The sequence below is a fragment of the Chromobacterium sp. FG89 genome, from assembly GCF_057808735.1.
In genome coordinates this window covers 280,196-328,910 of the sequence record NZ_JBMDIQ010000002.1, presented here as the reverse complement: position 1 = coordinate 328,910, position 48,715 = coordinate 280,196, and the positions used below count along the sequence as shown (strand labels likewise).

Here is a 48,715-nt window from a genome sequence, read left to right as displayed (position 1 = left end):
TTATGCGACCTCTCGAAAATCAGATTATTCGAGAAGTCTTATCTGGGAAATGGATGAAAAGTTTAGGATGAAATGCAAAAAACTCATGCCAAGACGGTGGTAAAATTCACACTTTCCGTAACTGACTGGGGCAACTCTCTGTCCGCCATAGCCGCAGCCCGCCGCCAATAGTCATGCGGCGGTCTCCAAGCGCCTTGCGGCGCCATGCCCAAGCTGCGCATGACCGACGACAATTTGCTCACGCCACAGACAAGGTGCTTGATGTAGCGCTTGGCCGAACGCCCGCCTTGCTCAATAAACAGTTAAAAAAAGCCCCTTGCTCCAAGAGGCAAGGGGCTGTCATTTCCAGCCGGCGGCGCGCGGCCGCCGGCCGGATCAGACGCTTAGTTTAAAGCGGCGCCCACAGTGCGGGCTGCGAAGCCGGCGTCCAGCCTGCGCCTTCCCAAGCGGTATGCGGCTGCAAGCAGCGGTATTGCTTGGCTTCGAAGACGACGACCTGGCCGGCCTTGTAGCTTGCGCCTTCTTTCCAGACATCGCCCTCCAACGGCGGCGTGGGGCCGCTGTCGTCGGCCTTGACCGTCAGCGCATGCGCTGCGGTTTTCTCGCCCTTGCTGTTGCTGACCTTGACCTTGAAGCTGTAGGCAGTGTCCTGCTCCAGCGCCGGCGCCTTGAAATTGAGCGTGGCGGCGTTGAGCGCCAGGCCGGCGATCTTGGGCGTCACTTCCCACAGGTAGTTCAGATTGGTGCCGGAAGCGGCCGCGGCGGACAAGCTGACGTTGGCGCCGCTGTTGACGCTGGCCGGGCCGCTGACCGTGACATTCCCCGGCGCGATTTCATCCGGCGGCGGCTTGGTGCCTCCGTTATTCTGGTCGATGGCGAAACTCACCTGCTTATTGCGGCCAAACACCTGGTTTTCGGTGGCGCTGAATTGCGGCGTGATGTCCGAACCGATCAGCTTGCCCACCTTGACCACGCTGGAGCTTTGATTGACCTTGGTGGCCAACGCATGCATCCATTGCTCCGGCTTTTCCTGACCAGCCTGCACCACGATGCTGTGCTTTTCCAGGTCGCCGCTGCGCACTTTATCGAATACGCGCAAGGTCAGCGTGACGCCGGTGTTGACCTGGCCGCCTTCCAGCGCGCCGCTGGCCTTCCATTCGATATTGTTGGCCACCACGTCCACGTCGGAGCAGGCGTAGAAGGCTTCGGCGTTATCACTCGGATCACGCTGCCAAACGCTGTACACCACGCGCTTGCCGGTCAGCTCCGCCGGAATCTGCACCTCCAGCTTGGTGATGCTGCCGCTTTCTGGACGCGGCAGGGGACCGCTATTGCCAATCTCTTTCAGGTCTCTCCAGCGCAAACCCTGCTCCGGCTTATAGTCATCTGTGCTGATATAGGTCTTGAAGTAGCTGGAGATGTGGCCTGCGGTTTGCTTGTATTCGAACACGGCCTTGCCTTGGGCGTCCGGGGTCACCGTGGTGACGCGTCCTTTGAAATCGGCCGCATCCAGCTCTTTCCAGTCGATCTTGCCGCCGGCGCACAGCAGGCCGTCTTCGACCTTCTCTTTATGGTTGCTTTTCACGCCGCCCTGCACATTGGACATCCAGTTGCTGCTCAGCGATGCGATCTTGCCGCAGCTGGCATAAGTCGGGTTGCCCCACGGGGTATCGAAGGTGGCGCAGGCGTATTCGCGGCTGGGCGGGTTCACCATGGAGCCATGGGCGCTGGCGGTGGACGGGACAACGGCCATCAGGGAGGCGGCGATCTGGCTCAGGGCCAACACGGGCAGGACGAGCTTGCCGGCGGTGCGAGGTGCGGTCATGTTCTAAAACCTTGATCTTAAGGGTTGGGTTGCCGCCCTCCCTGGCCGCCGTCGGCCGAGGAAGGGCTTGCCCGCATTGTTCCAAACCCTTGCCCGCCGCCCAATCATTCTCAATAAAAGCTAAAGTTCAGCGATTTTTAATCAATATCGGCCATCAAACGGCAAAAGCCCGGCAGGCTTACGCCTGCCGGGCAGACCCCGAAACCGGGTCTTAAACCTGCGTCCAGCTGGGGCTCAGCCTGAAACGCGCGGCCATCCGGACATTACTTACCCTTGCACTGGCCATGCATGTCGGTCGAGCTTACCGGACGCCATACGCCCCACTGGCCGCCCGTGCCCGGCTTTTCGCCTTGGGTCCACCATCCGTTCATCCATTCCTCGCCCTGATATGTCACTTTGGCGCAAGGCTGGGCATAGGTCTTGGCCGCGTCCCAGGCACCGGCTACCGGCGGCTTGCCGCCTTCATCCTTGGCCTTGACCTCCAGCTTGTGCTCGGCGTTCTTGCTGCCCAGCGCATTGCTGACTTTGACCGTGAAGTTATAGCTGGTGTCCTGCTTAGGCTCCGGCGCCTTGAAATTGAGGGTGGCGGCGTTCAGCGTCAGGCCGGCGATGCTGGGCGACACCGTCCACCGGTATTTCAGGTTGGTGCCGGCGGCGGCTTGGGCCGACAGGCTGACCATATCGCCGCTGTTGACGCTGCTCTGGCCCTTGACGGTGACCTTGCCCGGCGCGATCTCGTCCACCGGCGGCTTGCCGCCCTCATCCGATTGTTCCAAGGCAAAGCTGTATTCCTTGCCCAGACCGAACACGGTGTTGCCGGTGGCGTTCTTGACCGGCACCACTTGGCCGTTTTGCAATTGGCCCACCTTGACCACGCTGGATTTGGCGTTGACCGCGGTGGCCAGCGCATAGGTCCAGTCTTTGGCCGCGGTTTGACCGGCGGCGATCTTGATCGAATGCTTTTCAAGATCCCCGCCGCGCAGCTTGTCGAAAACGCGCAGGGAGATGGTGGAGTCGGGCTTGGCCTCGAACGGGCTGGAGACCAAGGCGCCCAGCGGTTTGAAGTCCGCGCTGTTGGCCACGATGTTCACGTCGGAACAGCTGTAGAAGGCCTCGCCGCTGTCGCTGCGCTGCCATACGTTGTAGATCACGCGCTTGCCCTGCATGCCGGCCGGAATCTTGACGTTCAGCTTGGTCTTTTCGCTGGGCGCCACCGCGCCGGAATCGCCGATCAGTTGCAGGTCATTCCACTGCAGCGGACGCGTGAAATCATAGGAGTCATTGCTGATATAGGATTTGAAATAGGCGGTCTGGTGCTGGGCGGTCTGATGATAGGTCATCGTGTATTTGCCGTCCGGTCCCGGTTGGATGGTGGTGGCCGGCCAGTCGACGGCCGCATCCAGGCCACCGAAGGTTCCGGCATTGCCTCCCGCGCACAATTGGCCATTAGGCACCACTTGCTGGTGATTACCGCTGGCGTCGCCCTGACGCACGCTGTTCCAGTCGTAGATGGCTTGCGACTCGCCAATTTTTTTGACCGCCTGGCATCCCGGGGTTTTTGGATTCTCCGGATTATCGGAGCCATGACAATATTTAATGCGGCTGATCGGCTCTTCCATCGAGCCATGGGCGGAGGCGGCGGCCGGGGCCAGCAGCATCAGGGAAGCGGCGATCTGGCTCAGTACCAGCGCGGGCAGGGCGAACTTGCCTGCGGAGCGGGGTGCGGTCATTGTTGAAACCTTAAATTAAGGGGTTGGGTGACAGCCCTCTCCAGCCGCCATCGGCTGGGAAGGGCTTACCCGCATTGTTCCAAACCCTGGTGCGGCCCCCAATCAATCTCAACAGAAGCTCAAGCCGGCGGCCGCGCCTAGCGCTCTCCTCCCTCGCTCTCCACCCACGGCGCCAGCAGCAGAAATTCGCTGCCCAGCCGGCTTCTGGATTTGACCTCGACGCGGCCGCCGTGGGCCTGCATCACGGCCTTGACGAAGGGCAGGCCCAGGCCGGCGCCATCGCGGCGGCCTTCATCCACCTGATAGAACGGCTCGAATAGCCGCGGCAAGGCGTGTTCCGGAATGCCTATGCCCTGGTCCACCACGCTGATGCCGGCCATGTCCCCCCAGCGCGCCAGCCGCAGCACGATGTGGCTGCCGGCCGGCGAGTACTTGACGGCGTTATCCAGCACATTGACCACGGCGCGCAGCAGCATGTCGTAATGGCCGCGCACCCACAGCGCTTCCATCGCCTCCGGGCCGTGCAGCACGATGCGCTTTTGGCGGGCGCCGGCCTCGATCTGGTCCATCGCGTCTTCGGCCAGATCGGTCAAGGCCACCGGCAGAAAGCCGGCCGGGTCCAGTTGCTCGGCGCGGGAGAGGCGCATGAAGTCCTGCGCCACGCGCAGGCTGTAGTTCACTTGCCGGCGCAGATCGTTGAAGAATTGGTCCTGCCGCGGCCCGGTCTCGCCGCCGCGCTGTTCTATCATCGCCAGCATGGTGGTCAGCGGATTGCGCAGATCGTGCGCCATCTGCCGCAGCACGCGCCGGTCGCCGGACACGCTGGCCTTGACGCTTTGCAGGTCGACCAGGCTGATCAGACTGCTGGACAGGCCGTCGCACAGTTCCGGACAGGGCGTGACCAGCAACATGTGTTCGCCCTGGCTGCTGCGCACTTCCTCCACGCCGATGTTGCCGCTGTGAAGCGCTTTTTCTCGCGCCCGCCCGGCCAGGCCCAGCACCCAGGCTTCGGCCTCCTCCGGCGCGCCTTGCTCGCACAGCAGCTTGCGCGCCGCCTGGTTGCTGAGGATGATTTTGCCGCCCTGCTCGAAGAAGATCGGATAGGGCAGCATATTGAGCACGCTGACGTAGGAGTTTTGCCAGGCGCGCATCTGCCGCATCAGCCGTTCGATTTCGTCGGCGCCGGACTCGGACTCCTGGCCGCGCAGCGGCAGGTCCATGCCGGCTTCGCGCAAGCTCTGCCGCATCGCCTCCATTTCCTGCCGCAGCAGGAGATGAGTCTTGGTCTGCCAGCGCCAGGCGCAGCCGGCGTAGATCAGCAAGCCGCCTGTCAGCGGCGAACTGACCGGAATCCAGATCTGGGTTTGCAACAGCAAGAGGGTGGACGTCAGCCAGCAGCCGCCCAGCCACAGCCAGGCGCGGCCGTGCATGCGCGCCGGCGGCGCCAGCAGGCAGACCAGCAGCAGGCCGAACATGAGGCCGAAGTTGACCAGCAGCTTGTACGGGGCGGCCAGCAGGGTGACCGGCCCGTGGTTCATCAGGGTCTGAGTTTGCAAGGCCAGGATCTGGCTGCGGGTATGGCCTTCGCGGTCCAGCGGGTAACGGTTGGAGCGCAGGCCCTTGAACGGGTCCAGCGCCAGATGGCCGACAAAGACGATCTTGTTGTGAAACGCCTGCCGCGGCACCGCGCCGGTCAGCACGTCCAGCATCGAATACTGCTGGATGCGGTGGTGGGCCGGCAACACCAGCAGCCAGCCGTCGGCTTGCGGCGCGCAACGCCGCCAGAACGCGGTCAGACAGCGGGTGTTTTCCCGCGGCGGCAGTTCATAGCCGGCGACGCGGATGGCTTCCATCACCATATGCGGCGCCAGCTTCCGGCCATGTTGCTTGTAGGGGACGATGCCGGTGACCACGCTGCGGTCCCCTATCAAGAGGTCGCGGTGCCCCAGCCCAGCCGCGGCGGCGTAAACGGCGGAGGGCTCGGGACCGTCCCGCCCCGGCGCGGCGGGGGCGTCGGGCGGCAAGGCCAACACCACGCGGCCGTGGCGCCGGATGGCGTTCGCCAGCATGCCTTCGTCCCGGCGCGACAGCAGGTTCATGTTCAGCGCCACGCTGTCGGCCTGCTCCAGTCTTTGCAGCAGCACGGCGTAGAGCACGTTGCCGTTGACTTCCTCATGGCCCAGCGCCTGCACCGTGGCCTGGTCGACATTGACGAGCACGACATCGTGTTCGTCGTCTTCGGTTTGCAAGGCGGAGAGCAGTTCGAAGTACAGCCGGTCCAGCGAGTGGAACAAGGCGTCCTGGTTGGGGATGGCGAACACCACCAGCAGCAGGACGAAGGCGATCAGAAAGCGCGCGTCGTGCCGGTGTCCGCGCCGGAACGCTTGGCAAAGCCATTTCATAAGACGGCCCAAGCGCGAAAAAAGGACGCGGCCAGCCAAGCCGGCGCCTCATTCAAGGAGCAGCTCAAGGCGAGACAGGCCGAAGACCTTGGGCGCGCATGCGGGAAATGCGGGCTCGGGAGACGGCCGTCGATGCGCAATGCCAGAGTCAACGCGCAGCGGGTTGCAAGCGGGTCCTCAGACCCGCTCCAGCCGGTAACCGTAGTTGTACACGGTGGAGATCACCATGCCGTTGCGCGGCCGCAGGCCCAGCGCCGAGCGCAGATTGCTGACATAGGTGGCCAGGCTGGCGTCGTATTTGCGGTCCGCCTGGCCCCAGATGCGCTGGCTGAGAAAGTCCTTGGTCAGGATGCGGCCCAGGTTGCGGAACAGCAGCGTGGCCAACGCGAATTCCCGCGCCGGCAGCGTGGCGGCCTTGCCGCCGGGCAAGCTGACGCTGCGCGCTTCCGGATGGAAGGTGTAGCCGCCGGCCTCGAACGAGGCCTCCGGATTGCCCAGCCGCTGCTGCTTGCGAAACTGGGCGTTCAGCCGCGCCAGCAGCTCGCGCTCGCGGATCGGTTTTTGCAGATAGTCGTCGGCGCCGTGCTCCAGCGCCAATACGATGTCTTCTTCGTCGTCGCGCTGGGTCACCATCAGGATGGGCAGCGCCGACGGCAGCTTGGCGCGCGCCCATTTGAGCACCTCGACGCCGTTTCGGCCCGGCACCTCCCAATCCAGCAGCATCGCGTCGCAGCGCTGCTGTCGGAATTGGGCGACGAACTGGTCGCCGTCGGCACAGGCGACGGCTTGATGGCCATATTGTTCCAGCAGCTTGACCACGCTGGCGGTTTGGAGCGGACAGTCTTCTAAAATAGCAACAATCATCATATGCGTTTCGGTTGAAAGCGACGGACTCGCGGCGGGAGCGGAAGCCGCGCGCCTTTGGAGCCGCGGCGCGGCCGCGGGTGCAAAAGCGTTGGAAAGCCGCTGTCATCGGTCGCCAAAGAGGGTGATTCTTACGGAAGCATGGTCCGGGAATCTATAGGAGTACTCCTAACTTTCTCAATAATTCCTAAATTAATCCGGATGCATTGAGCCGAAACAAAACACAAATCATGCCTTTAGAATAAATCCGCCGGCCTCACGGCGCGGCCGGCGCCAGGAACACCCATTGCCGATAGCTGCTCTTGTCTGCGAAATCGCCCAGCTCCGCGGCGAAGCCCCGCTGCTTCAAGGGCCGGCCTTCCGCCAGGCTGTGCACGCCGACGATGCCGCCGTCCGCGCCCTTGATCAGCCCCCATTCCGGCTTGCCCGTAAGCGGATCGGCGTAGAGGCGGCGCAGGTGGCGGCGGGTGAAGGGCACGCGTTCGTCCTTGAGCAGGGCGTCCAGCGTTTTGGGATAGGCCGGCGCGGGGCCGGAACGATGGTAGGAGGCGATGGCGCGCTGCAATTGCAGGCCGATGTGCAGCAGCTCTTCTTCCTTGTCGCCTTGTTGTTGCCGGCTCCAGGCGCCGGCCGCCGCGCCCAGGGCCGCGCTCATGGCCAGCACCAGCGTCAGCGCCCCCAGATAGGCCAGCCCGCGCTGCTTACCAGCTGCCATAGCGGCTGCCGTCCAGGCCGGTTCCCGGCGCGCCGCTGGCCACGTCGCCGACGCCGCCCTCCTCCGCCGGTTTGGCTTGCCAGCCGTCGCGCCGGCCGGCGATGGGATCGAGCGGCAGTTCGCGCAGATAGCGGCCGGCCACCAGTTCTTGCAAGGCGGCCGGATTGGCGCCGTGGTCGGCGCGGTAGTCGTCTATCGCCTGACGCAGCGCGGCCAGATTGTGGCGCAGCACGGTTTCGCGGGCGCGGTCCTGCTGCTTGAAGTAGTTGGGGCCGATCAGGGCCATCAGCGCGCCGATGATGCTCATCACCACCAGCAGCTCGATCAGGGTGAAGCCGCGCGCCGCTTCACCATTGTTGGTAGCGTATGCCATTGATGCCCTTTCTGAGGCTCTTGGAACGGATGTCGTATACGTCGCCGCCGGAGGCGAAGGCTTCCGCCGAGCTGTCGTAGCCGCGCGTGTCCCAGCTCGCCGCCGGGTCCGCGCCGTCGCAGCTTTCGCACATCGGATCCGCCGGCAGACGGCGCAGAAAATAGAGCTTGCCGCCGCCGGCGTCGCTCTTGTCCGGCACGCCGTCCACCAGGCTGGCGAGGCTGGGCGGATAGCCGCTCCGATCCGGAGAAGCGTCTATCTTCTTGTCCGTCACCGCCTGCCGGTAGGCGTCGATGGCCGTGCGGATCTGGCGCAGGCTGTGGCGCAGCTCGGCCTCCTGGGCCCGCCGTCTGGCCAGTTCGCTCAGCGGCAGGCTGGCGCTCAGCAACAGCGCCAACAGGGTGAGCGCGGCCAGCATCTCGATCAGGGTGAAACCGGTTTGACGCGGCATAAGCACCTCAGGGCGCGGCCAGCGGGCTGTCCAGCGCCGGCGCGGAAGCGTCCCGCGCGGGCGCGGCGGCGGGCGGCTGCGCCTCGGTCCGCAGCGGTTCCACGCTCAGCCGGCTTTCGGTGCCGGAATGGAAATAGCTGTTGGAGGCGGCCGGCAGGTCCAGCGCCCGTTCTATGCGCGGGGTCAGCAGCAGGATCAGCTCGGTGTTTTCGACGCCGCGCTTCTGGCTGCCGAACAGGCCGCCCAGCCAGCTCAGGGTGCTGAGACCGGGCAGGCCGCTGCTGCTGCGGTCGTGCTGCTGTTTGACCAGGCCGGCCAGCACCTGGGTTTCGCCGTCGCGCGCGGTCATCACGGTTTCGGCGTTGCGGGTGCTCATCGGGTAGACGGTGCCGCCGCCGGCGGTCTTGACTTCGCTCTTGAGGTTGCTGACTTCCATATTGACCTTGACGCTGACCTCGTTGCTGAGGCTGATCCGCGGCTCCACTTGCAGGATCAGGCCGACGTCCTGGTAGTTGACCGATTCCGTCACCACGCCGTTGGCGTTGGTGGTGGTGACCACCGGCACTTTCTCGCCTATCTTGATGCTGGCCTTTTCCATATTGCGCACGCGGATCTTGGGGTTGGCCAGCACCTTGGTCTTGCCCTGTCTTTGCAGCAGTTTGATCGCCGCGCCCAGATCGCCGCCGTTGCTGCCGCCGACGCCGATGCCGTCGCGGTTCAGGCCCAGCAGATCGCCCACCGTCACCCTGTCCGAGCCCTCTTTCGGCAGCACCGAAAACCGCAGTTCCGCCGGATAGTCGACGCCGACGTCGAGCACGTCGTTGGTGTTCACTTCCAGCACTTGCACGTCCATGGTGACTTCGGACTGGGCGATGTCCAGGCTGGCCACCAGCCGCTCTATCACCGCCATCACTTCCGGCGTGTCGCGCACGATCACCGCATTGGTGCGCTCGTCCAGATGCACGTTCTTGGGCGAGCTGATCTGGCGCAGCGCGGCCAGCACCTGGCTGGCGTTGGCCTGGCTCAGGTAGAAGGCGCGGGTCATGAGCTCCCGGTATTCCTTGGCTTTTTCCGAGCGCGCCGGATAAATCAGCATGCTGTGCCGGCTGAGCACTTTTTTCTCCAGCTGATGGGTGCGCAGCAGCAGATTGATGGCGTCTTCCGCCGTGGTCCGGCTGGCGACGATGCTGGCCGGGGCGGCGACGGGCACTTCCGGATCGAACACGAAATCGATGCCGGCCAATTGCGAGATGGCGTCGAAGATGCTGGAAATCGGCTGAACCTTGAAGTTCAGCGTCACCGGCTGGCGCAACGCCTCGGCCAGGCTGGGGCGCGCGTCGCGGCGGGCGGCCTCCCGGCTTTGCAGCTCGTCGCGCAAGGCTTGCGCCTGCCGGTAACCGGGCTGCTCCTGCAGGATGCGACCCAGCCGCTCCAAAGCCTCTTGCGGGCGCTGCGCGCCGATCTCGGCGGCGGCGTCCAGCTCCAGTTTCAGCCGCAGCCGGCGCTCCAACTGCCGTTTCAGCTGCTGGGCGCGCATATGTTCCGGCGCCAGCGCCAGCAGGCGGCTCACCTCCGCCAGCGCGGCCGCGTCGTCGCCGGCGTCCATCTTGGTCTTGGCCGCCCGCAAGGCCTCCTCCGCCAGCGCCGCGCTCTTGGCCACGACGTTTTTGCGGCGTTCCACATCGTCGGGCTTCTGCCGCAAGGCGGTTTCGGCCGCGCGCAATTGTTCTTCCGCGCCGGGCTGATCGGCCGGGCCGAAGATTTTCTTGACCGGTCCGGGCAGCGCGCATCCGCCCAGGGTCAAACCGAGGGCGAGGGCCAGCAGTGTGGGTTTGCAATGTTTCATGATGCCTAATGCCTGGTGAAAACGGCGTCGTCGCGGTGGCGGCGACGCCTCAGTGAGCCAATGGAGTCAGCGGGATCGAGTGCTCCCGCCCTTCGGCGTCCAGCAGCAGCGCGCGCTCCGCCTCCAGGGCCTTGAACGTGTATTGCTCCGTCAGCCGGGCGCCCGGCTGCAGCGCATTGGGCGTCTTGCAGCCGACGCAGAGCAGGTAGCTGCGCGCCCGGCCTTCCAGCACCACCACGCGCTGGCCGTCCTGCCGCCATTCGCCCACGGCGCTGAACGGCGGCGGCGCGGCTTCCAGCGGCGGCGGCGGCAAGGGCGCCGCCAAGACCGGAGCGGCATCCGCCGCCGGGGCGACGGGCTTGGCCTCTTCGCGCAGCGACGCCCAGCTTTGGACCGGAAACAGGTCGACGCCGTCGGCCCGCGGCTCTTGCGCCTGGGCCAAGGCCGCCCAGGCCAGCGCGAGGCCGCTCAGCCAATGGACCCGCCGCCTCATTGTCCGGCTCCCAGCAGGCTGAAGCGCATGCGCATGCTCAAGGTCGCGGTATCGGTTCGCGCCCGGTCCAGCGTCAGCGCCTCCAAGCGCAACAGCGGCTGCGCCGTCAGCGCGCCCAGCGCCGCCGTCAGTTCCGGATAGCGCCCGCTGGCGCTCAGCTCCACCGAGACGCGGCGCAGCGCGCCGCCGGCTTCCGCCTCTTCGCGATAACTGGCCTCATGCACGCTCAGGCCGGACTGGCGCAGCTGCTCCAGCAAGGCCAGCTTGCGCGGGGCCAGCGCCAGCCGCAGCTGGGCCTGCCATTGCCGCTCGCGCCCCGCCGTCGCCGGCAAGGCGGGCGTCGGCGCGCTCAATTGCTGGCGGCGCTGTTGCAGATCCGCCTGCCGCGTCTCTTGCTCCAGCGCGCCAAAGACCAACAGCAGGCCGCAGGCCGCCAGCGACAGCCGGCCGCCGCGCCCCAGCCGGCAGGCCAGCGTCTGCCGATGCCAGCGCAGCCGGGCCCGCCAATGACTTCCGCCGCCGGCCGGCCGGCCGCCGCGTTTAAAGGCCGCCAGCCGGCGGCCGGCGTCTCGCATCCAGGCCCTCATCGCTCAGCCACCTGCACCGTGGCCAGCACCGCCTGATTGGGATCGCCGGGCTTAAGCCCGTGCCGCAGCAGCCGCGCCCGACCATGGCCGGACGGCTGGTTCAGCCTCTCGACGAAATGGAACACTTCCCGCACGTCCGCCGCGCTCAGTTCCAGCCGGGCCTGCTTGCCCGCGCCCTCAAGATGCAGGGACAAGATGCCCAGCCGCGGCGACCAGGCTTGTTCTATCGCCCGCAGCAGCGCCGGGCGCAGCCGGGTTTGATCGTCGCCCTGGACCAGCAGCAACGCCTGGGCCTTGCGCGCCTCCGGCGAGGCGGCCTGGGCGCGGCGCTGTTCGCGCTCGCGCAGAAACCGCTGTTGCTCCTGCCGCCGCTCCCAGGCCGCGGTGTCCTCCGCCAACCGTTCCAACTCCCACTGCCGCCAGCCCAGCGCCGCCAGCAGCATCAACAAAAGCATGGCGGCGACGCCGGCCAGCGGCGCGCTCGCCTCGGGGCGGCTGAAGTCCAGACCGCGGGCGTTCAGGCGGCGCATAGCTGGCTCGCAAGCAGGGGATGGGCAAAGCCCAGCCAACGCGCCCGCGCCGCCGGCGGCTGTGCCGGGTCATGGGTCGCGCACCAATCGTAGTCGCCGCCGGGCTCGCGGCCGCACAGCGCCTCCGCCGCCGCCACGCCCTCGGCCGCGCTCTGTCCCGGCGCCAGCGCCAGGGTGATCAGATCCTCCCAGCCGCGCTCGCCGCGCCACAGGCAGGTGACGGCCCCGGCCTCCGCCAACACCAGCGCGTCCGACGCCAACGCGCGCGGATGGGCTTGCAGGCAGGACGACAGCAGATCGCGGCAGCCGGCCAAGCGCCAGCCGGCCGCCCGCGCCGCCGCGCTCAAATCGGCCAGCAGCGGAGCCTGGGCGGCGAAGGCCAGCCGCGCCGCGCCGTAAGCCCCCGGTGCCAGGCGGATGTCCAGTTCGCCCGCGACGCCGCGCTCGCGCAGCAGACCCCGCGCATAGGCGCGCCACTGGGCGCGCTGCCCGGACAAGCCGTCTTGCCACGGCAAGAGCTGGCTGTGCGCCCACGGATAGCCCAAGAGCAGCCGCACGCGGTTGCGCCAAGCTGGACGCCGGCGCGCGGCCCCGCCCAGCAGCATGGCCAGCGCCTCCGCCGGTTTGCCGTGATGGCGGCAACGCCGCGGCTGGGCCGGGGCGCCGGCCGGCGGCAGCAAGGTCGCCAGTTCGGCGTCGATCAACACGGTTCTGTCATTCCATGGCCACGGCACGGCTGACCTCCTGATAGGTGGTGAGTCCGCGCGCCACCGCCTCGAGGGCGGCGTCGCGCAGCGATTGATAATCGGCGCATTGCGCCAGCGCCTGCTGGCGCTTCTGCGGCGAGCGCTCCAGCAGCGCTTCCTTGAGCCGGCTGTCCAGGCGCAGCACTTCCGCCAGCGCGATGCGGCCGTGGAAGCCGCCGCCGCGGCAGTGCTCGCAACCGGCGCCGGCGCAGGCGACGCACAGCCGGCGCACCAGGCGCTGCGACACCACGCCGTTGAGCGCTTCCAGGAAAGTGGCCGCTTCCACGCCCATGTAGAGAAAGCGGTCTATCACGCTGAAGGCGTCGTTGGCGTGCACCGAGGACAGCACGCGGTGGCCGGTCAGCGCGGACTGCACCGCGATGGCCGCGGTTTCGGCGTCGCGGATCTCGCCCACCAGAATGGTGTCCGGATCGTGGCGCAGGATGGAACGCAGGCCGCGGGCGAAGGTCAGGCCCTTTTTCTCGTTGACCGGGATTTGCAGAATGCCGGCCATCTCGTACTCCACCGGGTCTTCGATGGTGATGATCTTTTCCTCGCCGGTATTGATCTCCGCCAGCGCGCCGTACAAGGTGGTGGATTTGCCGCTGCCGGTGGGCCCGGTGATCAGGGTCAGGCCGTAGGGCAGTTGCGCCAGCGCGCGCACGCGGCGCGCGGTTTCGCCGTGAAAGCCCAGGCTGTCCAGGTTCAGGCTGTCGCCGCGCAGGGATTTGTCCAGCAGGCGCAGCACCGCGTTTTCGCCGTGGGCGCCCGGCATGATGGACACGCGGAAGTCCACTTCGCGGCCTTGCAGCGCCACCTTGAAGCGGCCGTCCTGCGGCACGCGCTTTTCCGCGATGTCCAGGCTGGACAGCACTTTCAGCCGCGACATGGTCTGGCTGGCCGCCAACTGCCCCGGCACCTTGCGTATGGCCTGCATCACGCCGTCGATGCGGTAGCGTATCTGCAGCCCGTCGTCGCGGGACTCCAGGTGGATGTCGCTGGCGCGGCTTTGCAGCGCGTCGTACAAGGTCATGTTGACCAGGCGGATCACCGGGCTTTCGTCCTTGGCCAGGCTGGTCAGCGAGATAGACTCCACCGCCTTGGCCAGGCTGTCCTCGGCCAGGTCCACCGCCGCGCCGTCCATCACCCGCTCGCGGGCCTCGGCCTGTTTCAGCCAGGCGTCGGCCACGCCGGGCAGGCTGAGGGCGAAGCGCTGGCCGCGGCCCAGCAGCCGGTTTTGCAGGCCGAGACGCGCGTCCAGCCGCAGCGGTTCGGCCAGCAGCAGGTACAATTCGCCCCGCCACTCCAGCGGCGCCGCCCGGCAGGACAGCGCTTCCGGCAGCGGCAGCAGATCGAAGCGCGCCGCCGCCTCCCCCACCTGGGCCTCGCTCAGCGCGGCCAGGCCCAGCAGCCGCGCCGCCTGCGGCAGGCTGGCCGGCTCGCGCTCCAGCTGCCGGTTCAGCAGCTCGGCCATCGGCAGGTCTTCCTCTCCGCTCTCGCGCCGCCATTGCCAGCCGGCCGTCGTCGTCGGGTCCATCAATGCTCGCATCACGTCTCCTCAGCCCATGCCGCCGGCCAGTTCGAATATCGGCATATACAGCAGGGCGACGATCAGGCCGACCAGGCCGCCCACCGCCAACATCAGAATCGGCTCGAACACTTTGCTGAACACCTCGATCGCCTGATCCAGCGCGCCGTCGTGGAACTGGGCGATGCGCTCGCACATGCCGCCCAGATCGCCGCTTTGTTCGCCGACGCGCAATAAGCGCTCCGCCACCGCCGTGGTCAGTTGGTGGCGCGCCAGGGTGTCCGCCACCGGCCGGCCGGCGCGCAACTCCTCCAGCGCGCGCGCCAAGCGCTGCGCGTAGGCGTCCGGCAACAGCCCCGCGGACAAGTCGAAAGCCTGCAAGGCCGGCGTGCCGCCGGCGATCAATAAGCCGGCGGTGCGGTAAAAGCGCGCCAGCACGAACAGGCGCGCGACATCCCGCAGCCGGGGCAGCGTCCACAACAAGCTCAGCAGCGCGCGCTGGGTTCGCCGGGCGCGCAGCAGCAGGCACAGCGCCGTCAGGCCGACGGCCAGGCCCGCGCCCAGCAAGCCGCCGTGAGCCTGGACCAAGCGCGCCCACCACAGCATGGCGGCGGCGCTGGCCGGCAGTTCGCGCAGCGATTCGAACACCACGGCGAAACGGGGAATCACGAAGAACAGCATGAACAGCAGAATGCCGAAGCCGACGGAGAGCACCAGCGCCGGATAGACCAGGGCGCCGGTCACCCGCTTGCGGATGGCGACGATGCGCAGCTCGTAATACTGATAGCGCTTGAGCGCCGCCGGCAGCTGGCCGCTGCCTTCGGACGCGGCCACGGTGGCCGCCAGCAAGGCCGGGAAGGCTTCCGGCTGGGCCTCCATCGCGCGCGACAGCGGCTGGCCTTGGTACAGCGCTTGCAATAGCCGGTCCAGCACGCCCTGCAAGGCCTTGTCGCCGCCGCCGGCCTTGTCGCGCAGCGCTTCCAGCGCCTCGATCAGCGCCAGGCCGGCCTCCAGCAGCGCCGACAGCTCCTGCAGCAGCAAGCCCAGCGCCGCGCCCTTGAGCGCGCCCTCCGCGCCGGCCTCGCGCCTCGCCTCCAGCACCAGGCCGTCGTCCGCGCCCAGCTGGGCCCGCGCGGCGGCCTCGTTGTCCGCCCGCACCAGGCGCGTCCTCACCTCGCCCTGAGCCAGGACGCTGATCCGGTAGGCCGCCATCTCAGCCCCTCGCCTCGCGCTCGGCGCGCAATTGCAGATACTGCCGCCACACCTTGTCCACATAGCGCTTGCGCGCGCCTTCGCGCGTCGCCGCGCCGCCGGCGTTGTAAGCGCCCACCGCGCGCCAGGTGTAGCCGTAGCGCGCGATGAAGTCCGCCAGGATGGACGCGCCCACCTGTATGCTCAGACAGGGCTCGTCCAGCAGGCGCTGACGCGTGATGCCGCGCTTGGCCAGCCCCGGCAGATGAAGGCTGTTGATCTGCATCAGGCCGATGTCGTGGCTGCCGTCCTTGTTGTAGTTGACGGCGCGCGGATTCAGCGCCGATTCCACCTTGGCGATGGAATACAGCAGCAGCGGATCCACCCGGTGGCGCGCGCCGGCTTCGCGCCAGCAATTGGCCGCCGCCTGCGCGCCGTCGGCCAGCGCGGCGCAGGCGGCCAGCAGCGGCAGCAGTCCCTTACAGCGCATGGACCAGTTCACCGTCGCCTCCCGCCCGCCCGGCCTCGCCCAGGGATACGATCTCAGCCTCGCTCTCGCCGCCGGGCACCCGCCATTGATACGGCCGGCCCCAGGCGTCCATCGGCACATCCTTGGCCAGATAGGGCCCATGCCAGCCAGCCACGCCCGGCGGCGCCTTCAGCAGCGCGCCCAGCCCCTGTTCCGCGCTGGGATAGCCGCCGACGTCCAGCCGGTATTGCGCCAAGGCGTCGCCCAGGGTTTTCATTTGCGCCTGGGTGGCCTTGACCTTGGCCTTGTCCACCTGGGAAAACAGCTTGGGCCCGACATAACCGGCCAAGAGGGCGATGATCAGCAGCACCACCAGCAATTCCAGCAGCGTGAAGCCGCCTTGTCCGGCGGAGCGCCGTCTAGCGTTCATCGTCGTCATAAGATTCGCTTGTCCAAAAAACCGCGCCGCAAGAGCGTGCGCTGGAAGATATAAGCGGCGTCCGCGCCGGACCCCGGCAGGGACGGCGACGGTTCCGCCCCTTGCCAGCGCATGCTCACACGGGGCTTTCGCCGTTCTCAATATTTCTGAAAGGAATCTAAAACGGCCGCGGCGGGGCCTGACGGCCGGCGCCGGGAAGGGCGTCCGGCGGCGCGGACGGGCGGCTTGAGAATGGTTTCAGAATCATGGCGCCGTCGCCGGCGGCGGCGCTTGAATAGCGTTTTTAATCGAACGCGCCGCGGGCATCCGTCCCAGCGGCCGCGCCTTGGAGAAACGCATGCCCTCTTCCGCCCCGGCCGCCAACCATGGCTATCCGCGTCTGCAAATCCTGTTTCACTGGCTGAGCGTGCTCTTGATGGCCGCCCTGGCGCTGGCCGGCGGCTTGCGTCACCTGCTGGCCGGCCACGCCGTCGCCGACATGCGCAGCGTGATGATCGTGCACATAGGCTGCGGCATGGCCCTGCTGTTCCTGACCCTGCTGCGCGCCGCCACGCGGCTGGCCGGTCCGGCGCTGCCGCCGCTGGCCGGCAGCAGCCGCGCGCAGCGCGCTTGCGCCCATGCCGCCCATCTGGCCATCTACGGCCTCATTCTGGCGTCCTGCCTGCTGGGCTGGATCATCGTCAACGCCAAGGGGCTGGCGATCCCGATGCCGCTGCTGGGCTTCGACTTCCCGCGCCTGGTCGCGGCCGACCCGGCCCTGGTCGCCGCGACGGTGGGCCTGCACGAATGGCTGGGCTGGATCTTCTACGGTCTGCTCGCCGTCCACATCGCCGCCGCCGTCTGGCACCATGTCGCGCTGAAGGACGACACACTGCGGCGCATGAGCTGGCGGCGGCCGGCGCCGGCGGCGGCTCCCGCCGCGGCCGACTGCCACCGTTGCTCGCCGGACACCCTGGCGCAGAACGAGGAACTGACGTCCGCGGACCGGCTGGCCTCCTGACGCGCGCCCGCCCCACCCGAACAGCCAGGCTCCGGCCTGGAACCGGGATGGCACAATCGAGGTCTTGACTGTTCCCCCGCCTATACGGAGAACCTACCCATGTTACGTCCCCTATCCGCCGTCTTGTGCTGTCTGCCCGCGCTGGCCCTGGCGCAAAGCGTGGAGCTGTCCTTCGTCGACGCCAAGGGCGACGCCGGCCCGGCCGGCAGCGTCCTCATCGAGGACACGCCCTACGGCGCGCTGTTGACGCCCAAGCTTGAAAAACTGCCGCCCGGCGTGCACGGTTTCCACGTCCATGAAAAACCCTCTTGCGCGCCGTCCGTCGGCGCCAACGGCGCGGTCACGCCGGCCGGCGCCGCCGGCGGCCACTGGGACCCGGACAAGACCGGCGCGCACGCCGGCCCTTACGGCCGCGGCCACAAGGGCGATCTGCCGGCGCTGTACGTGGGCGCCGACGGCAAGGCGAGTTATCCGGTGCTGGCGCCGCGGCTGAAAGCGGCGGACTTCTCCGGCCACGCGCTGATGGTGCACGCCGGCGGCGACAATCACAGCGATCATCCGCAGCCCTTGGGCGGCGGCGGCGCGCGCATGGCCTGCGGCGTGGTCGAATAAACCGTACTCGGCAAGGAAAAACCGGCGCGATTGACAAGGCCGGTTTTTTTATTGACGATGACAGAATTCAAACGACCGTTTCAACCGAGATGAAACCACCCGCCTGGCTGTTCCGATTCCTGCTCAATCTGTGGCCGCCCTTCCTGGGCGCCGGCATCCGCGTCAAACGGCTGGCCGCCGATTTCAGCGATATCGAAGTGCGGCTGAAACTGGGCTTCAGCAACCGCAACTATGTCGGCACCCATTTCGGCGGCAGCCTGTACGCGATGACCGATCCCTTCTTCATGCTGATGCTGATGCACCAACTGGGGCGGGACTACTATGTGTGGGACAAGAGCGGCAGCATCGACTACGTCAAGCCGGGCCGCGGCACGGTGAGCGCGCGCTTCCGGCTGGCGCCGGGCATGCTGGAGGACATCAGGCTGCGCACCGCCTCGGGCGACAAATACCTGCCGCAATTGCAGGTGGACATCGTCGATCAACAGAACGAGCTGGTGGCGAGGGTGTTCAAGACGCTGTACATCAAACGCAAGAAGAAATGAGGCGCCGCGCTTCAGCGCGCGGAAAACGCCAGCAGGTAGCGCTTGCCGTCCAGACTCAGGACGGCCAGCCAGTCGCGGCTGCCGCTGACGCACAGCGGCAGCGTCACCGTCGCCTTCCAGTCCGCGCCGTCGCGCACAAAGGTGTAACGGTTGAAGCCCATGTCCATGTCGGCCATATTGAACTCCACCTGCGGCGCTTCCCGCGCCGCGACGCCCTGCAAGCGGATTTCAAACGGTCTGCCGTGCTGCGGCGGCGAGGCGAAACGCCAGACGCCGCCGCCAGGCAGGGCGCAGCTCGCCTGGCCGGCGACGCAGGCCAAGGGCGACGGCTTGACCGCTTGCCGCTCGCTGTACCAGCGGTAAATCAGGCCGAACTTGATACAGGCCAGCAGCAGCAAAACGCCGCCCAGCGCCAGCCATTTACGCTGTTTGGCCGTCATCGCCAAGCCCCCCGCATCAGCGCCACCCCATGCGCGCCGTGGCGGCGGGCGGCCTCCAGATCATCCATGCTCATGCCGCCCAGCGCGTAGACCGGCGTCGGCGCGCCGTCCGCCAGACAAAGCCGGAAACCGTCCCAGCCCAAGGGCGCCGCGCCGGGATGGCTGGCGGTGGCGGCCACATGGCCGAGCAAGGCGTAATCCAGCCCCAGTTCACCTATCCGCGCCACCTGCGCCGCCTCGTGCGCCGAGGCGCCCACCCAGGCAAACGCCGGGCGCTCCTTCAGCGAGGCCAGCCGCGCCGTGTTCAGATGCACACCGTCCACCGGCCATTCCGCCACCCAGGCCGGATCGGCGTTGACCATCAGCTTGCCGCCGCGCTCATGGACAATGGCCGTCGCCTTGGCGACGAAATCGGCGAGCTCGGCGCGCGCCATCTGCGGCTCGCGCACCTGCACCATGCCCCAGGCCGGCCCCTGCTCCAGCCGCCGCAATTGGGCGTCCACGCCGATTTCGTGCGCGCAGGTGATCGCGTAGGCCGCCGGCAATTCCAGCGATTTGAGAATGGGCCCGTTGGCCGGCAACATGGGCTGCACCGTGCAAGCGCCTGGCCTCTGCCAGGCGAAGCTTTGGCCTTCCCGCGGCTGCGGCTCGCCGCGCCAGGACCAGACCCGGAAGAAACGCAGCCGCACCGAGGCGTGCTCATAATGATGGACCTTGCTCAGCCACGGCGTCGCGGCCAGCGTTTCAATGCCCATTTCCTCGTAGAGTTCGCGCGCCAGCGCCTGTTCGCCACTTTCGCCCGGCTCCACCTTGCCGCCGGGAAACTCCCAGTAACCGGCGTAAGGCTTGCCCTCCGGCCGGCTGCCCAGCATGAAACTGCCGTCAGGCCGCATCAGCGCGCCGGCCACTACCTCGATGATCTTGCTGTCGCTCATTGCTTGGTCTTGCCCGGTGAATATCGTTCCGGCTCTCCGCGGCCGGCAGCGCATTCTACCGCAAGCGCTCCCCAGCAATAAGGGCGCCGCGGCGCCCTTATTGACTCAACCAACGGTCTAAGACCTCAGCCCGGGCGGCCCGGCTTGGTGCAGCCGGCGTCCTTATAAGGCTGGGAGCTGAACTGCGTCCAGCCCGGCCCCAGGGAGAATTGCGAGCAAGCGAGTTTGCCGTCGAGCTTGCTTTGCCACAGATACCAGGGCGCCGGCGCGGCCAGGGTCATCAAGGGGAAGGACAAGGCCGCCAGGGCCAGAATGATTTTGCGAGTCATTGCGCATACCTCAGACAAAGTGAAGGAGAACATGGTCCGAATCTGCCGTGACCATGCGCATAAAATGCCAAACAAATATACAACACAATACTGTTGGCATAAAGCGCGATTTGCCGCCGGCATAAAGTCGCCTGACACGACGTTTTTTGCAAAAAATGCGTCCAGCGGGCAGATCCATCCCGGCCAATCGGTAACAAAGTGTTACCATTAGCCCTGTAAGGCAGCGAATTCAACACATTTGTCCCCATTGTCATGAACCCTCCGCCATGAGAAGGCGTTCAAGGACGCGCGCACGGAACAGAGACAAGACGAGAACGGCCTGAGACCAGGGAATGTTCAACAAGAGCATTCCGCACGCCTTCCGCCATGTCGGCTTTGGCTCCGCGCAGCGGACTTTGACCCCCGTCTTGCGGCGCGGCAGTCGGCTTCATCTCGCCCCGGCAAGTCCCGATTCGCAGCATCCCCCGCTCGCATCATCGATGCGGCCCCGCCACCGCCAGAAGGAGATTTTGCTTGGACACCCTGAATTCACTCATTCTGGCCGGCTCGCTGGTATTCCTCGCCAGCCTGGTGGTGTCCTCCATCGCCTCCCGCTTCGGCGCGCCGCTGCTGCTGGTCTTCCTCGCGCTGGGCATGCTGGCCGGCGAGGACGGCCCCGGCAAGATCGTGTTCAGCAATTACCAGCTCAGCTATGTGGTCGGCACCATCGCCCTGGTGGTGATCCTGTTCGACGGCGGCCTGCGCACGCGCCAGGACAGCTTCCGCATCAGCCTGAAGCCGGCCGGAGTGCTGGCCACGCTGGGCGTCTTGATCACCACCGGCGTGACCGGCCTGTTCGCCGCCTGGGTGCTGAATCTAAGCTGGCTGGAGGGCTTGCTGATCGGCGCCATCGTCGGCTCCACCGACGCCGCCGCGGTGTTCGCCCTCCTGTCCGGCCGCGGCCTGGAGATCAACCGCCGCGTCGGCAGCGCGCTGGAGATAGAATCCGGCAGCAACGATCCGATGGCGGTGTTCCTGACCTCGGCGCTGATCGGGGTCTTGGGCCAGCAGGGCCAGGACGCCGGCGTCGCCGCCATGCTGTGGCTGTTCGTCAAACAGATGGGCCTGGGCGCCTTGGCCGGCTGGGCCGGCGGTAAGGCCATGGTCTGGCTGTTCCAGCGCCTGGGGCCGCGCGGCGCGATGTTGGCCCTGTTCAGCCTGGGCACCGCCGGCGCGCTGTTCAGCCTGACCACGGCGGCCGGCGGCAGCGGCTTCCTCGCCATCTACCTGGCCGGCATCGTGGTGGGCAACGCCCGGGTGGCGGACCTGCCCAATCTATTGAATATCCACGACGGCTACGCCTGGCTGGCGCAAGTGACCATGTTCCTGGTGCTGGGCCTCTTGGTGACGCCGTCCAATCTGCTGCCGGTGGCGCCCTACGCGCTGGCGATCTCCATCGTGCTGATGCTGGTGGCGCGGCCGCTGGCGGTCTGGCTGTGCATGCTGCCCTTCCCGGTGCCCAAGGCGGAAAAGCTGTTCATGAGTTGGGTGGGCCTACGCGGCGCGGTGCCGGTGATTCTGGCCATCTTCCCGCTGATGGCGGGGCTGCCCAATAGCCAGCTCTTCTTCAACGTAGCCTTCTTCGTGGTGATGATGTCGCTGCTGTTCCAGGGCTGGACCATCGCGCCGCTGGCTGAAAGGCTGAAGTTGAAACTGCCGGCGCGGCCGGACGTGGAGCACCGGGTGCCGGTGGTCAGCGGCCAGGAAGCCCGCTATGAGGCCGCCTCCTGCCAGGTGCGCGCCGACAGCCCGGCCGAAGGCCAGCTGGCCGGCGAGCTGGCCTTGCCCAGCGGCGTGCGGCTGGCGGCGCTGTACCGCGACGAACAAGCGCTGGAACCGACGGCGAGCCAGACGCTGCGCGCCGGCGACTGGGCCTGCCTGATCGGCCCCGGCCCGGCGCTGGAAACGGCCGGCGAAGCCTTCCACCCGCCCGGCGAAGACCCCTATTACGGCTACTTCACCGTGTCCGGCCTGGCGCGGCTGGCCGATCTGGCCGACAGCTACGGCCTGAATCTGAGCGACCGCGACCGCGCCGACAGCATCGCCGACTACTGCAAGCGCGCTTGCGGCTACCCGCTGGTGGCCGGCGACGTGCTGCGGCTGGACCGGCTGGAGATGGTGATACGCGCGGCCGCCGACGGCCAGGTCAAGAGCGTGGGCCTGCGCTATTTGAAATCACAATAAGGCTTTGCGCTCCTTGGCGCCGCGCCCGGCCCAGTCGCAGGCGAACTGCCAGGCGACGCGGCCGGAGCGGCTGCCGCGCAGATGGCTCCAGTGCAGCGCCGCCTTTTCCGCCTCCGCGTCCAGCTTCAGGCCGAAATGCGCCAGCCACTCGGTCGCCGCCGCCAGGTAGGCGTCCTGATCGAAGGGATAGAAGGACAGCCACAGCCCGAAACGGTCGGACAGCGACACCTTTTCCTCTATCGCCTCGCCCGGATGGATTTCGCCGTCCTGCACCCAGCCTTCGCGGTTTTCGCTCATTTTTTCCGGCATCAGATGACGGCGGTTGGACGTCGCGTACACCAGCACATTGTCGACGCGGCGCGCCAGGCCGCCGTCCAACGCGGTCTTCAGCGCCTTGTAGGCGTCGTCGCCCTGTTCGAAGGACAGATCGTCGCAGAACAAGATGAAACGCTCCTTGCGTCCGGCCACCATCTCGACGATGCGGTTCAGATCGCCCAGCTGCGCCTTGTCCACCTCGATGATGCGCAGGCCCTTGGCGGCGAAGGCCGGCAACAACGCCTTGACCAGCGAGGACTTGCCGGTGCCGCGCGCGCCGGTGAGCAGCACATTGTTGGCCGGCCGCCCCTTGACGAACTGGCGGGTGTTGCGCAGCAATTGCGCGCGCTGAGCGTCGATATGGGTCAGCCGCTCCAGTTCCGGCGCGTGCGGCTCCGCCACCGCCTCCAGCCAGCCGGCCATGCCCTGGCGCTGCCAGCGGAAAGCCAATGTGCTCCAATCCGGCTCCGGCCGCGCCGGCGGCAGCAAGGGCTCCAGGCGCGCCAGCATGGCTTCGGCCCGGGCCAGGAAGGCTTGCAACTGCTCCATGATTTCCCCTCGATGCGAAACGACAAAAACAAACAGCCTGGCAGAAAGCCGCCAGGCTGTCGATATTCGCGGCCGCGGCCGAACTCAGTCCGCCAGATGTTGGAACAAGGGCGTGGACAAATAGCGCTCGCCAAAGGAGGGAATCACCACCACGATCAGCTTGCCGGCGTTTTCCGGACGCTTGGCCAGTTCCAGCGCCGCCCACACCGCCGCGCCGGAAGAGATGCCCACCAGCAGGCCTTCGCGCGCGGCCACCGCGCGCGCGGTCTCCATCGCGTCCTCGTTCTTCACGCGGATGATTTCATCGTAAATGCCGGTGTTGAGGATGGCCGGCACAAAACCGGCGCCTATGCCCTGGATCGGGTGCGGGCCCTTGGCGCCGCCGGACAGCACCGGCGAGGCGTCCGGCTCCACCGCCACGATCTGCACGCCGGGCTTGCGCGCCTTCAGCACTTCGCCCACGCCGGTGATGGTGCCGCCAGTGCCCACGCCGGCGACGAAGATGTCGACCTGGCCGTCGGTGTCGTTCCACACTTCTTCGGCGGTGGTATTGCGGTGGATGGCCGGGTTGGCCGGGTTCTCAAACTGCTGCGGCATGAAATGGCTGTCCGGATTCTGCTCCACCAGCTCGCGCGCCTTGGCGATGGCGCCGCCCATGCCGTCCGGCCCCGGGGTCAGGATCAGCTCGGCGCCGTAGGCGCGCAGCAGCTGGCGGCGTTCGCGGCTCATGGTTTCCGGCATGGTGATCACCAGCTTGTAGCCGCGCGCGGCGCAGACCATGGCCAGGCCGATGCCGGTATTGCCGGAAGTGGGTTCGACGATGGTGGTGTCCGGGCCGATTTTGCCGGCCTGCTCGGCGGCGTCTATCATCGCCACCGCGATGCGGTCCTTAACGCTGTGAGCCGGGTTGAAGAACTCCAGCTTGGCCGCCACGGTGGCGCCGCAGCCGTCGGTCACCCGATTAAGCCGCACCAGCGGGGTGTTGCCGATCAAATCCGTCACTGCATTGGCAATTCGCATCTTTATTCTCCACAGACAGTTTTGAAGAAAACCATATTACCCAGCATCATAAACAAGCCGAGCGACGATCCAAAATATTGTTTGCTTATAATCGACAAACTTGGCAGTCTCAGCCGGCCACGCGCTCTCCGCGGCCCGGCGGCTACACTGAAACCATCGCCCATCACCCGCAGACCAAGGTCCATTCCCCGCCTATGCCCACACAGGAAACCCTGATCCCGCTCACCGGCTGGCGCCGCAAGCTCTACATCATCATTTACGAGGCAGACACCCGGCCCGGCCGCATCTTCGACCTGGCCCTGATCGTCGCCATCCTGCTGTCGGTGCTGACGGTGATTCTGGAGAGCGTGCAAAGCATACAAGCGGCCTGGGGCGTCCAGCTCAAGATTCTAGACTGGTGTTTCACCATTCTGTTCACTATTGAATACGCCTTGCGGCTGATCTGCATCCATAAACCGATGCGCTATGTGAAAAGCTTCTTCGGCGTCATCGATCTGATGGCGGTGCTGCCGATGTATCTGGGTCTGTTCATCCCGGAAAGCCGCTTCCTGGCGGATATCCGCATCCTGCGGCTGCTGCGCATGTTCCGCATCCTCAAGCTGACGCGCTATATCGGCGAGGCCAGCGAACTGAAACGGGCGATGCTGGCCAGCCGCCGCAAGATCACGGTCTTCCTGGTCACCGTGGTCTTGCTGGTGGTGATTCTGGGCACGCTGATGTTCGTGATTGAAGGACCGGAACACGGCTACACCAGCATCCCGGTCAGCATTTACTGGGCCATCGTCACCCTGACCACGGTGGGCTTCGGCGACATCACGCCCAAGACGCCGCTGGGCCAGGCGCTGGCCAGCGTGGTGATGATCACCGGCTACGGCATCATCGCGGTGCCTACCGGCATCGTCACCGCCGAAATCGCGCGCGGCAGCGGCGCCAAGAGCAAGACCGCGGAGGCGGTGTCCGGCACCCGGTTGTGCCCGCACTGCTTCACCGAGGGCCACGACTGGGACGCGCGCTTCTGCAAGCACTGCGGCGGACAGTTGCCGCGTCCGTCCAAGGGCGAGGTCAGCTAACGCCGGCCAGCAACTGCCGGTAGCGGCCGGCCATCGCGTCGTCGAAGGCCACCAGCAACACCCGCCGCAGGCCATGCGGCTCGCGCGCCAGCCAAGCGCGCACCGTCTCCACCGCGATGGCGGCGGCCTGCTGCTGCGGATAGCCGTAGACGCCGCAGCTGATCGCCGGGAAGGCGATGCCGTCCAAACCATGCCGCGCCGCCAGTGCCAGGCTGTTGCGGTAGCAGGCGGCCAGCAGCTCCGCCTCCCCGTGGGCGCCGCCCTGCCACACCGGGCCCACGGTGTGGATCACATGCCGCGCCGGCAGCCGGTAGCCGGCAGTCAGCTTGGCCTCGCCGACGCGGCAGCCGTGCAAGCTCCGGCACTCCGCCAGCAGTTCCGGTCCGGCGGCCCGGTGAATGGCGCCGTCCACGCCGCCGCCGCCCAGCAAGCGGGTGTTGGCGGCGTTGACGATGGCGTCCAGCGCCAGCGTGGTGATGTCGCCCTGCCATGCCGTCAATTCGGTCTTCGCTTCCATTGCGTCCCCTCCTCCGTCCAAGCCGCCATTATCCGCCCGCCGGCGCCGGGCGCAAAAAAAGCCGGCTGACGCCGGCTTTTTCCTTTTCCGCCTTAAGCAGGATTGTTCAACAGCGAGTTGCGCCGCGAATAGCCAAAGTACACCACCAGGCCGATCAACAGCCAGGCCATGAAGCACAGCCAGGTCAGCAGCGACAGCTGAGTCATCAGGAAGCCGCAGCACAGGATGGCCAGCGTCGGGATGTAGGGCACGCCCGGGCAGACGAATTTGCGCGGCAGATCGGGTTCGCGCTTGCGCAGCACGATCACCGACAGCGCGATCAGGGTGAAGGCGGCCAGGGTGCCGATGTTCACCAGTTCGGCCAGGGTGTGCAGCGGCACGAAGCCGGCCAGCAAGGCGATGATGGTGCCGATCAGCCAGGTGGCCTTGTACGGGGTGCCGTACTTGGGGTTCACCTCGGAGAAGATCTTGGGCAGCAGGCCATCGCGCGACATCGCGAACAGGATGCGGGTCTGGCCGTAAGTCATCACCAGGATCACCGTCATCATGCCGAGGATGGCGCCCAGGTCGACAAAGCCGGCGAACCAGTCCAGCTTGGCCACTTGCAAGGCCAGCGACACCGGGTGGTCGACGCCGGCGAACTGCATATAAGGCACGATGCCGGTCATGATGGCGGCCACCACCACATAGAGCAGCGAACACACGCCCAGCGACCAGATCACCCCGCGCGGGATGTCCTTGGCCGGGTTCTTCACTTCCTCGGCGGCGCAGGTCACCGCGTCGAAGCCGATGAAGCTGAAGAACACGATGGCGGCGCCGTGGAACACGCCGGAGAAGCCGAAGGGCAGCGCCGGCTGCCAGTTCACCGGCTTGACGTGCCACACGCCGATGCCGATGAACAGCAACACCACGCCCACCTTGATCAGCACCACCACATTGTTGACGCGCTTGGATTCCTTGATCCCGAAGGCCAGCAAGGCGGTGATCACCATCGCCACGCAGAAGGCCGGCAGATTGAACAGCGTCTGCTTGCCCGGCAGCGAGCCGGCGGCGGCGGTCAGGTATTCAGGCAGGGTCACGCCGAAGCCGGACAGCAGGCTCTGGAAATAACCGGACCAGCCCACCGACACCGCCGACGAGGCCAGCAGGTATTCCAGCAGCAAGTCCCAGCCTATGATCCAGGCGATCATCTCGCCCAGCGTGGCGTAAGCGTAAGTGTAAGTGGAGCCGGAAACCGGCAGCATGGAAGCGAACTCGGCGTAGCACAGCGCGGCGAAGCCGCAGGCGAAGGCGCTGATCACGAAGGAAAGCACCAGTCCGGGGCCGGCCACCGTGGCGCCGGTGCCGGTCAGCACGAAGATGCCGGTGCCGATGATGGCGCCGATGCCGAGCATGGTAAGGTCGAAAGCGGAAAGCTCCTTGCGAAGCCCACGCGAGGTCTGAGCGGTAGCCAGCATTCCCTGGACGCTCTTTTTGCGCATCAAACTCATTTGTTTCACTGTCCCGTAACGGCCGTCCGGTACAACGACAAAGCGCCCGCTGTCCCGGCGGGCGCTTCATACTCGGATAGGGCCTGTATGATCTGTTGTGTCCTCTCCCCGCTGCTCTGTCTGTCGTTGGCTTTAAATAAACGCGAGAACAAGGGCTTGCCGTTGTCGAGCGCGGTGCTTAAGCCGCCGATCCACGCAGTTCATGCCGGGGAAGAATGCGATAGTACCGCAGGGCCGGCCGCCGGCAATACGGGAAACCCCATATAGCCCGCGTCCATCAAACCCTGCGTGTCATCATAGCGCAAAACAAATCATGGCAATGGCATTAAATCTATCAATTTGCGCGCGGCGTTCTCCAATTGCTGACGGCCGTTGTCGCCGTCGCCCAATTCCTGCTGGCCCTGCCACAGCACGGCGCCGTCGGCGCTGTTGACCACTTCCAGCGCCAGCGTGCGCACCGTGCGCACCTGATAGTCCGGCGACCAATACATGCCGCCGCCGTAACGCCAATCGCGCCAGCCGCCGGCGTACCAGCCGTCCGCCGGCCAATACACCTGGCGCTGCTGGCTTTGCTTGAAGCACAGCTTCCATTGCGGACGCGCCTCGTCCACCGCCGCCCCCTTCAAGACCAGCCGGTCCAGCAGCCACTCGCGCATGTCCACGCCGGCGCCGGCCGACGGCAGGCAGCTCAGTCCCACCGTGCCCGCGCCGGCCCAGGACAGGCCGGCCGCCAGCAGCGCCAAGAGCGCCGCCATCGCTGTTTTCATCTTCATCGCCTCAATTCCAATAAGCCGCGTCAGCATACACTGACCGCAAATAGTCGACGAAGTGCCGCACCCGCGCCGGCAGCAGGCGGCGCTGCGGCACCACCGCGCACACCGGATAGTCCGGCGCGGAGAATTCATCCAGCACCGTCACCAGCCGGCCGTCGGACAAATCGTCCTTCACCTCCCACAGCGAACGCCAGGCCAGGCCCAGGCCCTGCAAGGCCCAGTCGTGCAGCACCGCGCCGTCGTTGCACTCCAGCCGGCCGCTCACGCGCAGGTTCACCGCCTCGCCGTCGCGGCGGAACGCCCAGCCGCGGCTCTGGCTCTCGCCCAGCGACAGGCAGTTGTGCTCGGCCAGATCCTCCAAGCGGCGCGGCAGGCCGTGACGCGTCAGATAGGCCGGCGCCGCCACCACCACGCGGCGGTTTTCCGCCAGCCGGATCGCCACCAGCGAGGAATCGGCCAGGTCGGAGATGCGGATCGCGCAATCGATGCGGTCGCGCTGCAGGTCCACCAGCCGGTCCGACAGATCCAGCGTCACCTTGACGTCCGGATGGCATAGCTGGAAACCGGCGATGTGCGGCGCCACATGCTTGCGGCCGAAGCCGGCCGGCGCCGACACCCGCAGATGGCCGCGCGCGCGGCCGCTGCCGGAAGCCACCGCCGCTTCGGCGTCCTCCAGGTCGGCGAGGATGCGCTGACAGTCTTCGAAAAAGGCCGCGCCCTCCTGAGTGAGCGCCAGGCTGCGCGTGCTGCGGGTCAGGAGCTTGACGCCCAGCCTCTCCTCCAGCGCGTCAATACGCCGGCCGATGATGGCCGGCACCACGCCCTCCTGGCGCGCGGCGGCCGACAAACTGCCCTGCGACACCACGGCGACAAAGGTCTCCAATTGTTTCAACATCCGGGCCGCCCCACGATTAGCTAACAAAAAGTAAAAGATGATATGTCTATATATGCATTTTTTTTTACGCTTTGCCTAGATAGACTAGCCAGGTCCCGTTTCACTGTCCCAGGTCCGGACGCGGGCGCCGCCCGTCCCGGCGCGTCCGCTCGCCGCCCCGTCCAACAATGCAAAGGAGTCCCAGCATGGCAGCCGCGCTTCCCCAGGGGATGGAAATCCTCGCTACGCTCACCCCGGCCTACGCCGACATCCTCAGCCACGACGCGCTGGCCTTCGTCGCCAAGCTGCACCGCCGCTTCGAGCCGCGCCGCCGCGAGCTGATGGCCGCCCGCGCCGCGCGCCAGGCGGAACTGGACGCCGGCAAGCTGCCGGACTTCCTGCCCGACACCGCCGCCATCCGCGCCGGCGACTGGAAGATCGCTCCGCTGCCGGACGACTTGCTGGACCGCCGCGTGGAAATCACCGGCCCGGTGGACCGCAAGATGATGATCAACGCGCTCAATTCCGGCGCCAAGAGCTTCATGGCGGACTTCGAGGACTCCAACTGCCCAAGCTGGGACAACCAGATCAACGGCCAGATCAATGTCCGCGACGCCTACCGCAAGACCATTTCCTTCGCCAACCCGGACGGCAAGCAATACCGGCTCAACGCCGACACCGCCACCTTGCTGCTGCGGCCGCGCGGCTGGCATTTGATGGAAAAGCACATCAAGGTGGACGGCGACATCGTCTCCGGCGCGCTGTTCGACTTCGCCCTGTCCTTCTTCCACAACATTGCCTATCTGCGCGGCTCGGGCAGCGCCACTTATTACTATCTGCCCAAGATGGAAAACCATCTGGAAGCGCGGCTGTGGAACGAGGTGTTCGTCTTCGCCCAACAGGAGCTGTCCATCCCCCAGGGCACGATCAAGGCCACGGTATTGATCGAAACCATACTCGCCGCCTTCGAAATGGACGAAATCCTGTACGAATTGCGCGAGCACAGCGCCGGCCTCAACGCCGGCCGCTGGGACTACATCTTCAGCTGCATCAAGAAATTCCGCCAGAACCGCGACTTCTGCCTGGCCAACCGCGCCCAGATCACCATGACGGTGCCCTTCATGCGCGCCTACGCGCTGCTGCTGCTGAAAACCTGCCATCGCCGCGCGGCGCCGGCGATAGGCGGCATGGCGGCGCTGATTCCGATCAAGAACGATCCGGAGGCCAATGAGAAGGCGCTGGCCGGCGTCCGGGCGGACAAGGAACGCGACGCCGCCGACGGCTACGACGGCGGCTGGGTGGCCCACCCCGGCCTGGTGCCCATCGCCGCCGAGGCCTTCGGCAAGGTGCTGGGCGACGCGCCCAACCAGATCGCCAAGCAGCGGCCGGACGTTCAGGTCGGCGCCGCCGACTTGCTCAACTTCCAGCCGGAAGCGCCGATCACCGAAGCCGGGCTGGCGATGAACATCAATGTCGGCATCCAGTACCTGGGCGCCTGGATTTCCGGCAACGGCTGCGTGCCCATCCACAATCTGATGGAAGACGCCGCCACCGCCGAGATCTCCCGCTCTCAGATCTGGCAATGGATGCGCAGCCCCAAGGGCGTGCTGGACGACGGCCGCAAAGTCACCGTCGAGCTGTTCCGCCAGCTGCACGCGGCGGAAACGGCCAAGCTCAAGGCCGAGTACGGCGCGCGCTGGACCCGCCAGTACGACGACGCGGCGGCGATGTTCGATCTGCTGACCACCTCGGACGATTTCGTCGAGTTCCTGACGCTGCCGGGATACGAATACCTGGCCTGACAGGACAAATGAATCCCGGCGGCCTCATTGTCGGGATTTGTCAGCCCGGCTGCGTAGCTTTGCGGATTGAAGAGCATGGACAAGGGCCCTATGATGGGCCGCTTGTCATAATTCACCTTGCAAAGCGCGCCCGCCTCGGAGCCTGTTCAAGCTCTGGCGCCCGCCCGCAACACAGGGCGCCGCGCTCGCCGCGCGAGCTTTCATCGCGCGCAGCGGACTTTGAACAGACTCCTACATGCAAAGCATCCTCGACTTCCAGGCCACCGTGCTCAGCACCACCGGTTACGGCCTGGTGCTGACCGCCGTCATCACGATGTTCTGGCTGCGCAACCGCGACGAGCGGGCCTTTCTGTATTTCTGCGCGGCCGGCATCTGCGTCAGCCTGGGCGGCGTGTTCAGCCTCTTGCCCATCGGCCTGCCGCCGTGGCCGCAACTGGTGTTCAACAATCTGCTGTGGATGCTGTTCCATCCCGTCGCGCTCTGCGGCATCCGCCATCTGAACGGCAAGCGTCCGCGCGTCTGGCAAAGCCTGCTGCTGACGGCCGCCGGCATGAGCGCCTATATACTGGCCGGCCCGGCCGATATGGGACGCCGCACCGCCGCGGTCTGCCTGGTTTATCTGATCGCCTGGCTGCTGGCCGCGCGCGAGCTGTGGCCCGGACATTCGCGCATCGGCGGCGCCGGCCGCAAGATGGCGCTGACGGTCTGCCTGCTGTACGCCTTGCTGGCGCTGGCGCGCATCGTCCACGCCGGCTGGGCCGGCGAGGTCTACGACGCCGACGCGATGCGCTTCACCATGCTCAGTTCGCTGGGCATGCACTGGCTCAGCTTCAGCTTCATCCTGTGCGCGCTGTACATCTGCTACGAGCGCGCGCTGGAGCGGACCCAGCACCAGGCCAGCCACGACGGCCTGACCAATCTGCTCAACCAGCGCCGCTTCCGCGAACTGGCCGAGGCCGCCTGCCGCCGCGCCTGGCGCGAGCGCAAGCCGCTGGCGCTGCTGCTCTTGGACGTGGACCACTTCAAAAGCATCAACGACCGCTACGGCCACCAGTGCGGCGACCTGGTGCTGCAGCAACTGGCCGCCTGCCTGCGCGCGGAGGCGGGCCGCGACGACATCGTCGGCCGTTACGGCGGCGAGGAGTTCGTGATGCTGCTGCCGCGCACCGGCCTGGAGGACGCGCACGCGGCCGCGCAACGCATCCTGCGCGCGGTGGACGCGCTGCGGCCGCAACCGGCCGCCGCCGCCCCGCCCTTGCGCGTCAGCGTCAGCATCGGGGTGGCCAGCACCAGCCAGCAGCCTTACGACGGCCTCTCCAGCCTGTTCCGCGCCGCGGACGGCCAGCTCTACCGGGCCAAGCGCAACGGCCGCAACCGGATAGAACTGGCCGAAGGACAGTATGCCGTCGGAAACTTTTCTCGGGCATGATGGGCCTACACACTGCAAATCGGACTTTTCCGATCAAGACAACAATGTCATGGGAATCGACACATGAACAAACCAACTCTCTTGCTTGCCAGCCTCGGAACCCTGTTCGCCGTCAGCGCCGCCCCGGCGCTGGCCGAAAGCACCCAGCTCAACCTGTCCGCCAGCGCGCAGCGCGAAGTGGCCAACGACCAGATCAGCGCCACCTTCTACCAGCAAATGAGCAACGCCCAGCCGGCGGTGCTGGCCGATAGGCTTAACAAGGCCGCCGCCCAGGGCATTGCGCTGGGCCGCAACTACTCCAAGGTGCAGCTGTCCAGCGGCGGCTACAACACCTGGCCCAATTACGACAAAAACGGCAAGATTCAGGGCTGGCAAGGCCGGGTGGAAATCCAGCTGAAGAGCCGCGACTTCACCCAGGCCGCCGAACTGATGGCCAAACTGCAACAGAACCTGTTGCTGCAAGGGCTGCAATTCAGCGTGTCCGACCAGGCGCGCAAGGAAGCCGAGCAGAGCATGCTGCCGGAGGCCATCGCCAATCTGGAAGCCCAGGCCAAGATCGCCGCCAAGGCGATTGGCAAAAACGTCAGCAATATCAAGGAACTGGACATAGGCAGCCAGTCGCCCATCTTCCGCCCGCCGATGATGATGAAGGCCGCCGGCATGGCCGCCAACGCGGAAGTGGCCCAACCGGACCTACAGCCAGGACAATCGCAACTGCAACTGCAAGTCAGCGGCAAGGTGGAGTTGAAGTAAGCCTTCCAGCCGCCACGGCATTGCGCTAAAGTAGTCGCTCGCCGGGCCTCGCGTCCGGCGAGCACTTCGCCAGCCATCATCCAGAACGACCCGAAACATGAAACTGATCGCCTCGTTGACCAGCCCCTACGCCCGCAAGGTGCGCATCGTGCTGGCCGAAAAGAAAATAGACTGCCCGCTGGAGGAGGACGTGCCGTGGAACGCGGATACCCGCGTCGGCGACTACAATCCTCTGGGCAAGGTGCCGGTTCTGGAACTGGATGACGGCTCGACGCTGTACGACTCGCGCGTCATCGCCGAGTATCTGGACAATATCTCCCCGGTGTCGCGCATCCTGCCGCAGGAAAACCGCCTGCTGATCGCCACCCGCCGCTGGGAAGCGCTGGCCGACGGCATCGTCGACGCCGCGGTGGCCATCGTGCTGGAAAAACGGCGCCCGGACGACAAGCAGATGCCGGAAGCGATCGCGCGCCAACGCGGCAAGATAGACCGCGGCCTGGCCGCGCTCGCCGCCGACCTGGCCGACCGCCAGTGGTGCAACGGCGTGGGCTACAGCCTGGCCGACATCGCCGTCGGCGCCTGCCTGGGCTATCTGGATTTCCGCTTCCCGGAAATAGACTGGCGCGACAGCCATCCCAATCTGGCCAGCCTGCTGGAGCGGCTGATGACGCGGCCGTCCTTCGCCGACACCCTGCCGCCGGCCGCCTGAGCCGCGCCGCCGTCACAAAAAACCGGGCCCAAGCCCGGTTTTTTCATGTCGTCTCGCCACGCGGCGGATAGGCAATCCGTTCTCAGACCGGCCGCGGCGCCAGCATGATGATGGCCATCCCGCACAAGGCCACCGCCGCGCCGGCCATGTCCCAAACACTGGGCCGCACGCCGTCCACCAGCCACAGCCACAACAGCGCCACCGCCACGTACACGCCGCCGTAGGCGGCATAGACCCGGCCCGCCGCCGCCGGATGCAGGCTGAGCAACCAGACGAACAGCGTCAAGGCCAGCGCCGCCGGCAGCAACAGCCACCACGGCCCCTCCTTGCGCAGCCACAGCCAGGGCAAGTAACAGCCGACGATTTCCGCCACCGCGGTCAGGCCGAACAAAAGCAATAATTTCAAAGCATTCAACATGGGGTCTCGCTGCGCGCCGGCATCAGATCAGGCCGGCGGCGATATTGATCATCAAGGCCAACACCGTGGCGTTGAAAAAGAAGGACAGCACGCAATGCAGCGTGCCCACCTTGCGCATGGCGCTGGTGGTGTAGCTGACGTCGGCCGTCTGTCCAGACGTGCCTATGATGCAGGCGAAATAGAGGAAGTCGCCGTAATCCGGCTCCTCCTTGCCGGGAAACTCCAGGCCCGGCGCCAGGCCGCGCGCGTGGGCGGCGTAGTAGGCGCGCGCGTAATGCAGCGCGAACATCACGTGAATGAAGGCCCAGGAGGAAAAAATGGTCAGGATGGCCAGCGCGACGTGCACGGCGCGCGGCCAGCCGTGCAGGTCCTTGACCGCCGCCAGCTCCAGCACGATGGCGGCCAGGCTGGCCAGCGCCGCCAAAACGGCCAGCGTCATCACCAGCGTCTGCCCCTCGTCCTCCAGCCTGGCCCAATGGCGGATGTGCTGACGACCCTCGCTGAACATCATCCAGGCCACCAGCGCCAGATAGAGCGCGGCGCCGGCGTTCCAGCCGACGATGTAGCGGGTGATCTCCCGCATCGGCAACAGCCAGGGCAGCGCCAGCACGGTCAGCAGGCCGACGGCGGCGGCGATCACCAGCCGTGGACGGGCCAGCAGCATGCGCGCCGGCGCGAACCGGCGGACGGAGCGAAACAGGGCGGACATGGCGGCGAAACTCCCGGCAATGGATCAGGGCCTCAGTGTACCTGTCCCGGCGCGGGCGGCAAGCCCTCGCCGCTCAGCCCGGCGACGCGCTAAAGCGCCGGGTGAACAGCCGGCGGAAGGTCTCGAACTCGCCCGGCGCCAGCGTCAGCCGGCATTGTCTGCCGTTGCGGGTCTCGGTCAGCGCGTCCTCGGTCAGCACCCGGCTGCCTTCGGCGGTCAGCAGGGCCATCAGCCGGCTCTTGTTGAACGGCGAGCGCGGATCCTCGGCGATGCGGCGCTGGATCTCGCTCAGCGCGCCGCAATCGGCGATCTCGTCGTCCAGATCGAAACCGTAGGCGATGCGCCAGCTCTCGCCCTCCCCCGGCGGCCGCCGCTCCAGTTGCGCGAAGCCGGCGCCGGCCGGCCAGGCCACTCGGTAGTCGCCGTTGGCGGAGCGCGCCACTTCGCCGCACAGCGGCACCATGCGCAGCGGCTGCTTGAGGCCGTAGCCGCAATCCAGCAGATAGCCCTGGCCTTGATGCCACAGCAGAATGGCGACATGGGTGCCGCCCAGCGGCAACCAGTCCTGGCTGTCTTCATCGAAGATCGTCGCGCGGATCAGGCTGGCTTCCAGGCCGTTGCGGCGCAGGAAGAGATAAAGCAAGGGATTGAGTTCGTAACACAGGCCGCCTTCGTCGCGCAGCGCGATTTTTTCCAGCAGGCTGTGCTCGCTGATGGGCTCGGGCCCGCCCTGGAACAGGCTCAGGTTTTCAAACGGCAGGCTCAAGGCCGTCTCGCGCAGCAAGGCGTCGATGTCCTCGAAAGCCAGCGGCCGCTGCGCGTCCCAGCCGACGCGGGCCCGAAAAAGAGCGTTGATGTCCGGCATAGTCCCTCCCGTCTAGCGTCAGACAGGCAATCTAACAGCCGCCGGACGGGATCGACAGATCAATTATCCGGGCGAGACGTTCAAAAAATTTGATGGTCCGCCCCCTTGCGCTCAAACGCCGCTCACCACCAATGCTCCAGCTGCACCCCGAAGGTGGAGCCGCTGAGCGCGTTGCCGAAGGCGCCGCCTTCGGCCAGCGTCGAGCCGGGCGCGGCCGCCTGCTGGGCGGCGCGGTTCCAGCGCGCGTAGGTATAGAAGAAACGCAGTTCCGGCCGGCTCCAGAACGCCTTGTCCAGCGCCAGCGTCGGCGCGATGGTGAACTTGCTCAGGGTGCGGACCTGTCCGTCGGCGGCCTTGACCCGGTCGAAACCCAGCTCGGCCGCCAGCTTGAAGCGCTCGCCGAAGGCGTAGACCGGCCGCGCGCCGGCCGACCACCAGGTCTGCCCGCCGTCCGGCCGCGCGTCGCGCTGCCAGGCCAGCATCAGCTGGCCGCCGAACTCGCGCGTGGCCTGCCAGTCCAGCGCCTCCACCAGGCGGCTGCGGCGCGCGCCGCTGTCGCTGACGAGGCTGCCGGTGCCGCCCAGGCCGGTGCCCGGTCCCACCCCGTATTGCAGCGAGAACAGATTGCGGCCGCCCAACACGCCTTTTTGCTCGTGCAGCGCGCTGAGCGACCAGCCGCTGTTCGCGCCCGCCACCTGTCCGGCGCGCTGGATGTAGCTGAGGCCCAGGCTCAGTTCGCCGCCGGGATTGACGGCGATGCCGCCCAATTGCAGATCATGCTTATTGGCCTGGTCCGCCTGCCACCAATTGTCGTTGCGCGAGAAGGCGTAGCTGAGCTTGAGCTCCCGGCCCAGCTTGAAATCCTCCAGGCCGAAGCCGGTGCCGCTTGGGTTCCAGAAATAAAAGTCGGCGATATGCACGTCATGACGCTTGTAGTAGCGCCGGCCGGCCCACAGCGTGGCGCCGTTCAGCTGCGGGATGTCGCTCCATTTGGCGTAGGCCTGCGGTAGCCGGACATTGCCGTTGTCGCCCTGGAAGGTCAGCGAATGGCCGTTGCGGTTGTACAGGCTGGCCATGCCCACCACGCTGAGCTTGCTGCCGTTGTCGGCCTGGAACAGCTGCTGGCCCAGTTCCAGTTCGGCGTACTGCTCGCATTCGTTGCCGAGCCGGTACTTGGTTTCGGCGCCGGCCAGCTGGAAACAGCTCTGTTTGCCGCCGCCGTCCGATCCGCCGGCGCCCAGGCGGGCGTAGCCGTGAAAGTCCAGCGCCTGGGCGGCGGCGGGCAGCAGCAAGGGGGCGGACAAGGCCAGCAAGGCCAGGCCGCGGGGTGCGAATTGAGTCATTGTTCTCTCCATTTCCCTTAGTTTTGGGCACAGCGCGGCCTGCCGGCCGGGAATGCCGGCAGCTCGCAGAGGATTAACTCCTCGAAAATCTGAGGCTCAGTTCAGAACGGCGCGGTACATCAACGATTCGTAAGGCCGCAGCCGCGCCCGGGCGGGATGCGCCGCCGCGTCGGCGTAATTGGCGCACAGCAGCTGCCAGGCGTGATTCGGTCCCAGGTAGTCGGCCGGCGGCGAATAGTCGCGCTCCTCGGCGCTGAAATTGCTGATCACCAGCAGCTTCTCGCGCGCTCCGGTCCGCGCGTAGACCCATAGCGCCGTATCGTCCGGCGTCAGGCAGCGGTAATCGCCGTCGCTGAAGATCGGGTACTGCTTGCGCAGCGCGATCAAACGCCGGTAATGCTGCAGCACCGACTCCGGATCGCGGCGCGCGGCGGCGACGTTCACCGTCTCCGCGTCCGGCGCCAGCCCTATCCACGGCTCGCGCCGCGAAAAGCCGGCGAAGCGGCCGTCGTCCCATTGCATAGGCGTGCGCGAGTTGTCGCGCGACTTCTGCCGGATCGCCGCCATCGCCTCTTCCCGCCCCAGGCCGTCGGCCAGCAGCTGGCGATAGGCGTTGCGGGTTTCCACGTCGCGGTAGTCGTCGATATCGGCGAAGCCGGGGTTGGCCATGCCGATTTCCTCGCCCTGGTAGATGTAGGGCGTGCCTTGCAGGCCGTGCAGCGTGGTCGCCAGCATCTTGGCGGACTCCAGCCGGTAGCGGCCGGCGTCGCCGAAGCGCGACACCACTCGCGGCTGATCGTGGTTGCACCAGAACAGCGCGTTCCAGCCGCCGCCCTCGTGCATGCCGCGCTGCCAATCAGACAGGATGCGTTTGAGCGCGATGAAATCGAAGGGCGCCGCGCGCCATTTCTCGCCGTCCGGGTAATCCACTTTCAAATGGTGGAAGTTGAAGGTCATCGACAACTCGCGCCGCTCGGGATGCGAATAGGCGACGCAGTGCTCCAGCGAGGTGGACGACATCTCCCCCACCGTCATCAGATCGCGGCCGGCGAACACCTCGCGGTGCATCTGCTGCAGGTATTCGTGCACCCGCGGGCCGTCGGTGTAGAAATGGCGGCCGTCGCTGTCGTCCTCGGAAAAGGCCGGGTCCTTGGAAATCAGATTGATCACGTCCAGCCGGAAACCGGACACGCCCTTGTCCGCCCAGAAGTTCATCATGTCGAACACCGCGCGCCGCACCGCCGGGTTGTCCCAGTTCAGATCCGCCTGGGTCTTGTCGAACAGGTGCAGATAATACTGGCCGCTGGCCTCGTCCCACTCCCAGGCCGATCCTCCGAACTTGGAGCGCCAGTTATTGGGCCGGTCGCGCCAGATGTAGAAATCCCGATAGGGATTGTCCCGGCCCTGCAAGGCCTGACGGAACCACGGATGCTCGGTGGAAGTGTGGTTGACCACGATGTCCAGCATCACCCCGATGCCGCGCAGCCGCGCCTCAGCCAGCAGCAGTTCGAAATCGGCCATGCTGCCGTAGGCCGGGTCTATGGCGTAGTAATCGCTGACGTCGTAGCCATTGTCGCGCTGCGGCGAGCGATAGAACGGCGTCAGCCACAAATAATCCACCCCCAGCCAGGCCAGGTAGTCCAGCTTGTCCGCCACCCCCAACAGATCGCCGGTGGCCGTGCCGTGGTGGCTGTAAAAGCTCTTGGGGTAAATCTGGTACACCACCGCGGATTTCAAATTCTTGTTCATCGGAACGGCTTTCGTATCAGGACTGCGGCAACTGACGGCGCGCCAACACCCAGGTCAGCGCGAACGGCGTCACCAGGGCCACTACCATGCCCACCAGGAACATCGGAATCTGCTGCGGAATGATGGAGATGAAGGCCGGCAGGCCGCCGACGCCTATCGCCGAAGCGCGTACATGGCTGAGGGTGATGGTGGCCGCCGCCAGCGCGGAACCGGCCAGCGCCGCGTAGAACGGCAGCTTGTAGCGCAGGTTGACGCCGAACATCGCCGGCTCGGTGATGCCGAAGAAGGCGGAAATCGCCGAGGTGGACGCCATGCTCCTCTCATTGCTGGCGCGCGCCAGCCAGAACATCGCCAGCGCGGCGCTGCCCTGGGCGATATTGGACAAGGCGATCATCGGCCAGATGAAGGTGCCGCCCTGGTTGGCGATCAGCTGCAGATCCACCGCGATGAACATATGGTGCATGCCGGTCAACACCAGCGGCGCGTACAAGGCGCCGAACAGCATCGCGCCCAGCACGGGCGCCAGGTTGAACACATAGACCAGCGCGTCGGTGATGGCGATGCCCAGGTGGCGCGCCACCGGGCCGATCACCGCCAGCGCCAGCACCCCGCTGACCACGATGGTGACGATGGGCACCACCAGCAGCTGGACGGAATTGGGCACCCGCGGCCGCAGCCACAGCTCCACCCTGCACATCACCCAGGTGGCGGCCAGGATGGGCAGAATCTGCCCCTGGTAGCCCACTTTCTCAATGCGGAACCAGCCCAGCACATCGAAATACGGCAGCGCCGCGCCATCCAGGCCGGCGGCGGCCTTGCCGTAGTTCCAGGCGTTGAGCAGGTCCGGATGCACCAGCAGCAGGCCCAGCACGATGCCCAGCACCTCACTGCCGCCAAAGCGCTTGGCCGCCGACCAGCCCACCAGCGCCGGCAGGAAGACGAAGGAGGTGTTGGCCATCATATTGATCAGCCCCCACACCCCGTCCAGGCCCGGGTAGGCGTCCAGCAGGCTCTTGCCGTCGATGAACATGCCCTTGGCGCCCAGCAGATTGTTCAAGCCCATCAGCAGGCCGGCCACGATGATGGCGGGCAGGATGGGCATGAACACGTCGGAGAACACCTTGACCAGCTGTTGCAAGCGGCCCTGCTTCTGATCGCCGCTGGCCTTGACCTCGGCCACGGTGGCGCGCTGCAGCGCCGCCAGTTCGATCAAGGGCTGGTAGACCCGGTCCACGTCGCCGGAGCCGATCACGATCTGAAACACGCCGCCGTGACTGAACTGACCCTTGATCAGGTCCACCTGGCGCAAGGCCTCCTGGTCCACCCGGCTTTCGTCCTTCAAGGACAGGCGCAGCCGGGTAATGCAGTGCGCGGCCTGCTGGAGGTTATCGCGGCCGCCCACCGCTTCGAGTATCCGCGCGGCTATCTTCTGGTAATCGTGGCTCATCTGAGGGTCCCTGTATCTCTCGGCCGACGGTCTGCGCCGTCTAGCCCGTTATCAAACCTGGCGGCGATATTGGCAAGCGCCGCCGATGCTGATGGCACGCTAACTGGTACAGACGAGTTGTGTCAACACTCGTATAGACGAGTTTGCGCAAAATCAAACGCCCCCGTGCGTGAACGCAACAGGCGCGACGGATCGCTTCAGATCAAGGAATGACGGCGCGCGCCGCTGCGCCGCTATTTGCGGCGGGCGACGTCGGAGAAGAAGAATTTGTCCAGCCGGTGGCGGGACTCGGTGTATTCGAACTGACGGCCGTCGTAGAGATGGGTGTGGTTCTTGACCACGATCACGTGGTCCATGCCGTTCAGATCCAGATAGCGGCGATCGTCGTCGCCGCAGGCCTGCGCCTCTATCACCCGGCGCGCGTAGCTGATGTTCAGGCCCAGCCGCTGTTCGATGAATTCGTAGATGGAGCCGGCGGCGGCCTCCCGGTCCAGGCCCGGCACCAGGCTGGCCACGAAGTAATTGATGTCCAGGATCACGTTTTCATTATCGATATTGCGCACCCGCTTGATCTTGAGCAGCGGCGTTTTCTCGCGCACGTCCAGCAGGCGCGCCAGTTGCGCGTCCGCCGGCACCGTCTCCATCTCCGCCACCCGGGAGCTGACGCGGCGGCCCAGATGCTGATGCGCCTCCTTGAAGCTGACGATGCCGCTGAGCTGGAACTCGATATTGCCGGAGCGCAGCACGAACACGCCCTTGCCGTGAATCTTCTGCACATAGCCGCGCTCCTGCAACATGTCCACCGCCTTGCGCACGGTGCCGCGGCTGGCTTCGTAGCCCTGCATCAGCTCGGTTTCGGAAGGAATGCGGTCGCCTTGCTGGTAACGCTGGTTGTCGATGTCGGCGACGATGTCGGAAAAGATTTGGCTGTATTTGTTCACGGCGTGGATTCGGCAAGATCTGGCGGAGCGCCCCAGTCCGGCAGTCTGCCTCAAGCGCGGGCGGCGCGCCAGTCCGCGCCGGACGCGTTCTTCCGCTCCGCGCAACACTGCATTGTCCGCCGCGGATATTCCGCCGGCCGCCGGCCCGGCGCACACTGGGCGCCTTCCCTCACCAGACAGGAACGTCGTCATGCACGCACCAGAACTCCGCCCGCCGCTGCCGCCCTTCGATCGCGGCAGCGCCATCCTCAAGGTCCGCCTGGCCGAAGACGGCTGGAACAGCCGCAATCCGGAACGCGTGGCCCAGGCCTATACCGAAGACAGCCAGTGGCGCAACCGCGCCGAATTCCCGCGCGGCCGCGCGCAGATCATCGAGTTCCTCGCCGGCAAATGGCGGCGCGAACACGAGTACCGGCTGATCAAGGAACTATGGGCCCACGACGGCGAGCGCATCGCGGTGCGCTTCGCCTACGAATGGCGGGACGAGGCCGGCCAGTGGTTCCGTTCCTACGGCAACGAAAACTGGGAGTTCGCCGCCGACGGCCTGATGCAACGCCGCTACGCCTGCATCAACGATCTAGCCATCCGCGAGGACGAGCGCCTGTTCCACTGGCCGCTGGGGCGCAGGCCGGACGATCATCCCGGTCTGAGCGAACTGGGCTTGTAAGAACCTATTCAAAGCCTGCTGCGCTTCAGCGATACGGCGTTGAAAACGAGCTCAGAATGCTCATGTACCACGAGTACATTCCGCTTTTTCGCTCGTTTTCGTCTTGTCTCGCTCTCGCTCGCGAGACTTTGAACAGGCTCTAAGCCAGACCTAGGCGGCCCTCACTCCGCGAAGCAGGCATCCTCCAGCAACATGTCCTCGAAGAAAGCGCCGAAGGGCCGGGACGGATGGCGGATGTGGATCTCCAACACCCACAGCATGCGCGCCGGCGTGAAGTCCACCTCCGCCAGCGGCCCCTCGTGGATGGCCGCGTGCGGGAAGTCCGCCAGCCGGTGGCCGGACAGATCCAGATTCAAGGCCCAGCCGCGGCCGGCGGCGCAGTCCTCGGCGAAACGGTACAGCTCGCGCCCGCTACAGCCCTCGTTCGCCCATTTGCGCCTCACCTCGTGGAAGATGGCGCGGGCGTCGGCGGCGCAGCGCGCCATCTCGGGATCGGCGCCGGTGACGAAGCTGTCGCCGCCGTCGCCTTCCCACTGTTTCCACACCGGGCCGATGTCGATGAAGAAAATATCGTCCTCGCCCAGACGCACGCCGGGATCGGAGGCCGCGCCGAAAGTCTTCAGCGTGTTGCGGCCAAAGCGCACGTAGACGTCGTGCCAGCCGCGCAGCATGCCGCGCTCGGCCAGAATGTCCTTGGCCAGTTCCACCGCGTCCTCCTCCAGCATGCCCGGCCGCATCGCCGCGGCGATCAAGGCGATCGCCTGCCGGGTTTTGTCCCGCACCGCCATCAATTGCTGCGGATCGAAGGCCGGGCCCACGCCCTCCAGCGCCGATTGTTCAATGCTTGCTTCCATTTCATGCTCCTTTGCTTGAGTGCGGGCAGGCGGTCGCCTACCCGGGTATGGCTATCTGTAAACCGTGCAAGCACGGCTGCAGGGCGATCTGGCAGGCCAGCCGGCAGCGGCCCTCGTCCGCCTCCGACAGCTCCAGCGCCGCCAGCAGCCGACGCTCCGCGCGCTCCATCGCCGGCAAACGCGGCAGCCAGTCCGGCTCGACGCGCACCAGGCAAGTGCCGCAGGCGGCCTGCCCGCCGCAGACGCCGCGCATCACGCCGGCGGCGGCCAGCGCCTGCATCAGGCTGCCGGCGGCGGGCGCTTCCAGCCGCCGCTCCCCGCCGTCCGCGGCGCGAACGCTCACCGCCATGACGGCCGCGCTCGGCGCGGCCGACGCCGCCGGCTGGAAGGCGTCGGCCAGGAAACGCTCTTCCGGCAAGCCGCGCTGCCGCGTCAGCAAGCGGCGCGCCGCGTCCACCATCGCCGGCGCGCCGCAGGCGTAGACCTCCGCGGTGCGCAAACAGGGAAAATCCTCGGCCGCCGCCTGCTGGACGAAACCGCGCCGGCCGTCCCAGCCCGGATCGGGCTCGGACAGCACCGGCTCGAAACGGAATCCCGGCCGCTCGCGCTCCCAGGCTCGCAGCTCCTCGAGCAAATACAGCTCGTCCGCCTTGCGGCCGCCCCAGTACAGGGTCACCGGCCGCCGCCCGGCCGCGCCCAAGCCCTGCTGCAACATCGCCCGCAGCGGCGCGATCCCGGTGCCGGTGGCCAGCATCACGGCCTGATCGACGCCGGAGTCCTCCCGCCACACGCAATCGCCATAGGGCCCTTGCAGCCAAAGCGCGTCGCCCGGCCGCGCCTGCCGGCGCAGCCATTCCGAAAACGCCCCGCCCGGCTGCAGCCGCACGTGCAACTCCACGCCGCCGTCAGCGCGCGGCGGCGCCGCCATCGAGTAACTGCGCGTCAGCCCGCCCGGAGCCGTCACCGAAACGAATTGCCCGCTGCGGAAAAACAGCGGCGCCGCGTCGGCGCACTCCAGCCGCAGCCCGCAGACCTCGCGCCCCAGCCTCTCTATCGCCGCCAGCCGGTAGCGGCCTGCGCCGCTGTCTGCCTCTTGTGTCATTTGCCGCTCCTTGAATGTCCATCCCGATCACTTTAAGCTGCCGCCTGGACCAGCAAAAACATCCAGTTTTGATAAGATTGATGGTCCAGAAACGGGAAACGAGAGCCAGGAAAGGAATCCGCGGCATGCTGCGAAAATGGGATTTGCAACTCAGATTGGATAGAGACGGCGGGCTGCCGGTGCATCTGCAAATCGCCCAGCAGATCAGCGCCGACATCCAACGCGGCCGGCTGCGGCCGGGCGCGCCGCTGCCGGGCAGCCGCGAACTGGCGGCGCAACTGGGCATCAACCGCAAGACCGCGGTGCTGGCCTACGAGGAACTGGCGGCGCAAGGCTGGCTGCTGACCCAGGGCCGGCGCGGCACCTTCGTCGCGCCCAGCCTGCCGCTGCTGTCGCCGCGGTCCGCGCCGGCCGCCGCGCGAACGCCCGCAAGCGTCCCCGCGCACGACGACATCGACTTTGGCGACGGCGTGCCGGATTCGCGGCTGATTCCCTTCGACGTGCTGGGCCGCGCCTACCGCCGCGCGCTGATCGCCGCGGCCCGCGCCGGGCGTCTGGCCTACGGCGACCCGCGCGGCGAACTGCCCTTGCGCCAGGCCTTGGCGGAAATGCTGGACATGGAGCGCGGGCTCAACGCCGACGCCGAACGCATCTGCCTGGTGCGCGGCAGCCAGATGGGCATCTATCTGGCCGGCCGCGCGCTGCTGCGGCCCGGCGACGCGGTGGCGCTGGACGCGCTCAGCTATCCGCCGGCGCGCGAAGCCTTTCGCTCTCTGGGCGCGCGGCCGTTGGACGTGGAACAGGACGCCGCCGGCATGCGTCCGGACGCGCTGGAGCGGCTGTGCCGGAGCCAGCCGGTCAAGGCCGTCTACCTGACCCCTCACCACCAGTATCCGACCACGCGGATGATGCCGGCCGAACGCCGGCTGCAATTGCTGGCCCTGTCGCGACGCTACGGTTTCGCCATCATCGAGGACGACTACGACCACGAATTCCACTACAGCCGCAGCCCGGTGCTGCCCATGGCCAGCCTGGACGCCGCCGAGCGCATCGTTTACGTCGGCTCCCTGTCCAAAGTGCTGGCGCCGGGGCTGCGCGTCGGCTACCTGGTGGCCGAGCCCGCCCTCATCCAGCGCTGCGCCGCCGACATCATGCTGATAGACCGCCAAGGCAACGCCGTCACCGAACTGGCGGTGGCCGAACTGATGCACAGCGGCGAACTGAAACGCCATCTCCGCCGCGCGCTGCGCATCTACCGCGCGCGCCGCCAGGCGCTGGCCGACGCGATAGACCGCCATCTGGCCGGTCTGGCCGAATACGAGCTGCCGGAAGGCGGGCTGGCGCTTTGGCTGCGGCTGCCGTCCTGGGTGGACATGCCGCGGCTGGGCGCGGACGCGCGCAGCGCGGGCGTACGCTTCCTGCCCGGCGGCGCCTTCGCCGACGACGGCCGCGACATCCCGGCGCTGCGCCTGGGCTTCGGCGCGCTGGAAGCGGAGCAACTGGAGCAAGGCGTCGCTCGCCTGGCGCAGGCGCTGCGCCGGCAAATTCCGGCAACGGGATTGCGGAGCTCATGACAAAGAACTAATCTGAGCCGACACCCTCACCCGAAAGGCCGCGCATGAGCCAAGCCCACGCCCCCTACCGGCTAACGCTGGAACGCCTGATCGACGCTCCGCCGGAACAGGTTTACCGCGCCTGGACCGACCCCGAACTGCTATGCCAATGGTTCACCCCGCGGCCGTGGACGGTGGCCTCGGCCGAACTGGACGTCCGGCCCGGCGGCTCCAGCCTGGTGGTGATGCGCAGTCCGGAAGGACAGGACTTCCCCAATCGCGGCGTCTATCTGGAAGTGCAGCCCGGGCGCCGCCTGGTGTTCACCGACGCTTACACCGAAGCCTGGCTGCCTTCGGCCAAGCCCTTCATGACCGTGACGCTGGAATTCCAGCCCCGCGACGGCAAGACGCATTACCGCGCGGACGTCTTGCACTGGACCGAGGCCGACCTGCGCGAACACGAGGCGATGGGCTTCGCCAGCGGCTGGGGCCAGGCCACCGATCAATTGGAAGACCTGCTGGCCGGGCTGGGCGGAGGCGCTTGAGCGTGTGCTTTTTTATCAATCGCTTAGCCCCCGCGCCGTCGCCGGAGCCGCCCACAGCGGCGGCGCGCCTTGCCAAAACAGGCAAAAAACGCTACATTCGGGCGCTCTAGCCGAAAACGCGCGGGTGTAGCTCAATGGTAGAGCAGAAGCTTCCCAAGCTTACGACGAGGGTTCGATTCCCTTCACCCGCTCCAGTCCGATTTCCCAACCCGTAACCTAGATCAAACCGCTGGCATGGCCCATCCGAGCATCCACCCATGAAATTGAACTCCGGCCGGCTGTGGCTTCGCATCGCTGTTTACAGCCTCACCGCGCTAGTGGCGGTCGTCGTGCTGGTGCAATCGCTGATCTACTGGCAATTTAATGAAGCTCAGGTGCGCGGCACCCTGTCGCACGCCTTGCAGGACACCGGCCGCGTCATCAGCATCGAAGGCCGCGTCACCCCGATATTGTTCCCCTCTCCCGGCATCCAGATCGAAAAGCTCTCCGTCTCCGAACCGGGCCAGCAAACGCCGTTTGCCCGCGTGGAGGAATTGCGCGTCGGCCTGGCCTGGTGGCCGCTGCTGTTCGGCAACCGCGAAGTGAGCTCGGTGGCGCTGTACGGCCCCAGCGCCAACATCAGCCGCGGCGAAGACGGCCGCCTGTCCATCGCCGATCTGTTTCAGCGCCATAGCCAGAGCAGCTTCTCCATCAAGCTGGACACGCTGAAGATACGCGAGGGCACCCTGGTGCTGTCCGACCAGATGACCCATACCGACAGCCGCGTCGCCAGCATCAGCCTGGACGCGGACGATCTGCGCGGCGGCGCCAGCCTCAGCGCCGGCGCCATCCTGGAACAGGGCTCGCGCCCGGTGCGCCTGGCGGTCAACACGCCGCTGTCCATCCAGGACGACCAGGTCAGCCTGGAGGCGCTGGACGCGGTGGCGATGACCCAGGTTCCCGGCCTGGGCGAAAGCAAACTCACCGTCAGCGGCCAGTACAAACTCAATTTCGCCACCTTGCAGGCCACCGGCAGCAATGTGGCGCTCGCCTTCAGCAGCGAGCGGCCGAGCAGCGAAGTCCATCTGACCCTGCCGCAGATCAACGCCAGCTTCGACGAGCTGACCATGCCTTCCGGCCAGCTGAGCGCCAAGCTCAGCTACGCGCGCAGCCAGTACCAGCTGGAAGCCGCGCTGGAAAACCTCAAACTCAACGAAGCCGGCCTGTACGCCGACAAGCTGCACGGCGACTTCAACTGGCTGGCCGGCTCCACCAAGGTCAACGTCAAGCTCAACGCGCCGCTGTCCCTGGCCGGCATGAATCAATTGCGGATGCAGCCCTTGGCGCTGACCTCCACCATCACCACCCCGCTGCTGCCGCGCGGCAAGCTGGTGTCCACCATGGACGGCGCGCTGGACGGCGATCTGGACGAGCCGCGCTTCAATCTGCGCGTCGCCGGCAAGATGGACGGTTCCGACCTGGCGGTCACGGTCAGCCAGTACGGCCTGATCAAGCCGCGCCACGAAGCCACGGTGTCGGTGGGCCGTCTGGACCTGAACCGCTACCTGCCGGAAAGCAAGGGCGATCCGGTGGCCATCTTCCAGAACACCGGCGACATCCCGCTGGACTGGCTGGACCTGTTCGACCTCACCGGCAAGGTGGCGGTGGGCGAGCTGGCGGTGGGCCGCTTCCGCATCAAGCAGATCAGCAGCAATGTGCGCATCAACCCGCGCGAGCTGGAGCTGGACCAGATGTCGGCCGACATCTACGAAGGCAGGCTGCAAGGCGACGCCAGCCTCAGCCGCCGCGACGTGCCGCAACTGAAAGTGAACCAGACGCTGCAGGGCATGAAGATCCGTCCGCTGCTGGTGGACCTGTTCAACTTCAGCCGCCTGGACGGCAAGGGCAACGGCAAGATAGACATCAACGCCGACGGCAAATCCTTCGCCCAGCTGCGCGACACCCTGAGCGGCAATGTGCAGATGAGCCTGAACAACGGCGCGCTGACCGGCATCGACCTGGTGGCGGCGCTGAAGAACCTGCCGGCCGAGCTGAAGGAATGGAACAGCGCCGCGCAGAACGACCAGAAAACCACCTTCGCCACGCTGTCCAGCAGCTTCCGCCTGGACAAGGGCGTGGCGCGCAGCCAGGACCTGAAACTGGCCTCGCAGCTGATGAATGTGGGCGGCGGCGGCAAGATAGACCTGAAGCAAAGCATCGTCGACTACACCATGGACGTGCAGGCCAACCCGCTGGCCTTTGCCCGCCTCAAGGGCGTCAACGTGCCGCTGAAGATCACCGGCCCGCTGAACGCGCCGGTCTACGCGCTGGACTTCAACGCCATGGTCAAAGGCAAGAAGACCGAGGTGGAAAAGCAGCAGGCGCTGAAGCAGCAGTTGCAGAAGCAGATCACCACCATCCTGCCTTAACGCCCGACAAACAGCATCAAAACGAACGGCCCCCGCAGCTCACGCCGCGAGGGCCGTTCGACGTCCTCCCGCCGGTCCTTACTCCCCCTGCAGAATCCGGTACTCGGCCAGCGCCAGCTGCTCCGGCGTGCCCAGCAACACCAGCGCGTCGCCCTGCTCCACCTCGAAACTGTCGTCGAAATCGGTGCGCCGCACCCGCTGACGGCGGATCGCCTTCAATTCCACGCCCAAATCCCGCAGATGCAGATTGGCCAACGGCTGGCCCACCGCCGCCGCTCCGGTGCAGACCTGAATGCTCTGCAGCCGCGGCACCAAGGCCTCGTCCATGCCCTCGCCCTCGTCGCTGACGCCGCGGAAGAAGCCGCGGAACAGGCCGTAGCGCTCCTCGCGCACCGCGCGGATGCGGCGCACCACCCGGCTCGGCGGCACGCCGACCACCAGCAGCGCCTGCGAAGCCAACATCAGGCTGCCCTCCATCACCTCGGCCACCACCTCGTCGGCGCCGGCGTGGCGCAGCTGATCCATATCGCTGTCGTCCACCGT

At 66.6% G+C, this 48,715-nt stretch carries 48 protein-coding genes and 1 tRNA gene (1 of these 49 only partly in view); 14 read left to right on the top strand and 35 right to left on the bottom strand.

The genetic code is table 11. The features are described from left to right. Nucleotides 1-388: 388 nt before the first annotated feature. The 16 genes from ACODRW_RS03515 to gspG form a co-directional block, all read right to left on the bottom strand. Nucleotides 389-1,825, bottom strand: coding sequence for a lytic polysaccharide monooxygenase (locus tag ACODRW_RS03515; protein ID WP_235084215.1), 1,437 nt, complete (start codon nucleotides 1,823-1,825; stop codon nucleotides 389-391). Between the two features lie 263 nt (nucleotides 1,826-2,088). Continuing rightward, entirely contained in the window at nucleotides 2,089-3,555 is a 1,467-nt protein-coding gene (locus tag ACODRW_RS03510; protein WP_488905177.1) for a lytic polysaccharide monooxygenase, read from the bottom strand. Nucleotides 3,556-3,692: 137 nt separating this feature from the next. Continuing rightward, nucleotides 3,693-5,957 (bottom strand): sensor histidine kinase, encoded by a 2,265-nt coding sequence (locus tag ACODRW_RS03505; protein ID WP_488905176.1) that lies wholly within the window; start codon nucleotides 5,955-5,957, stop codon nucleotides 3,693-3,695. A 177-nt stretch (nucleotides 5,958-6,134) separates the two neighbouring features. Next, on the bottom strand, nucleotides 6,135-6,824 hold the full coding sequence (locus ACODRW_RS03500; RefSeq protein ID WP_227107114.1) for a response regulator transcription factor: 690 nt from the start codon (nucleotides 6,822-6,824) through the stop codon (nucleotides 6,135-6,137). 253 nt (nucleotides 6,825-7,077) lie between these two features. Then, on the bottom strand, nucleotides 7,078-7,536 hold the full coding sequence (locus ACODRW_RS03495) for a type II secretion system protein (RefSeq protein ID WP_488876916.1): 459 nt from the start codon (nucleotides 7,534-7,536) through the stop codon (nucleotides 7,078-7,080). Beyond that, on the bottom strand, nucleotides 7,523-7,909 hold the full coding sequence (locus ACODRW_RS03490; protein WP_488905175.1) for a type II secretion system protein: 387 nt from the start codon (nucleotides 7,907-7,909) through the stop codon (nucleotides 7,523-7,525). The genes ACODRW_RS03495 and ACODRW_RS03490 overlap by 14 nt, the downstream gene beginning before the upstream one ends. Next, entirely contained in the window at nucleotides 7,884-8,360 is a 477-nt protein-coding gene (locus ACODRW_RS03485) for a type II secretion system protein (protein ID WP_488905174.1), read from the bottom strand. Before ACODRW_RS03485 ends, ACODRW_RS03490 begins: the two co-directional genes overlap by 26 nt. A 7-nt stretch (nucleotides 8,361-8,367) precedes the next feature. Continuing rightward, nucleotides 8,368-10,206 carry a secretin N-terminal domain-containing protein gene (locus tag ACODRW_RS03480; RefSeq protein ID WP_488905173.1) on the bottom strand — a complete coding sequence of 613 codons (1,839 nt, stop codon included), beginning with the start codon at nucleotides 10,204-10,206 and terminating at the stop codon, nucleotides 8,368-8,370. Nucleotides 10,207-10,255: 49 nt separating this feature from the next. Then, nucleotides 10,256-10,699, bottom strand: coding sequence for a hypothetical protein (locus tag ACODRW_RS03475; RefSeq protein ID WP_488905172.1), 444 nt, complete (start codon nucleotides 10,697-10,699; stop codon nucleotides 10,256-10,258). After that, nucleotides 10,696-11,286, bottom strand: coding sequence for a GspMb/PilO family protein (locus tag ACODRW_RS03470; protein ID WP_146176570.1), 591 nt, complete (start codon nucleotides 11,284-11,286; stop codon nucleotides 10,696-10,698). The genes ACODRW_RS03475 and ACODRW_RS03470 overlap by 4 nt, the downstream gene beginning before the upstream one ends. Then, nucleotides 11,283-11,816 carry a hypothetical protein gene (locus ACODRW_RS03465; RefSeq protein WP_488876920.1) on the bottom strand — a complete coding sequence of 178 codons (534 nt, stop codon included), beginning with the start codon at nucleotides 11,814-11,816 and terminating at the stop codon, nucleotides 11,283-11,285. The genes ACODRW_RS03470 and ACODRW_RS03465 overlap by 4 nt, the downstream gene beginning before the upstream one ends. Then, nucleotides 11,804-12,523: a hypothetical protein gene (locus ACODRW_RS03460; protein ID WP_488905171.1), complete on the bottom strand. Its 720-nt coding sequence runs from the start codon at nucleotides 12,521-12,523 to the stop codon at nucleotides 11,804-11,806. Before ACODRW_RS03460 ends, ACODRW_RS03465 begins: the two co-directional genes overlap by 13 nt. Nucleotides 12,524-12,530: 7 nt before the next feature. Beyond that, nucleotides 12,531-14,111, bottom strand: a complete 1,581-nt coding sequence (locus tag ACODRW_RS03455; protein ID WP_488905170.1) for a GspE/PulE family protein — start codon at nucleotides 14,109-14,111, stop codon at nucleotides 12,531-12,533. Between the two features lie 9 nt (nucleotides 14,112-14,120). After that, a complete protein-coding gene (locus ACODRW_RS03450) occupies nucleotides 14,121-15,302 on the bottom strand; it encodes a type II secretion system F family protein (protein ID WP_107798279.1) in 1,182 nt (393 codons plus the stop codon). Between the two features lies 1 nt (nucleotide 15,303). After that, a complete protein-coding gene (locus ACODRW_RS03445; protein WP_488905169.1) occupies nucleotides 15,304-15,783 on the bottom strand; it encodes a transglycosylase SLT domain-containing protein in 480 nt (159 codons plus the stop codon). Beyond that, nucleotides 15,761-16,189 carry a type II secretion system major pseudopilin GspG gene (gspG, locus tag ACODRW_RS03440; protein WP_107798277.1) on the bottom strand — a complete coding sequence of 143 codons (429 nt, stop codon included), beginning with the start codon at nucleotides 16,187-16,189 and terminating at the stop codon, nucleotides 15,761-15,763. Before gspG ends, ACODRW_RS03445 begins: the two co-directional genes overlap by 23 nt. A 337-nt stretch (nucleotides 16,190-16,526) precedes the next feature. On the opposite strand from gspG, the gene ACODRW_RS03435 reads away from it, so the two are divergent. The 3 genes from ACODRW_RS03435 to ACODRW_RS03425 all read left to right on the top strand — a co-directional run bounded on the left by ACODRW_RS03435 (nucleotide 16,527) and on the right by ACODRW_RS03425 (nucleotide 18,343). Next, nucleotides 16,527-17,189: a cytochrome b gene (locus ACODRW_RS03435; RefSeq protein ID WP_488905168.1), complete on the top strand. Its 663-nt coding sequence runs from the start codon at nucleotides 16,527-16,529 to the stop codon at nucleotides 17,187-17,189. A 99-nt stretch (nucleotides 17,190-17,288) separates the two neighbouring features. Then, a complete protein-coding gene (gene sodC / locus ACODRW_RS03430) occupies nucleotides 17,289-17,801 on the top strand; it encodes a superoxide dismutase [Cu-Zn] SodC (RefSeq protein WP_253313860.1) in 513 nt (170 codons plus the stop codon). Nucleotides 17,802-17,890: 89 nt separating this feature from the next. After that, entirely contained in the window at nucleotides 17,891-18,343 is a 453-nt protein-coding gene (locus ACODRW_RS03425; protein ID WP_107798274.1) for a DUF4442 domain-containing protein, read from the top strand. An 11-nt stretch (nucleotides 18,344-18,354) separates the two neighbouring features. Here the strand turns inward: ACODRW_RS03425 and ACODRW_RS03420 are convergent, their stop codons facing one another. The 3 genes from ACODRW_RS03420 to ACODRW_RS03410 all read right to left on the bottom strand — a co-directional run bounded on the left by ACODRW_RS03420 (nucleotide 18,355) and on the right by ACODRW_RS03410 (nucleotide 20,047). Next, on the bottom strand, nucleotides 18,355-18,783 hold the full coding sequence (locus tag ACODRW_RS03420; RefSeq protein WP_107798273.1) for a hypothetical protein: 429 nt from the start codon (nucleotides 18,781-18,783) through the stop codon (nucleotides 18,355-18,357). Next, complete coding sequence (locus ACODRW_RS03415) at nucleotides 18,780-19,718, bottom strand: Nudix family hydrolase (RefSeq protein ID WP_488905167.1); 939 nt, start codon at nucleotides 19,716-19,718, stop codon at nucleotides 18,780-18,782. Before ACODRW_RS03415 ends, ACODRW_RS03420 begins: the two co-directional genes overlap by 4 nt. Nucleotides 19,719-19,843: 125 nt before the next feature. Further along, nucleotides 19,844-20,047 carry a hypothetical protein gene (locus ACODRW_RS03410; RefSeq protein ID WP_107798271.1) on the bottom strand — a complete coding sequence of 68 codons (204 nt, stop codon included), beginning with the start codon at nucleotides 20,045-20,047 and terminating at the stop codon, nucleotides 19,844-19,846. Nucleotides 20,048-20,560: 513 nt separating this feature from the next. On the opposite strand from ACODRW_RS03410, the gene ACODRW_RS03405 reads away from it, so the two are divergent. Then, on the top strand, nucleotides 20,561-22,270 hold the full coding sequence (locus tag ACODRW_RS03405) for a potassium/proton antiporter (protein ID WP_107798270.1): 1,710 nt from the start codon (nucleotides 20,561-20,563) through the stop codon (nucleotides 22,268-22,270). Here the strand turns inward: ACODRW_RS03405 and ACODRW_RS03400 are convergent. Both ACODRW_RS03400 and cysK read right to left on the bottom strand, forming a co-directional pair. After that, nucleotides 22,262-23,134, bottom strand: coding sequence for an ATP-binding protein (locus ACODRW_RS03400; protein ID WP_488905166.1), 873 nt, complete (start codon nucleotides 23,132-23,134; stop codon nucleotides 22,262-22,264). The two genes, ACODRW_RS03405 and ACODRW_RS03400, sit on opposite strands and share 9 nt — an antisense overlap. An 84-nt stretch (nucleotides 23,135-23,218) precedes the next feature. Beyond that, the gene (cysK, locus tag ACODRW_RS03395; protein WP_107798268.1) at nucleotides 23,219-24,154 is read right to left on the bottom strand and encodes a cysteine synthase A; all 936 of its coding nucleotides are present in this window, start codon (nucleotides 24,152-24,154) and stop codon (nucleotides 23,219-23,221) included. 194 nt (nucleotides 24,155-24,348) lie between these two features. Here cysK and ACODRW_RS03390 point away from each other — a divergent pair, with 194 nt between their 5' ends. Next, on the top strand, nucleotides 24,349-25,224 hold the full coding sequence (locus ACODRW_RS03390; RefSeq protein ID WP_107798267.1) for an ion transporter: 876 nt from the start codon (nucleotides 24,349-24,351) through the stop codon (nucleotides 25,222-25,224). On the opposite strand, the gene ACODRW_RS03385 is transcribed toward ACODRW_RS03390, so the two are convergent. The 4 genes from ACODRW_RS03385 to ACODRW_RS03370 all read right to left on the bottom strand — a co-directional run bounded on the left by ACODRW_RS03385 (nucleotide 25,217) and on the right by ACODRW_RS03370 (nucleotide 28,899). Continuing rightward, the gene (locus ACODRW_RS03385; protein WP_107798266.1) at nucleotides 25,217-25,741 is read right to left on the bottom strand and encodes an O-acetyl-ADP-ribose deacetylase; all 525 of its coding nucleotides are present in this window, start codon (nucleotides 25,739-25,741) and stop codon (nucleotides 25,217-25,219) included. The genes ACODRW_RS03390 and ACODRW_RS03385 overlap by 8 nt on opposite strands. A gap of 92 nt (nucleotides 25,742-25,833) precedes the next feature. Beyond that, entirely contained in the window at nucleotides 25,834-27,222 is a 1,389-nt protein-coding gene (gene bcaP, locus ACODRW_RS03380) for a branched-chain amino acid transporter BcaP (RefSeq protein WP_486637341.1), read from the bottom strand. Between the two features lie 320 nt (nucleotides 27,223-27,542). After that, nucleotides 27,543-28,004 (bottom strand): DUF4136 domain-containing protein, encoded by a 462-nt coding sequence (locus tag ACODRW_RS03375; protein ID WP_488905165.1) that lies wholly within the window; start codon nucleotides 28,002-28,004, stop codon nucleotides 27,543-27,545. Nucleotides 28,005-28,008: 4 nt separating this feature from the next. Continuing rightward, on the bottom strand, nucleotides 28,009-28,899 hold the full coding sequence (locus ACODRW_RS03370) for a LysR family transcriptional regulator (protein WP_488905164.1): 891 nt from the start codon (nucleotides 28,897-28,899) through the stop codon (nucleotides 28,009-28,011). Nucleotides 28,900-29,084: 185 nt separating this feature from the next. Here ACODRW_RS03370 and aceB point away from each other — a divergent pair, with 185 nt between their 5' ends. From aceB to ACODRW_RS03350, 4 genes are all read left to right on the top strand, one after another. Next, complete coding sequence (aceB, locus tag ACODRW_RS03365; protein ID WP_488905163.1) at nucleotides 29,085-30,680, top strand: malate synthase A; 1,596 nt, start codon at nucleotides 29,085-29,087, stop codon at nucleotides 30,678-30,680. A gap of 235 nt (nucleotides 30,681-30,915) precedes the next feature. Beyond that, nucleotides 30,916-32,109: a GGDEF domain-containing protein gene (locus ACODRW_RS03360; RefSeq protein WP_488905162.1), complete on the top strand. Its 1,194-nt coding sequence runs from the start codon at nucleotides 30,916-30,918 to the stop codon at nucleotides 32,107-32,109. Nucleotides 32,110-32,172: 63 nt separating this feature from the next. Then, the gene (locus ACODRW_RS03355) at nucleotides 32,173-32,862 is read left to right on the top strand and encodes an SIMPL domain-containing protein (protein WP_107798261.1); all 690 of its coding nucleotides are present in this window, start codon (nucleotides 32,173-32,175) and stop codon (nucleotides 32,860-32,862) included. A gap of 97 nt (nucleotides 32,863-32,959) precedes the next feature. Next, nucleotides 32,960-33,571 (top strand): glutathione S-transferase, encoded by a 612-nt coding sequence (locus ACODRW_RS03350; RefSeq protein ID WP_253313855.1) that lies wholly within the window; start codon nucleotides 32,960-32,962, stop codon nucleotides 33,569-33,571. Between the two features lie 82 nt (nucleotides 33,572-33,653). On the opposite strand, the gene ACODRW_RS03345 is transcribed toward ACODRW_RS03350, so the two are convergent. The 7 genes from ACODRW_RS03345 to treR all read right to left on the bottom strand — a co-directional run bounded on the left by ACODRW_RS03345 (nucleotide 33,654) and on the right by treR (nucleotide 41,043). Beyond that, nucleotides 33,654-33,989: a YnfA family protein gene (locus ACODRW_RS03345; protein ID WP_166450669.1), complete on the bottom strand. Its 336-nt coding sequence runs from the start codon at nucleotides 33,987-33,989 to the stop codon at nucleotides 33,654-33,656. Between the two features lie 22 nt (nucleotides 33,990-34,011). Then, nucleotides 34,012-34,698 carry a DUF1345 domain-containing protein gene (locus tag ACODRW_RS03340; protein WP_227107074.1) on the bottom strand — a complete coding sequence of 229 codons (687 nt, stop codon included), beginning with the start codon at nucleotides 34,696-34,698 and terminating at the stop codon, nucleotides 34,012-34,014. Between the two features lie 73 nt (nucleotides 34,699-34,771). After that, nucleotides 34,772-35,563 carry an arylamine N-acetyltransferase family protein gene (locus ACODRW_RS03335; protein ID WP_107798260.1) on the bottom strand — a complete coding sequence of 264 codons (792 nt, stop codon included), beginning with the start codon at nucleotides 35,561-35,563 and terminating at the stop codon, nucleotides 34,772-34,774. Nucleotides 35,564-35,685: 122 nt separating this feature from the next. Further along, nucleotides 35,686-36,906 (bottom strand): maltoporin, encoded by a 1,221-nt coding sequence (locus ACODRW_RS03330; protein ID WP_253313854.1) that lies wholly within the window; start codon nucleotides 36,904-36,906, stop codon nucleotides 35,686-35,688. 96 nt (nucleotides 36,907-37,002) lie between these two features. Beyond that, nucleotides 37,003-38,655, bottom strand: coding sequence for an alpha,alpha-phosphotrehalase (gene treC, locus ACODRW_RS03325; protein ID WP_488905161.1), 1,653 nt, complete (start codon nucleotides 38,653-38,655; stop codon nucleotides 37,003-37,005). Nucleotides 38,656-38,671: 16 nt separating this feature from the next. After that, nucleotides 38,672-40,102, bottom strand: a complete 1,431-nt coding sequence (treP, locus tag ACODRW_RS03320) for a PTS system trehalose-specific EIIBC component (protein WP_107798257.1) — start codon at nucleotides 40,100-40,102, stop codon at nucleotides 38,672-38,674. Nucleotides 40,103-40,335: 233 nt separating this feature from the next. After that, nucleotides 40,336-41,043: a trehalose operon repressor gene (treR, locus tag ACODRW_RS03315; RefSeq protein ID WP_199225800.1), complete on the bottom strand. Its 708-nt coding sequence runs from the start codon at nucleotides 41,041-41,043 to the stop codon at nucleotides 40,336-40,338. A gap of 190 nt (nucleotides 41,044-41,233) precedes the next feature. Here treR and ACODRW_RS03310 point away from each other — a divergent pair, with 190 nt between their 5' ends. Further along, the gene (locus ACODRW_RS03310) at nucleotides 41,234-41,710 is read left to right on the top strand and encodes a nuclear transport factor 2 family protein (protein WP_488905160.1); all 477 of its coding nucleotides are present in this window, start codon (nucleotides 41,234-41,236) and stop codon (nucleotides 41,708-41,710) included. 161 nt (nucleotides 41,711-41,871) lie between these two features. Here the strand turns inward: ACODRW_RS03310 and ACODRW_RS03305 are convergent, their stop codons facing one another. After that, complete coding sequence (locus ACODRW_RS03305; RefSeq protein WP_488905159.1) at nucleotides 41,872-42,564, bottom strand: M24 family metallopeptidase; 693 nt, start codon at nucleotides 42,562-42,564, stop codon at nucleotides 41,872-41,874. A gap of 37 nt (nucleotides 42,565-42,601) precedes the next feature. Then, nucleotides 42,602-43,666, bottom strand: coding sequence for an FAD-binding oxidoreductase (locus ACODRW_RS03300; protein WP_488905158.1), 1,065 nt, complete (start codon nucleotides 43,664-43,666; stop codon nucleotides 42,602-42,604). Between the two features lie 125 nt (nucleotides 43,667-43,791). On the opposite strand from ACODRW_RS03300, the gene pdxR reads away from it, so the two are divergent. The 4 genes from pdxR to ACODRW_RS03280 all read left to right on the top strand — a co-directional run bounded on the left by pdxR (nucleotide 43,792) and on the right by ACODRW_RS03280 (nucleotide 48,172). Beyond that, nucleotides 43,792-45,240: a MocR-like pyridoxine biosynthesis transcription factor PdxR gene (pdxR, locus tag ACODRW_RS03295; RefSeq protein WP_488905157.1), complete on the top strand. Its 1,449-nt coding sequence runs from the start codon at nucleotides 43,792-43,794 to the stop codon at nucleotides 45,238-45,240. Nucleotides 45,241-45,284: 44 nt separating this feature from the next. After that, nucleotides 45,285-45,764, top strand: coding sequence for an SRPBCC family protein (locus ACODRW_RS03290; RefSeq protein WP_107798251.1), 480 nt, complete (start codon nucleotides 45,285-45,287; stop codon nucleotides 45,762-45,764). Nucleotides 45,765-45,884: 120 nt separating this feature from the next. After that, a tRNA-Gly gene (locus tag ACODRW_RS03285) sits at nucleotides 45,885-45,958 on the top strand. A 63-nt stretch (nucleotides 45,959-46,021) separates the two neighbouring features. Then, on the top strand, nucleotides 46,022-48,172 hold the full coding sequence (locus ACODRW_RS03280; protein ID WP_488905156.1) for an AsmA family protein: 2,151 nt from the start codon (nucleotides 46,022-46,024) through the stop codon (nucleotides 48,170-48,172). A gap of 78 nt (nucleotides 48,173-48,250) precedes the next feature. Here ACODRW_RS03280 and ACODRW_RS03275 read toward each other — a convergent pair whose 3' ends face one another. Next, on the bottom strand, nucleotides 48,251-48,715 hold the 3' end of the coding sequence (locus ACODRW_RS03275) for a monovalent cation:proton antiporter family protein (protein WP_107798249.1). 1,509 nt of this gene lie beyond the right edge of the window; only the last 465 of its 1,974 coding nucleotides appear in the window; the start codon falls outside the window, past its right edge; its stop codon occupies nucleotides 48,251-48,253.

Coding starts and splice junctions, on each gene's coding strand:
- ACODRW_RS03280 (WP_488905156.1), top strand. CDS start 46,022: ATGAAATTGAACTCCGGCCGGCTGTGGCTTCGCATCGCTGTTTACAGC.
- ACODRW_RS03480 (WP_488905173.1), bottom strand. CDS start 10,206: ATGAAACATTGCAAACCCACACTGCTGGCCCTCGCCCTCGGTTTGACC.
- ACODRW_RS03500 (WP_227107114.1), bottom strand. CDS start 6,824: ATGATGATTGTTGCTATTTTAGAAGACTGTCCGCTCCAAACCGCCAGC.
- ACODRW_RS03415 (WP_488905167.1), bottom strand. CDS start 19,718: ATGAGCGACAGCAAGATCATCGAGGTAGTGGCCGGCGCGCTGATGCGG.
- ACODRW_RS03425 (WP_107798274.1), top strand. CDS start 17,891: ATGAAACCACCCGCCTGGCTGTTCCGATTCCTGCTCAATCTGTGGCCG.
- ACODRW_RS03400 (WP_488905166.1), bottom strand. CDS start 23,134: ATGGAGCAGTTGCAAGCCTTCCTGGCCCGGGCCGAAGCCATGCTGGCG.
- bcaP (WP_486637341.1), bottom strand. CDS start 27,222: ATGCGCAAAAAGAGCGTCCAGGGAATGCTGGCTACCGCTCAGACCTCG.
- ACODRW_RS03305 (WP_488905159.1), bottom strand. CDS start 42,564: ATGGAAGCAAGCATTGAACAATCGGCGCTGGAGGGCGTGGGCCCGGCC.
- gspG (WP_107798277.1), bottom strand. CDS start 16,189: ATGACGACGATGAACGCTAGACGGCGCTCCGCCGGACAAGGCGGCTTC.
- ACODRW_RS03290 (WP_107798251.1), top strand. CDS start 45,285: ATGAGCCAAGCCCACGCCCCCTACCGGCTAACGCTGGAACGCCTGATC.
- ACODRW_RS03300 (WP_488905158.1), bottom strand. CDS start 43,666: ATGACACAAGAGGCAGACAGCGGCGCAGGCCGCTACCGGCTGGCGGCG.
- pdxR (WP_488905157.1), top strand. CDS start 43,792: ATGCTGCGAAAATGGGATTTGCAACTCAGATTGGATAGAGACGGCGGG.
- ACODRW_RS03490 (WP_488905175.1), bottom strand. CDS start 7,909: ATGGCATACGCTACCAACAATGGTGAAGCGGCGCGCGGCTTCACCCTG.
- ACODRW_RS03335 (WP_107798260.1), bottom strand. CDS start 35,563: ATGCCGGACATCAACGCTCTTTTTCGGGCCCGCGTCGGCTGGGACGCG.
- ACODRW_RS03390 (WP_107798267.1), top strand. CDS start 24,349: ATGCCCACACAGGAAACCCTGATCCCGCTCACCGGCTGGCGCCGCAAG.
- ACODRW_RS03475 (WP_488905172.1), bottom strand. CDS start 10,699: ATGAGGCGGCGGGTCCATTGGCTGAGCGGCCTCGCGCTGGCCTGGGCG.
- ACODRW_RS03375 (WP_488905165.1), bottom strand. CDS start 28,004: ATGAAGATGAAAACAGCGATGGCGGCGCTCTTGGCGCTGCTGGCGGCC.
- ACODRW_RS03310 (WP_488905160.1), top strand. CDS start 41,234: ATGCACGCACCAGAACTCCGCCCGCCGCTGCCGCCCTTCGATCGCGGC.
- ACODRW_RS03345 (WP_166450669.1), bottom strand. CDS start 33,989: ATGTTGAATGCTTTGAAATTATTGCTTTTGTTCGGCCTGACCGCGGTG.
- ACODRW_RS03470 (WP_146176570.1), bottom strand. CDS start 11,286: ATGAGGGCCTGGATGCGAGACGCCGGCCGCCGGCTGGCGGCCTTTAAA.
- sodC (WP_253313860.1), top strand. CDS start 17,289: ATGTTACGTCCCCTATCCGCCGTCTTGTGCTGTCTGCCCGCGCTGGCC.
- ACODRW_RS03360 (WP_488905162.1), top strand. CDS start 30,916: ATGCAAAGCATCCTCGACTTCCAGGCCACCGTGCTCAGCACCACCGGT.
- ACODRW_RS03355 (WP_107798261.1), top strand. CDS start 32,173: ATGAACAAACCAACTCTCTTGCTTGCCAGCCTCGGAACCCTGTTCGCC.
- ACODRW_RS03510 (WP_488905177.1), bottom strand. CDS start 3,555: ATGACCGCACCCCGCTCCGCAGGCAAGTTCGCCCTGCCCGCGCTGGTA.
- ACODRW_RS03350 (WP_253313855.1), top strand. CDS start 32,960: ATGAAACTGATCGCCTCGTTGACCAGCCCCTACGCCCGCAAGGTGCGC.
- ACODRW_RS03465 (WP_488876920.1), bottom strand. CDS start 11,816: ATGCGCCGCCTGAACGCCCGCGGTCTGGACTTCAGCCGCCCCGAGGCG.
- ACODRW_RS03370 (WP_488905164.1), bottom strand. CDS start 28,899: ATGTTGAAACAATTGGAGACCTTTGTCGCCGTGGTGTCGCAGGGCAGT.
- ACODRW_RS03385 (WP_107798266.1), bottom strand. CDS start 25,741: ATGGAAGCGAAGACCGAATTGACGGCATGGCAGGGCGACATCACCACG.
- ACODRW_RS03495 (WP_488876916.1), bottom strand. CDS start 7,536: ATGGCAGCTGGTAAGCAGCGCGGGCTGGCCTATCTGGGGGCGCTGACG.
- aceB (WP_488905163.1), top strand. CDS start 29,085: ATGGCAGCCGCGCTTCCCCAGGGGATGGAAATCCTCGCTACGCTCACC.
- treC (WP_488905161.1), bottom strand. CDS start 38,655: ATGAACAAGAATTTGAAATCCGCGGTGGTGTACCAGATTTACCCCAAG.
- ACODRW_RS03455 (WP_488905170.1), bottom strand. CDS start 14,111: ATGCGAGCATTGATGGACCCGACGACGACGGCCGGCTGGCAATGGCGG.
- treP (WP_107798257.1), bottom strand. CDS start 40,102: ATGAGCCACGATTACCAGAAGATAGCCGCGCGGATACTCGAAGCGGTG.
- ACODRW_RS03515 (WP_235084215.1), bottom strand. CDS start 1,825: ATGACCGCACCTCGCACCGCCGGCAAGCTCGTCCTGCCCGTGTTGGCC.
- ACODRW_RS03505 (WP_488905176.1), bottom strand. CDS start 5,957: ATGAAATGGCTTTGCCAAGCGTTCCGGCGCGGACACCGGCACGACGCG.
- cysK (WP_107798268.1), bottom strand. CDS start 24,154: ATGCGAATTGCCAATGCAGTGACGGATTTGATCGGCAACACCCCGCTG.
- ACODRW_RS03485 (WP_488905174.1), bottom strand. CDS start 8,360: ATGCCGCGTCAAACCGGTTTCACCCTGATCGAGATGCTGGCCGCGCTC.
- ACODRW_RS03410 (WP_107798271.1), bottom strand. CDS start 20,047: ATGACTCGCAAAATCATTCTGGCCCTGGCGGCCTTGTCCTTCCCCTTG.
- ACODRW_RS03340 (WP_227107074.1), bottom strand. CDS start 34,698: ATGTCCGCCCTGTTTCGCTCCGTCCGCCGGTTCGCGCCGGCGCGCATG.
- ACODRW_RS03420 (WP_107798273.1), bottom strand. CDS start 18,783: ATGACGGCCAAACAGCGTAAATGGCTGGCGCTGGGCGGCGTTTTGCTG.
- ACODRW_RS03435 (WP_488905168.1), top strand. CDS start 16,527: ATGCCCTCTTCCGCCCCGGCCGCCAACCATGGCTATCCGCGTCTGCAA.
- ACODRW_RS03450 (WP_107798279.1), bottom strand. CDS start 15,302: ATGGCGGCCTACCGGATCAGCGTCCTGGCTCAGGGCGAGGTGAGGACG.
- ACODRW_RS03330 (WP_253313854.1), bottom strand. CDS start 36,906: ATGACTCAATTCGCACCCCGCGGCCTGGCCTTGCTGGCCTTGTCCGCC.